This is a genomic window from Mesorhizobium sp. Mes31, from assembly GCF_024519675.1.
In the GTDB taxonomy this organism is placed as follows: domain Bacteria; phylum Pseudomonadota; class Alphaproteobacteria; order Rhizobiales; family Rhizobiaceae; genus Mesorhizobium.
In genome coordinates this window covers 225,313-281,874 of the sequence record NZ_JALJRL010000006.1, presented here as the reverse complement: position 1 = coordinate 281,874, position 56,562 = coordinate 225,313, and the positions used below count along the sequence as shown (strand labels likewise).

55 protein-coding genes, 1 tRNA gene, 1 pseudogene and 1 riboswitch (1 of these 58 only partly in view) are annotated in these 56,562 nt (G+C 64.4%); of the genes and pseudogenes, 24 read left to right on the top strand and 33 right to left on the bottom strand.

Features of this window, described 5'->3' with window-relative positions:
- The 19 genes from NR193_RS13165 to NR193_RS13075 form a co-directional block, all read right to left on the bottom strand.
- Positions 1–9 carry the 5' end (the start) of a DUF1467 family protein gene (locus tag NR193_RS13165; protein ID WP_256751253.1) on the bottom strand. Its footprint begins 276 nt before the window's first position, so 9 of the gene's 285 nt are visible here — the first part of the coding sequence; it begins with the start codon at positions 7–9; the stop codon falls past the left edge of the window.
- Positions 6–410, bottom strand: coding sequence for a methylmalonyl-CoA epimerase (mce, locus tag NR193_RS13160; RefSeq protein WP_256751252.1), 405 nt, complete (start codon positions 408–410; stop codon positions 6–8). The genes NR193_RS13165 and mce overlap by 4 nt, the downstream gene beginning before the upstream one ends.
- 51 nt (positions 411–461) lie before the next feature.
- A complete protein-coding gene (locus tag NR193_RS13155) occupies positions 462–2,132 on the bottom strand; it encodes a ribonuclease J (protein ID WP_256751251.1) in 1,671 nt (556 codons plus the stop codon).
- A 34-nt stretch (positions 2,133–2,166) separates the two neighbouring features.
- A complete protein-coding gene (locus NR193_RS13150; protein WP_256751250.1) occupies positions 2,167–2,988 on the bottom strand; it encodes a biotin--[acetyl-CoA-carboxylase] ligase in 822 nt (273 codons plus the stop codon).
- A 5-nt stretch (positions 2,989–2,993) separates the two neighbouring features.
- Complete coding sequence (nuoN, locus tag NR193_RS13145) at positions 2,994–4,430, bottom strand: NADH-quinone oxidoreductase subunit NuoN (protein ID WP_256751249.1); 1,437 nt, start codon at positions 4,428–4,430, stop codon at positions 2,994–2,996.
- A gap of 18 nt (positions 4,431–4,448) precedes the next feature.
- A complete protein-coding gene (locus NR193_RS13140; RefSeq protein ID WP_091575547.1) occupies positions 4,449–5,954 on the bottom strand; it encodes an NADH-quinone oxidoreductase subunit M in 1,506 nt (501 codons plus the stop codon).
- Entirely contained in the window at positions 5,954–7,927 is a 1,974-nt protein-coding gene (gene nuoL, locus NR193_RS13135; protein ID WP_256751248.1) for an NADH-quinone oxidoreductase subunit L, read from the bottom strand. Before nuoL ends, NR193_RS13140 begins: the two co-directional genes overlap by 1 nt.
- Positions 7,928–7,937: 10 nt before the next feature.
- Positions 7,938–8,246 carry an NADH-quinone oxidoreductase subunit NuoK gene (nuoK, locus tag NR193_RS13130; RefSeq protein WP_091575549.1) on the bottom strand — a complete coding sequence of 103 codons (309 nt, stop codon included), beginning with the start codon at positions 8,244–8,246 and terminating at the stop codon, positions 7,938–7,940.
- A 1-nt stretch (position 8,247) separates the two neighbouring features.
- On the bottom strand, positions 8,248–8,868 hold the full coding sequence (locus NR193_RS13125) for an NADH-quinone oxidoreductase subunit J (protein ID WP_091575550.1): 621 nt from the start codon (positions 8,866–8,868) through the stop codon (positions 8,248–8,250).
- A gap of 127 nt (positions 8,869–8,995) precedes the next feature.
- On the bottom strand, positions 8,996–9,487 hold the full coding sequence (gene nuoI, locus NR193_RS13120; protein ID WP_023812382.1) for an NADH-quinone oxidoreductase subunit NuoI: 492 nt from the start codon (positions 9,485–9,487) through the stop codon (positions 8,996–8,998).
- Positions 9,487–10,530 (bottom strand): NADH-quinone oxidoreductase subunit NuoH, encoded by a 1,044-nt coding sequence (nuoH, locus tag NR193_RS13115; RefSeq protein WP_256751247.1) that lies wholly within the window; start codon positions 10,528–10,530, stop codon positions 9,487–9,489. The genes nuoI and nuoH overlap by 1 nt, the downstream gene beginning before the upstream one ends.
- Positions 10,531–10,532: 2 nt before the next feature.
- Complete coding sequence (gene nuoG / locus NR193_RS13110; protein WP_256751246.1) at positions 10,533–12,614, bottom strand: NADH-quinone oxidoreductase subunit NuoG; 2,082 nt, start codon at positions 12,612–12,614, stop codon at positions 10,533–10,535.
- A gap of 73 nt (positions 12,615–12,687) precedes the next feature.
- A complete protein-coding gene (locus NR193_RS13105) occupies positions 12,688–13,383 on the bottom strand; it encodes an NADH-ubiquinone dehydrogenase (RefSeq protein WP_256751245.1) in 696 nt (231 codons plus the stop codon).
- A gap of 78 nt (positions 13,384–13,461) precedes the next feature.
- Entirely contained in the window at positions 13,462–14,766 is a 1,305-nt protein-coding gene (gene nuoF / locus NR193_RS13100; protein WP_256751244.1) for an NADH-quinone oxidoreductase subunit NuoF, read from the bottom strand.
- A gap of 10 nt (positions 14,767–14,776) precedes the next feature.
- Positions 14,777–16,075, bottom strand: coding sequence for an NADH-quinone oxidoreductase subunit E (locus NR193_RS13095; protein ID WP_256751243.1), 1,299 nt, complete (start codon positions 16,073–16,075; stop codon positions 14,777–14,779).
- Positions 16,076–17,266 carry an NADH-quinone oxidoreductase subunit D gene (locus NR193_RS13090; protein WP_256751242.1) on the bottom strand — a complete coding sequence of 397 codons (1,191 nt, stop codon included), beginning with the start codon at positions 17,264–17,266 and terminating at the stop codon, positions 16,076–16,078.
- A gap of 9 nt (positions 17,267–17,275) precedes the next feature.
- Positions 17,276–17,881 carry an NADH-quinone oxidoreductase subunit C gene (locus NR193_RS13085; protein WP_256751241.1) on the bottom strand — a complete coding sequence of 202 codons (606 nt, stop codon included), beginning with the start codon at positions 17,879–17,881 and terminating at the stop codon, positions 17,276–17,278.
- Between the two features lie 4 nt (positions 17,882–17,885).
- A complete protein-coding gene (locus NR193_RS13080) occupies positions 17,886–18,467 on the bottom strand; it encodes an NADH-quinone oxidoreductase subunit B family protein (RefSeq protein WP_227346756.1) in 582 nt (193 codons plus the stop codon).
- On the bottom strand, positions 18,458–18,823 hold the full coding sequence (locus NR193_RS13075; protein WP_010910112.1) for an NADH-quinone oxidoreductase subunit A: 366 nt from the start codon (positions 18,821–18,823) through the stop codon (positions 18,458–18,460). Before NR193_RS13075 ends, NR193_RS13080 begins: the two co-directional genes overlap by 10 nt.
- 332 nt (positions 18,824–19,155) lie before the next feature.
- Between NR193_RS13075 and NR193_RS13070 the strand changes: the two genes are divergently transcribed.
- The 8 genes from NR193_RS13070 to NR193_RS13035 all read left to right on the top strand — a co-directional run bounded on the left by NR193_RS13070 (position 19,156) and on the right by NR193_RS13035 (position 29,269).
- Positions 19,156–20,355 (top strand): winged helix-turn-helix domain-containing protein, encoded by a 1,200-nt coding sequence (locus NR193_RS13070; protein WP_256751240.1) that lies wholly within the window; start codon positions 19,156–19,158, stop codon positions 20,353–20,355.
- Positions 20,356–20,384: 29 nt separating this feature from the next.
- Positions 20,385–20,592, top strand: a riboswitch (cobalamin riboswitch).
- Between the two features lie 38 nt (positions 20,593–20,630).
- Positions 20,631–21,059, top strand: a complete 429-nt coding sequence (locus NR193_RS13065) for a DUF1636 family protein (RefSeq protein WP_256751239.1) — start codon at positions 20,631–20,633, stop codon at positions 21,057–21,059.
- Positions 21,056–22,093 carry a cobalamin biosynthesis protein CobW gene (cobW, locus tag NR193_RS13060; protein WP_256751238.1) on the top strand — a complete coding sequence of 346 codons (1,038 nt, stop codon included), beginning with the start codon at positions 21,056–21,058 and terminating at the stop codon, positions 22,091–22,093. The genes NR193_RS13065 and cobW overlap by 4 nt, the downstream gene beginning before the upstream one ends.
- A 10-nt stretch (positions 22,094–22,103) precedes the next feature.
- Positions 22,104–25,646, top strand: a complete 3,543-nt coding sequence (locus NR193_RS13055; RefSeq protein ID WP_256751237.1) for a cobaltochelatase subunit CobN — start codon at positions 22,104–22,106, stop codon at positions 25,644–25,646.
- Positions 25,643–27,118, top strand: coding sequence for a precorrin-3B synthase (cobG, locus tag NR193_RS13050; protein ID WP_375162702.1), 1,476 nt, complete (start codon positions 25,643–25,645; stop codon positions 27,116–27,118). The genes NR193_RS13055 and cobG overlap by 4 nt, the downstream gene beginning before the upstream one ends.
- Positions 27,119–27,120: 2 nt before the next feature.
- On the top strand, positions 27,121–27,753 hold the full coding sequence (locus NR193_RS13045; protein WP_256751236.1) for a precorrin-8X methylmutase: 633 nt from the start codon (positions 27,121–27,123) through the stop codon (positions 27,751–27,753).
- The gene (locus NR193_RS13040) at positions 27,750–28,508 is read left to right on the top strand and encodes a precorrin-2 C(20)-methyltransferase (RefSeq protein WP_256751235.1); all 759 of its coding nucleotides are present in this window, start codon (positions 27,750–27,752) and stop codon (positions 28,506–28,508) included. Before NR193_RS13045 ends, NR193_RS13040 begins: the two co-directional genes overlap by 4 nt.
- Positions 28,505–29,269 (top strand): precorrin-3B C(17)-methyltransferase, encoded by a 765-nt coding sequence (locus NR193_RS13035; RefSeq protein ID WP_256751234.1) that lies wholly within the window; start codon positions 28,505–28,507, stop codon positions 29,267–29,269. Before NR193_RS13040 ends, NR193_RS13035 begins: the two co-directional genes overlap by 4 nt.
- Here the strand turns inward: NR193_RS13035 and NR193_RS13030 are convergent.
- Complete coding sequence (locus tag NR193_RS13030; RefSeq protein WP_256751233.1) at positions 29,257–30,015, bottom strand: cobalt-precorrin-6A reductase; 759 nt, start codon at positions 30,013–30,015, stop codon at positions 29,257–29,259. The two genes, NR193_RS13035 and NR193_RS13030, sit on opposite strands and share 13 nt — an antisense overlap.
- Before the next feature lies 1 nt (position 30,016).
- Between NR193_RS13030 and cbiE the strand changes: the two genes are divergently transcribed.
- The 7 genes from cbiE to cobT are packed head-to-tail and all read left to right on the top strand — an operon-like array spanning position 30,017 to position 36,399.
- Positions 30,017–31,258 (top strand): precorrin-6y C5,15-methyltransferase (decarboxylating) subunit CbiE, encoded by a 1,242-nt coding sequence (gene cbiE, locus NR193_RS13025; RefSeq protein ID WP_256751232.1) that lies wholly within the window; start codon positions 30,017–30,019, stop codon positions 31,256–31,258.
- Positions 31,255–31,641 carry a cobalamin biosynthesis protein gene (locus NR193_RS13020; protein WP_256751317.1) on the top strand — a complete coding sequence of 129 codons (387 nt, stop codon included), beginning with the start codon at positions 31,255–31,257 and terminating at the stop codon, positions 31,639–31,641. The genes cbiE and NR193_RS13020 overlap by 4 nt, the downstream gene beginning before the upstream one ends.
- The gene (cobM, locus tag NR193_RS13015; RefSeq protein ID WP_256751231.1) at positions 31,638–32,402 is read left to right on the top strand and encodes a precorrin-4 C(11)-methyltransferase; all 765 of its coding nucleotides are present in this window, start codon (positions 31,638–31,640) and stop codon (positions 32,400–32,402) included. Before NR193_RS13020 ends, cobM begins: the two co-directional genes overlap by 4 nt.
- Positions 32,399–33,217: a uroporphyrinogen-III C-methyltransferase gene (gene cobA / locus NR193_RS13010; RefSeq protein ID WP_256751230.1), complete on the top strand. Its 819-nt coding sequence runs from the start codon at positions 32,399–32,401 to the stop codon at positions 33,215–33,217. Before cobM ends, cobA begins: the two co-directional genes overlap by 4 nt.
- On the top strand, positions 33,214–34,527 hold the full coding sequence (locus NR193_RS13005) for a cobyrinate a,c-diamide synthase (RefSeq protein ID WP_256751229.1): 1,314 nt from the start codon (positions 33,214–33,216) through the stop codon (positions 34,525–34,527). Before cobA ends, NR193_RS13005 begins: the two co-directional genes overlap by 4 nt.
- 48 nt (positions 34,528–34,575) lie before the next feature.
- Entirely contained in the window at positions 34,576–35,349 is a 774-nt protein-coding gene (gene cobS / locus NR193_RS13000; protein WP_375162703.1) for an adenosylcobinamide-GDP ribazoletransferase, read from the top strand.
- A gap of 39 nt (positions 35,350–35,388) precedes the next feature.
- Positions 35,389–36,399 (top strand): nicotinate-nucleotide--dimethylbenzimidazole phosphoribosyltransferase, encoded by a 1,011-nt coding sequence (cobT, locus tag NR193_RS12995; RefSeq protein WP_256751227.1) that lies wholly within the window; start codon positions 35,389–35,391, stop codon positions 36,397–36,399.
- A 377-nt stretch (positions 36,400–36,776) separates the two neighbouring features.
- On the opposite strand, the gene NR193_RS12990 is transcribed toward cobT, so the two are convergent.
- Positions 36,777–38,219, bottom strand: a complete 1,443-nt coding sequence (locus NR193_RS12990) for a LuxR C-terminal-related transcriptional regulator (RefSeq protein WP_256751226.1) — start codon at positions 38,217–38,219, stop codon at positions 36,777–36,779.
- A gap of 199 nt (positions 38,220–38,418) precedes the next feature.
- On the opposite strand from NR193_RS12990, the gene NR193_RS12985 reads away from it, so the two are divergent.
- On the top strand, positions 38,419–38,793 hold the full coding sequence (locus NR193_RS12985; protein ID WP_256751225.1) for a hypothetical protein: 375 nt from the start codon (positions 38,419–38,421) through the stop codon (positions 38,791–38,793).
- 351 nt (positions 38,794–39,144) lie between these two features.
- On the opposite strand, the gene NR193_RS12980 is transcribed toward NR193_RS12985, so the two are convergent.
- Together NR193_RS12980 and NR193_RS12975 are read right to left on the bottom strand one after the other, a co-directional pair.
- Positions 39,145–39,220: transfer RNA gene (locus NR193_RS12980), tRNA-Lys, on the bottom strand.
- A 106-nt stretch (positions 39,221–39,326) separates the two neighbouring features.
- Positions 39,327–40,235 carry a PhzF family phenazine biosynthesis protein gene (locus NR193_RS12975; protein ID WP_256751224.1) on the bottom strand — a complete coding sequence of 303 codons (909 nt, stop codon included), beginning with the start codon at positions 40,233–40,235 and terminating at the stop codon, positions 39,327–39,329.
- A gap of 101 nt (positions 40,236–40,336) precedes the next feature.
- Here NR193_RS12975 and NR193_RS12970 point away from each other — a divergent pair, with 101 nt between their 5' ends.
- The 4 genes from NR193_RS12970 (at position 40,337) to NR193_RS12955 (ending at position 44,025) form a co-directional block, all read left to right on the top strand.
- Positions 40,337–41,626, top strand: coding sequence for an efflux RND transporter periplasmic adaptor subunit (locus NR193_RS12970; protein ID WP_256751223.1), 1,290 nt, complete (start codon positions 40,337–40,339; stop codon positions 41,624–41,626).
- A gap of 4 nt (positions 41,627–41,630) precedes the next feature.
- Entirely contained in the window at positions 41,631–42,344 is a 714-nt protein-coding gene (locus tag NR193_RS12965; protein ID WP_256751222.1) for an ABC transporter ATP-binding protein, read from the top strand.
- A gap of 94 nt (positions 42,345–42,438) precedes the next feature.
- Positions 42,439–43,656 (top strand): ABC transporter permease, encoded by a 1,218-nt coding sequence (locus tag NR193_RS12960; RefSeq protein ID WP_256751221.1) that lies wholly within the window; start codon positions 42,439–42,441, stop codon positions 43,654–43,656.
- Positions 43,657–43,782: 126 nt separating this feature from the next.
- Positions 43,783–44,025 carry a hypothetical protein gene (locus tag NR193_RS12955; RefSeq protein WP_256751220.1) on the top strand — a complete coding sequence of 81 codons (243 nt, stop codon included), beginning with the start codon at positions 43,783–43,785 and terminating at the stop codon, positions 44,023–44,025.
- On the opposite strand, the gene NR193_RS12950 is transcribed toward NR193_RS12955, so the two are convergent.
- Positions 44,022–44,738, bottom strand: a complete 717-nt coding sequence (locus NR193_RS12950; protein WP_256751219.1) for a hypothetical protein — start codon at positions 44,736–44,738, stop codon at positions 44,022–44,024. The two genes, NR193_RS12955 and NR193_RS12950, sit on opposite strands and share 4 nt — an antisense overlap.
- A 7-nt stretch (positions 44,739–44,745) precedes the next feature.
- Positions 44,746–45,858 (bottom strand): endonuclease/exonuclease/phosphatase family protein, encoded by a 1,113-nt coding sequence (locus NR193_RS12945; protein WP_256751218.1) that lies wholly within the window; start codon positions 45,856–45,858, stop codon positions 44,746–44,748.
- A gap of 191 nt (positions 45,859–46,049) precedes the next feature.
- On the opposite strand from NR193_RS12945, the gene NR193_RS12940 reads away from it, so the two are divergent.
- The gene (locus NR193_RS12940; protein ID WP_256751217.1) at positions 46,050–46,595 is read left to right on the top strand and encodes a BA14K family protein; all 546 of its coding nucleotides are present in this window, start codon (positions 46,050–46,052) and stop codon (positions 46,593–46,595) included.
- Between the two features lie 101 nt (positions 46,596–46,696).
- Here the strand turns inward: NR193_RS12940 and ilvC are convergent, their stop codons facing one another.
- The 3 genes from ilvC to NR193_RS12925 form a co-directional block, all read right to left on the bottom strand.
- On the bottom strand, positions 46,697–47,716 hold the full coding sequence (ilvC, locus tag NR193_RS12935; protein ID WP_256751216.1) for a ketol-acid reductoisomerase: 1,020 nt from the start codon (positions 47,714–47,716) through the stop codon (positions 46,697–46,699).
- 18 nt (positions 47,717–47,734) lie between these two features.
- Positions 47,735–48,394 (bottom strand): TetR/AcrR family transcriptional regulator, encoded by a 660-nt coding sequence (locus tag NR193_RS12930; protein ID WP_256751215.1) that lies wholly within the window; start codon positions 48,392–48,394, stop codon positions 47,735–47,737.
- Positions 48,395–48,548: 154 nt separating this feature from the next.
- The gene (locus tag NR193_RS12925) at positions 48,549–49,007 is read right to left on the bottom strand and encodes a MarR family winged helix-turn-helix transcriptional regulator (protein ID WP_256751214.1); all 459 of its coding nucleotides are present in this window, start codon (positions 49,005–49,007) and stop codon (positions 48,549–48,551) included.
- Positions 49,008–49,107: 100 nt separating this feature from the next.
- Between NR193_RS12925 and NR193_RS12920 the strand changes: the two genes are divergently transcribed.
- Positions 49,108–49,413: a Rieske (2Fe-2S) protein gene (locus NR193_RS12920; protein WP_091575580.1), complete on the top strand. Its 306-nt coding sequence runs from the start codon at positions 49,108–49,110 to the stop codon at positions 49,411–49,413.
- A 1-nt stretch (position 49,414) separates the two neighbouring features.
- Positions 49,415–50,143, top strand: a complete 729-nt coding sequence (locus tag NR193_RS12915) for a glutathione S-transferase family protein (RefSeq protein WP_256751213.1) — start codon at positions 49,415–49,417, stop codon at positions 50,141–50,143.
- On the opposite strand, the gene NR193_RS12910 is transcribed toward NR193_RS12915, so the two are convergent.
- Both NR193_RS12910 and NR193_RS12905 read right to left on the bottom strand, forming a co-directional pair.
- Positions 50,091–51,275, bottom strand: coding sequence for an NAD(P)/FAD-dependent oxidoreductase (locus NR193_RS12910; protein ID WP_256751212.1), 1,185 nt, complete (start codon positions 51,273–51,275; stop codon positions 50,091–50,093). The genes NR193_RS12915 and NR193_RS12910 overlap by 53 nt on opposite strands.
- Positions 51,276–51,409: 134 nt before the next feature.
- Complete coding sequence (locus NR193_RS12905) at positions 51,410–51,820, bottom strand: helix-turn-helix domain-containing protein (protein ID WP_256751211.1); 411 nt, start codon at positions 51,818–51,820, stop codon at positions 51,410–51,412.
- A gap of 134 nt (positions 51,821–51,954) precedes the next feature.
- Between NR193_RS12905 and NR193_RS12900 the strand changes: the two genes are divergently transcribed.
- Positions 51,955–52,845 carry an SDR family oxidoreductase gene (locus NR193_RS12900; RefSeq protein ID WP_256751210.1) on the top strand — a complete coding sequence of 297 codons (891 nt, stop codon included), beginning with the start codon at positions 51,955–51,957 and terminating at the stop codon, positions 52,843–52,845.
- Between the two features lie 34 nt (positions 52,846–52,879).
- On the opposite strand, the gene NR193_RS12895 is transcribed toward NR193_RS12900, so the two are convergent.
- The 3 genes and pseudogenes from NR193_RS12895 to NR193_RS12885 all read right to left on the bottom strand — a co-directional run.
- A complete protein-coding gene (locus tag NR193_RS12895; RefSeq protein ID WP_256751209.1) occupies positions 52,880–53,920 on the bottom strand; it encodes an aldehyde reductase in 1,041 nt (346 codons plus the stop codon).
- A 35-nt stretch (positions 53,921–53,955) separates the two neighbouring features.
- Positions 53,956–55,875, bottom strand: a complete 1,920-nt coding sequence (locus NR193_RS12890) for a potassium transporter Kup (RefSeq protein WP_256751208.1) — start codon at positions 55,873–55,875, stop codon at positions 53,956–53,958.
- A gap of 189 nt (positions 55,876–56,064) precedes the next feature.
- Positions 56,065–56,562 (bottom strand): annotated as a pseudogene (locus tag NR193_RS12885) (KUP/HAK/KT family potassium transporter); the annotation flags it as partial.

Here is a 56,562-nt window from a genome sequence, read left to right as displayed (position 1 = left end):
CCAGCTCATGATTGCTCCAGTTCGATCAGCGTGCCGAAGAAATCCTTCGGGTGCAGGAACAACACCGGCTTGCCATGGGCGCCGGTCTTCGGATTGCCGTCGCCCAGCACGCGGGCGCCGGAAGCCTTGAGCTGGTCGCGCGCGGCCAGGATATCGGCAACTTCGTAGCAAAGATGATGCATGCCGCCGGAAGGATTCTTGGCGAGGAAGGCGGCGATCGGCGAGCCCTCGCCCAACGGCTCGAGAAGTTCGATCTTGGTGTTGCCGACATTGACGAAAACCACGGTGACGCCGTGCTCCGGCAGCGCCTGCGGCTCGGTCACTTCGGCGCCGAGCGTGTTGCGATAGGCGGCAACCGCCGCGGCCAGGTCCGGCACGGCAAGCGCGACATGATTCAGGCGTCCGAGCATAGGGTGCTCCGTGGAAAGTCAGGGGAGGAGCAGGGCCTACTCCCCTGTTCCTCACCTCGTGACGAACACCGTCACCAGTGGTTTCTTGCCCCAGGCTTCGTTTGCCGCACCGCGCACCGCGCGCCGTACGGCTTCTTGCACGAGGTCGAGGTCTTTTCGGCGCTGACGGGGGATCGAGTCCACCGCGCCGATTGCCGCATCGATCATCAGGTCCTCGAGCGTCTCGCCACCGGCGTCGGCCTCGGCAACGCCAATGGCCACCAGATCGGGATCGCCAGCGAGCTCGTACTTGTCGTCAAGCACGACATTGACCGCGACATGGCCGGCGAAGGAGAGCTTGCGCCGGTCGCGAATGCCCATCGCCTGGTCGGTGCCGATCAGCCTGCCGTCCTTGTAGATGCGGCCGAACGGCACCTGGTCGATGATGGTGGCAGGGCCAGGGGCAAGCCTCAGCATGTCACCGTCGCGCACCTGCGCCACCTGGCCTATGCCCGAGATCGACATCAGCGATCCCTGCGCCACCAGATGCGCCGCTTCGCCATGCACAGGCACGCCGATCTGCGGCCGCACCCACTCATACATCTTGCGCAATTCGCTGCGGCGCGGATGGCCCGAGACATGCACCAATGCGTCGCCATCCTCGATGATCTTGATGCCGAGATCGATCAGGCGGTTCTTGATCTCGAGGATCGCCTTCTCGTTGCCGGGAATGGTGCGCGAGGAAAACACCACCGTATCGCCAGCCGTCAGCGACACCGATTTCATCTCGTCGCGTGACAGCTTGGCAAGGGCCGCCAGCGGCTCGCCCTGGCTGCCGGTGCAGATGATGACGAGGTTTTCGCGCGGGATGAAGCCGAAATCCTCTTCGGCGATGAACTCCGGCAGCCCGTCCATGTAGCCGAGCTCGTCGGCCACGTCGATGACGCGCTTCAGCGAGCGGCCAAGCACCAGGCACTGACGGCCGGCGTCGCGCGCCGCCTTGGCAATGGAGACGATGCGCCCGACATTGGAGGAGAATGTGGTGACGGCGACACGGCCCTTGGCTGCCTGGATGACGCCCTTGAGGCCTTCGCCGACGGCCACTTCCGAAGGCGAGTCGCCTTCCCTCATCGCATTGGTCGAATCGCAGATCAGCGCCAGGACGCCCTTGTCGCCATAGGCGCGAAAGCGCGCCTCGTCGGTCTTCGGACCAATCGTCGGTTCCGGATCGATCTTCCAGTCGCCGGTGTGGATGACGGTGCCGGCAGGCGTGGTGATCGCCAGCGACATCGGCTCGGGGATCGAGTGCGCGACGGGAATGGCTTCGATCTCGAAGGGGCCGACGGTGAATTTCTCACCTGCCCGATAGATAGTCAGCGGAATCTTCGGCGCGCCCTGCTCGCCTTGCCGCTTGGCTTCCAGCAAGCCGGCGCTGAACGGCGTCATCCACACCGGCGCCTTCAGCTTCGGCCAGGTGTCGAGCAGCGCGCCATAGTGGTCTTCGTGCGCATGGGTGATGATGATGCCGCGCAGATTGGCGAGATTCTCTTCGATGAAACGCGTGTCGGGCAGCACCAGGTCGACGCCAGGCAGGCTGGCATCGGGAAAGGTCACGCCGACATCGATGACGATCCACTCGCGCGCGCTCGGCGGGCCGTAGCCGTAGAGAGCGAAGTTCATACCGATCTCGCCGACGCCGCCGAGCGGCACGAAGACGAGTTCGGCGTTTTCCGCTTTCGCCATGATTTTTCCCTTCCTGGCCCTCAGGCCAAGCCCGTTAGATCCGGGCAGACGCGACCGCGCCGAAATGCACGTCGCCGGCGGCGATCGTCAGAACCGAACCTTCATCGTCGCGGATCACGAAACGGCAGTCCTCGTCAATGGTTTCAAACACCCCACGCACCACATTACCGTCAATTCTGACAGCAACCTCGCCGCCGAGCCCCGCCGCGCGAGCCAGCCAGCGTCGCCTGACGGCGGCAAGTCCACGCCCCTCATCCCACAGCCGGGCATTCTCGCTCCACGCATCCGACAGCGCCAGGAACAGCGTTTCGGCATCGCATGTCGCGCCCAATGCATTGAGCGAAGTCGCGGGATACGGCAAATCCTCGGGATAAGCCACCACATTGACGCCGATGCCGACCGCTACCGCGAAGCGGCCGCCTTCCAGTATCGCCGATTCCAGCAGAATGCCGGCCAGCTTGGCGCCCGAGGCAAGCACGTCATTCGGCCATTTCAGCTCGAAACGGTTCTTGCCCGCGCTTGCACCGTCGAGGCCGATGGCGATCCGGCCCTTCGGGACGACGGCGTCGAGTGCATCGGCAAGCGCCAGCCCGGCGACAAAGCCGAGCGTCGCGGCAAGGCGAAGCTCGGCATTGGTGATGACGAGCAGCGTCGCCGCCAGATTGCCTTCGGGCGTCGCCCACACACGGCCGCGGCGGCCGCGGCCGCTTTCCTGCCTCTTGGAAACGACCCACAATTTGCCAGAGTCGCCCGCACGGGCGTGGTCCAGCGCCAGCGCATTGGTGGAGCCGACGCTGTCATGCGCCTCGAGCCGGAACCCTTCCGACGCCGAGGTTGGAGCCAGCCGAAATCCCATGCCGGCTAGAAAAAGGTCTTGGCGGCGGCTTCGGCATAGGTGCCGATCGGACCGCCGATCAGCACGTAGAACAGCACGAAGGCGCCGGAGACGCCGAGCACGAGGCGCAGTTCACTGGCCATCGGCACGAAGCCGCCGACCGGTTCGTCGAACCACATGATCTTGATGATGCGCAGATAGTAATAGGCGCCCACCACCGAGGCCAGCACGCCAATGATCGCCAGCGCGTAGAGGTTGGCGTTGATGGCGGCGAGGAACACGTACCATTTCCCCCAGAAGCCGGCGAGCGGCGGAATGCCGGCCAGCGAGAACATCAGGATGGTGAGGATCGTCGCCATGATCGGATTGGTCGACGACAGGCCGGCCAGATCGCTGATCTGCTCGACATTGCCTTCCTTGCGCCGCATCGCGAGGATGAAGGCGAAGGTGCCGAGCGTCATCACCAGGTAGATCAGCATGTAGATGGCAACGCCACGCACGCCGGCCTGGCTGTTGGCGGCAAGACCGACCAGCGCGTAGCCCATATGGCCGATGGAGGAATAGGCCATCAGCCGCTTGATGTTGGTCTGGCCGATGGCGGCGAAGGCGCCGAGCGCCATCGAGGCGATGGAGATGAAGACGATGATCTGCTGCCAGTCGGCGGCTATCGGCTTGAACGCGCCCATGGTGACGCGCACCATCAGCGCCATCGCCGCCATCTTCGGTGCCGCCGCCAGGAAGGCCGTCACCGGCGTCGGCGCGCCCTCATAGACGTCGGGCGTCCACATGTGGAACGGCACCGCCGAGATCTTGAAGGCAAGGCCGGCCAGCACGAAGACGAGGCCGAAGACGAGACCAAGCTGGCGCTCGCCGCTGCCCAGCGCCGTGGCGATCTCGTGGAAGCCGGTGTTGCCGGTGTAACCATAGATCAGGCTGATGCCATAAAGCAGCATGCCCGACGACAATGCGCCGAGAACGAAATACTTCAGGCCGGCCTCGGTGGAACGCAGGTTGTCGCGGTTGATCGCCGCCAGCACATAAATCGCCAGCGACTGCAGTTCGAGGCCGAGATAGAGCCCGATCATGCCGTTGGCCGAGATCATCAGCATCATGCCGAGCGTGCAGAGCAGGATCAGCACCGGATATTCGAACTTGTCGAAATGCTCCGTCTTGGCAAAGCGCATCGACATGACCAGCGTCACAGCCGAGCCGATCAGCGCCAGCACCTTCATGAAACGGGCGAAGGAATCCTGTATGAAGGCGTTGCCATAGGCGCTGCCCTGCCCCGTGGAAAAGATCAGCCAGGCGCCGGCGATCACCAGCACGGCGACGGCAAGGCCGGTCACGGTGTTGGCGGTGTTGGCGCGCGAATAGGCACCGACCATCAGCAGCGCCAGCGCGCCGATGGCAAGGATCAGCTCTGGCGTCGAAAGCGACAGGCTGGAGAGAAGGTCCGGCGTCATGGTTCGCAAAACCCCTGGTCAGTTCGCCGCCGCGGTCTGCGCGGCGCCGATGGATGCAGTGACATTGGTGACGAGCGACTTGACCGATTCGGCCGTCGCGTCGAAGACCGGTGCGGGATAGACGCCGAAGAAGATGACCAGCACGACCAGCGGATAGATGATGACCTTCTCGCGCGTCGACAGGTCGAGCAGGCCCTTCAGGCTGTCCTTGGTCAACGCGCCGAAGATCACCCGGCGATAGAGCCACAACGCGTAGGCGGCCGACAGGATGACGCCGGTGGCGGCGAAGAACGCCACCCAGGTGTTGACCCGGAACACGCCGAGCATGGTGAGGAACTCGCCAATGAAGCCGCTGGTGCCGGGCAGACCGACATTGGCCATGGTGAAGATCAGGAACACGGTGGCGTATTTCGGCATGTTGTTGACCAACCCGCCATAGGCGGCGATCTCGCGCGTGTGCATGCGGTCGTAGATGACGCCGACGCACAGGAACAGCGCGCCTGAGACGAGGCCGTGGCTGAGCATCTGGAAGATGGCGCCCTGCACGCCTTCCTGGTTCATGGCGAAGATGCCCATGGTGACGAAGCCCATATGGGCCACCGACGAATAGGCTATCAGCTTCTTCATGTCCTCCTGCATCAGCGCCACCAGCGAGGTGTAGATGATGGCGACGACCGACAGCGCGAAGACCAGCGGCGCGAACATTTCGGAAGCCAGCGGGAACATCGGCAGCGAGAAGCGCAGGAAGCCGTACCCGCCCATCTTCAGGAGGATGGCGGCCAGGATGACCGAACCGGCCGTCGGCGCTTCGACATGCGCGTCGGGCAGCCAGGTGTGCACCGGCCACATCGGCATCTTCACCGCGAAGGAAGCGAAGAAGGCGAGCCACAGCCATGTCTGCATGTTGGCCGGGAAGTTGTGCGTCAGAAGCGTCGGGATGTCGGTCGTCCCGGACTGATAGAACATCGCCATGATGGCTAGCAGCATCAGCACCGAGCCGGCGAGCGTATAGAGGAAGAACTTGAACGAGGCATAGACGCGCCGCTTGCCACCCCAGACGCCGATGATGATGAACATCGGGATCAGGCCGGCTTCGAAGAAGACGTAGAACAGCACGATATCCAGCGCGCAGAACACGCCGATCATCAGCGTCTCGAGCAGCAGGAAGGCGATCATGTAGGCCTTGACCCGCTTCTCGATCGATTCCCACGACGCCAGGATGCAGAGCGGCATCAGGAACGTCGTCAGGATGACGAACAGCATGGAAATGCCGTCGACGCCCATGTGGTAGGAGATGCCGGAGTCGAGCCAGGCCACCTTCTCGACGAACTGGAAGCCGGACTGCGAATTGTCGAAGCCGGTCCAGATGAACAGCGAGATGATGAAGGTGAACGTCGTCGTCAGCAGCGCGATGGCGCGGATGTTGCGGCGCGCGTTTTCACTGTCATCATTGATGAACAGGATGAGCAGCACACCAACCAGCGGCAGGAAGGTGACCAGCGAGAGGATTGGCCAGGCGGTCATCAGAGCATCATCCAGGTGACGAGTGCGGCAACGCCGATCAGCATGGCGAAGGCATAATGGTAAAGGTAGCCGGTCTGCAGCTTGACGACGCGGTTGGTGACATCGACGACACGTGCCGAAATGCCATCCGGACCAAGTCCGTCGATGACGGTGCCGTCGCCGGTCTTCCACAGGAAATGGCCGAGGCGCTTGGCGGGCCGCACGAACAGGAAGTCGTAGAGCTCGTCGAAATACCATTTGTTGAGCAGGAAGGCGTAGAGCCCGCGATGCTGCGCCGCGAGGTTCACCGGCATTTCCGGCGAGCGGATGTAGAACTTCCAGGCCAGCGCGAAGCCGATCAGCATGGCGATGAAGGGCGACAGCTCGACCCACAGCGGCAGTTCTTCGATCTCGTGCAGGATGTGGTTGTCCGGCAGCGTGAACAGCGACGCCTTCCAGAACTCGGCATAGCCCTCGCCGATGAAGGCGCCGTGGAAGATGATGCCGGCAAACAGCGCGCCGGCCGCCAGGATGAACAGCGGCACCAGCATCACCGGCGGCGATTCATGGACGTGGTGCATCACCTCGTGGCTTGCCCGCGGCTTGCCGTGGAAGGTCATGAAGATCAGCCGCCAGGAGTAGAAGGAGGTGAAGCAGGCGGCGACGACCAGGGCCACGAAGGCGAGGCCGGCAACCGAATTGTGGCCGGCGAAGGCGCTCTCGATGATGGCATCCTTGGAGAAGAAGCCGGCGGTGCCGATGACCGTCACCGGAATACCAACGCCGGTCAGCGCCAGCGTGCCGATCACCATCATCCAGTAGGTGGTCGGGATCAGCTTCCGCAGGCCGCCCATCTTGCGCATGTCCTGCTCGTCGGAGACGGCATGGATCACCGAGCCCGAGCCGAGGAACAGCAGCGCCTTGAAGAAGGCATGCGTGAACAGGTGGAAGATCGCGGCACCGTAGGCGCCGACGCCGAGCGCGACGAACATGTAGCCGAGCTGCGAGCAGGTCGAGTAGGCGATGACGCGCTTGATGTCGTTCTGGACGAGACCGACGGTCGCCGCGAAGAAGGCGGTGAAGGCGCCGATGAAGGTCACGACCGTCAGCGCCGAATGCGACAGCTCGAACAGCGGCGACAGGCGCGCCAGCATGAACACGCCTGCCGTCACCATGGTGGCGGCATGGATCAGCGCGGACACCGGCGTCGGGCCCTCCATGGCGTCCGGCAGCCAGGTGTGCAGCGGCACCTGCGCCGACTTGCCCATCGCGCCCATGAACAGCAGCAGGCAGACGACGGTCATTGCCGCCTGCTTGTCCAGCGCATGGCCGAGGAAGGTCAGCACGGCAGCACCCTGCGGGGCGCCTTCGGCGGGGATGAACGTCGCCGCATTGGCGAAGATGGTGCCGAGGTTGACCGAGCCGAACAGCACGAAGAGGCCGAAGATGCCAAGCGCGAAGCCGAAATCGCCGACGCGGTTGACGACGAAGGCCTTGATGGCGGCGGCGTTGGCCGACGGCTTCTTGTACCAGAAACCGATCAGCAGATAGGAGGCGAGGCCCACCCCTTCCCAGCCGAAGAACATCTGCACCAGATTGTCAGCCGTCACCAGCATCAGCATGGCAAAGGTGAACAGCGACAGATAGGCGAAGAAGCGCGGCCGGTTCGGATCGTGGTGCATGTAGCCGATCGAATAGATGTGAACCAGCGCCGACACGGTGTTGACCACCACCAGCATCACCACCGTCAGCGTGTCGATCCTGAGCGCCCAGGATGCTTCGAGCCCGCCGGACTGGATCCAGCGCAGCACCGGCACGGTGAACACCTCGCCATGGCCGAAGCCGACGCTGAAGAAAGCGATCCACGACAGCACCGCCGAAATCACCAGGAAACCGGAGGTTATGTATTCGGACGCCTTGGCGCCGAGCGACGTGCCGAACAGGCCGACGATCAGGAAGCCGAGCAGTGGAAGGAAGACGATGGCCTGATACATGGTGGTTCCGTCAACCCTTCATCATGTTCACGTCTTCGACCGCGATCGAGCCGCGGTTGCGGAAGAAGACGACGAGAATGGCAAGTCCGATGGCAGCCTCGGCCGCCGCGACCGTCAGCACGAACAACGCGAACACCTGGCCGACCAGATCGCCGAGCGAGGCCGAGAAGGCGACGAAGTTGATGTTGACCGCAAGCAGGATCAGCTCGATCGACATCAGGATGACGATGACGTTCTTGCGGTTGAGGAAGATGCCGAACACGCCGAGCGTGAACAGGATCGCCGATACGGTCAGATAATGCGCGATGCCGACAACCATCTCAGAGTCCCTCGCCCGTCTTGACCTTGCGGATTTCCATGCCGGTCGCCGGCGTACGGCCGACCTGGGCTGCGATCGACTGCCGCTTGACCCCTTCCTTGTGGCGCAGCGTCAGCACGATGGCGCCGATCATGGCAACCAGCAGGATGAGGCCCGAAATCTGGAAGTAGTAGAGGTAGTCCGTATAGAGGATGTCGCCGAGGGCGGCCGTGTTCGAGCGCGTTGCGAGATCAGGGATGGGTTTCGAGACCGTCGAGGCGAGCTGCGGCGCGAATGTATAGCCACCGAGCACGACGATCAGCTCCGCCGCCAGGATCAGACCGACCAGCGCGCCGATCGGCGCGTATTGCAGGGCGCCGCTCTTCAGTTCGGCGAAGTCGACGTCGAGCATCATGACGACGAACAGGAACAGCACCATCACCGCGCCGACATAGACGACGAGCAGGATCATCGCCAGGAACTCGGCGCCCGTCAGCATGAACAGGCCGGCGGCGTTGAAGAAGGTCAGGATCAGGAACAGCACCGAATGCACGGGGTTGCGCGACGAAATGACCATGAACGCCGACGCCACCGCGATAAAGGCGAAGAGGTAGAAAAAGGCCGCCTCTAGTCCACTCAACATGGGGTTCCCCCGGGTTCCTGACCGGACGGGCTCTCACCCTGTCCGCTTCTTTGGCCTGGTCCCGCCTCGGGGTTCCAAGCCGCGTTGTCCTTAGACGAGGCCCCTCGCCCCGTCCATGCGTCAAATGTCAGCGATACGGCGAGTCCAGCGAGATGTTGCGCGCCAGTTCGCGCTCCCACCGGTCGCCATTCGCCAACAGCTTGTCCTTGTCGTAGTAAAGTTCCTCGCGCGTCTCCGTCGCGAATTCGAAATTCGGCCCTTCGACGATGGCGTCGACCGGGCAGGCTTCCTGGCAGAAGCCGCAATAGATGCACTTCACCATGTCGATGTCGTAGCGCACCGTGCGGCGGGTGCCATCATTGCGGCGCGGACCGGCCTCGATGGTGATCGCCTGTGCCGGGCAGATGGCTTCGCACAATTTGCAGGCGATGCAGCGTTCCTCGCCGTTGGGATAGCGGCGCAAGGCATGCTCGCCACGGAAGCGCGGGCTGGTCGGCCCCTTCTCGTGCGGATAGTTGATCGTCTCCTTCGGCGCGAAGAACTGGCGCATCGACAGGAAGAAGGCGCTGACGAAATCCTGCAGCAGCAGCGATTTTGCGGCTTGGGACAGAGCGGACATCACGCAAACCCCGTGATCTTGAGGAAGGCTGCGGTGGCGACCACCATGAACAGCGAGATCGGCAGGAACACCTTCCAGCCGAGCCGCATTAGCTGGTCGTAGCGGTAGCGCGGCACGAACGCCTTCACCATGGAAATGCCGAAGAACACGAAGCAGACTTTCAGCACGAACCAGATGACGCCGGGCACCCAGGTGAACGGCGCGAAGTCGAAGGGCGGCAGCCAGCCGCCAAGGAACAGGATGGTGGCCAGCGCGCACATCAGCACGATGGCGACATATTCGCCGAGGAAGAACAGCAGGAACGGCGTCGACGAATATTCGACCATGTGGCCGGCGACCAGTTCCGATTCGGCTTCGACCAGATCGAAAGGCGGCCGGTTCGTCTCCGCCAGCGCCGAGATGAAGAAGATGATGAACATCGGGAACAGCGACAGCCAGTTCCAGTCGAGGAAGGTGTTGGGCAGGCCAAGCCGCGTGCCAAGCCCGTCATGCTGCGAAAGCACGATATCGCTGAGGTTGAGCGAGCCGGCGGTGAGCAGAACCGTGACGATGACGAAGCCGATCGAGACTTCGTAGGACACCATCTGCGCGGCCGAACGCAGCGCGCCGAGGAATGGATATTTCGAATTGGACGCCCAGCCGCCCATGATCACGCCATAGACCTCGAGCGAGGAGATGGCGAAGACATAGAGGATGCCGACATTGATGTTGGCGATCGCCCAGCCCTGACTGACCGGAATGACCGCCCAGGCCGAGATCGCCAGCACCGCGGACACCAGCGGCGCCAGCAGGAAGACGCCCTTGTTGGCGCCGGACGGGATGATCGGTTCCTTGAAGACGAACTTCAGCAGGTCGGCGAAGGCTTGCAGCGTGCCCCAGGGGCCGACGACGTTCGGACCGCGGCGCAGCTGCACCGCCGCCCATATCTTGCGGTCGGCGTAGAGGATGTAGGCGACGAAGACCAGCAGCACGACGATCAGCACGACCGACTTGAGCAGGATCAGCAGCGCCGGCAGCACGTAAAAGGAGAAGAAAGTATCCATGCTTATTCCGCCGCCTGCTTGAAGCCGCTCTTGGCCAGCGCCGAGCATTCCGCCATCACGGCCGATGCCCGCGCGATCGGGTTGGTCAGGTAGAAATCCTTGACCGGCGAGGTGAACGTGCCCTTGTTCAGCCGTCCGCCGAGCTTCGCCACCCTGGCAATGTCCTCGGCATTGCCGGCCGCGACCTGGTCGATGCGGGCCAGATGCGGATACTCGCCGTAGAGCTTGGCGCGCAGCTGCGGCAGCGAATCGAACGGCAGTTTCTTGCCCAGCACATCCGACAGCGCCCTGAGGATCGCCCAGTCTTCGCGGGCATCGCCGGGTGCGAAGCCGGCGCGGTTGGTCTGCTGCACGCGCCCTTCGGTGTTGACATAAGTGCCCGATTTTTCGGTGTAGGCAGCGCCCGGCAGGATGACGTTGGCGCGATGAGCACCGGCGTCGCCATGGGTGCCGATATAGACGACGAAGGCGCCGCCGGTCTTGCCCATGTCGATCTCGTCGGCGCCGAGCAGGAACAGCACGTCCATCTCGCCCAGCATGCCGGCAACGCTCTTGCCGCCCTCGCCCGGCACGAAGCCGAGATCAAGACCGCCGACTCGCCCAGCCGCGTTGTGCAGCACGGCGAAGCCGTTCCAGTCAGCCCTTGCGGCGTTGACGGCCATGCTGAGCTTCGCTGCCTGGCCGAGCACGGCGGCGCCATCGGCGCGCGCCAAAGCGCCCTGGCCGACGATGATCAGCGGATGCGTCGCTTTCTTCAGCGTCTGGAAGAATTTGCCATTGCCGTCGGCCAGATCCTTGAGCGAATCCGGCCCGGCACCCAACTGTTCATACTCGTAGCGCGTATCGCCGATTTCGCCGATGACGCCGACCGGCAGGTTGCCGACCCGCCAGCGCTTGCGGATGCGGGCATTGAGCACGGAGGCTTCATAGCGCGGATTGGCGCCGATGATCAGCACCGCGTCGGCCTGCTCGATGCCTTCGATGGTCGGGTTGAAGATGTAGCTCGCCCGGCCGAGCGACGGATCGAGCGCCGCGCCATCCTGGCGGCAGTCGGTGTTCTTCGAACCAAGCGAAGCCATCAGCAGCTTCAGCGCGTAGATTTCCTCGACCGCGGCGAGATCGCCGGATATGGCCCCGACCTTGTCGGGTGCCGCCTTGGACACCGCGTCCTTGATCGCCGAAAAAGCCTCGGCCCAGCTCACGGGAACCAGCTTGCCATCCTTGCGCACATAGGGGCGGTCGAGACGTTGCGTGCGCAGGCCGTCCCAGATGAAGCGGGTCTTGTCGGAGATCCACTCCTCGTTCACCTGCTCGTTGACGCGCGGCAGGATGCGCATCACTTCGCGGCCTCTGCTGTCGACGCGGATCGCCGAACCGACGGCGTCCATCACGTCGATGGATTCGGTCTTGGTCAGCTCCCACGGCCGCGCCTGGAAAGCGAAGGGCTTGGAGGTCAGCGCGCCGACGGGGCAAAGGTCGATGACGTTGCCCTGCAGCTCCGAGGTCATCGCCTGTTCGAGATAGGTGGTGATCTCGGCATCCTCGCCACGGCCGATCAGGCCGAGCTCGGAGATGCCGGCGACCTCGGTGGTGAAGCGGACGCAGCGCGTGCAATGGATGCAGCGGTTCATCACCGTCTTGACCAGCGGGCCGATATACTTGTCTTCGACCGCACGCTTGTTCTCGTGATAGCGCGAGGAATCGACGCCGAAGGCCATCGCCTGGTCCTGCAGGTCGCACTCGCCGCCCTGGTCGCAGATCGGGCAATCCAGCGGATGGTTGATGAGCAGGAATTCCATCACGCCTTCGCGGGCCTTCTTGACCATCGGCGTGTTGGTGAAGATTTCCGGCGGCTCGCCGTTCGGGCCGGGACGCAGGTCGCGCACGCCCATGGCGCAGGATGCCTGCGGCTTGGGCGGCCCGCCCTTCACCTCGATCAGGCACATGCGGCAGTTGCCGGCGATCGACAGCCGCTCATGGAAGCAGAAGCGCGGCACTTCCGCGCCTGCGTCCTCGGCCGCCTGCAGCAGCGTATAGTGGTCGGGTACAGTGATCTCTTTCCCGTCGACCTTGAGCTTTGCCATTCGCCTCAAACCCCTGCGGATTTCCCGCAATCTCTTTTTCCGGGCGCGATCGAAACCGCGTCCCGCATTTCATTCACTTCTTGACGGCGAGCGCCGCCGCTTGGGCAGTCCAATCGTCGCGGCCGATGCGGCCGGAGAGCGACAGATAGTCCTCGACCCAGGCAACCTCTTCCTGCGTCCATGCCGCGATCTGGGCATACGTCCAGATGCCGAGGCCGTTCAGCACCGTCTCCAGCTTCGGGCCGATGCCCGATATCGCCTTGAGATCCGACGGTTTCGCCGGCTTGTCCATGGCCCTGGGCTGCCTGAAATCCTCCGGCAGCAACCCGGCCGGAACCGCGCCCGCCATCGGGCCGGCATCGACGACTGGCGCCGTGTCGGCTGGCTCCCTGGCAACCATGTCGGTCACATCCTGCGCGAAGGACTGGGCTTCGGCGATCAAGGTCTTGGTCGCCGCGCGCGCCTTGGAGGCACTTCTTTCCATCTCCGACAAACGCTCGGTGCGCGCCTCGAAGTCGTCGACGATCGGCTGCAGCAGCCGCTGCGAGGCTTCGGCCGCTCCCGAAAGCGCGCCCATCCAGACGCCGAAAGCGTGGTTGGCGAGCCCAATGCCGAGCGCCGACATGGCCGCGACACCAGCGACAGGGTGCGCGAGAAGGTTGACGGCGCTCGCCATCTCCTTCGGCATCATCCTGGTCAGGTCCTGGTTCATCTTCTCGAGCTGGTCCAAATTGGGCATCAATGGGTGGGGTGTCGAATACGGCGCCATAGATATCTCCTGGTCGTTTGTTCGTTCGCCCGCCCCGGCTTTCTCGCTTCGGGCATTCGCCCGCATTCACAAACTCTTCTATTCCGCCGCCACCATCACCGGCTCGGCCCGATGCGCGTTGCGCGAAAACTCGTCGATGCGCCGTTCCACCTCGCCACGGAAATGCCGCATCAGGCCCTGGATCGGCCATGCCGCCGCGTCGCCCAGCGCACAGATCGTGTGGCCTTCGACCTGCTTGGTGACGTCGAGCAGCATGTCGATCTCGCGCTTCTGCGCCTCACCGCGCACCAGCCTCTCCATAACCCGCCACATCCAGCCGGTGCCTTCGCGGCACGGCGTACACTGGCCGCAGCTCTCATGCTTGTAGAAGTAGGAAAGCCGCGCGATCGCCTTCACGACATCGGTCGACTTGTCCATGACGATGACAGCCGCCGTGCCGAGGCCGGACTTGAGGTCGCGCAGCGCGTCGAAATCCATCGGCGTGTCGATGATCTGCTCGGCCGGCACCAGCGGCACCGAGGCGCCACCCGGAATGACCGCGAGCAGATTGTCCCAGCCGCCGCGAATGCCGCCGCAATGGGTCTCGATCAGCTCGCGGAACGGGATCGACATCGCCTCTTCGACCGTGCACGGATTGTTGACGTGGCCGGAGACGCAGAACAGCTTGGTGCCGACATTGTTCGGCCGGCCGAAGGACGAGAACCAGGCGGCACCGCGACGCAGGATGGTCGGCGCCACCGCGATCGATTCGACATTGTTGACGGTGGTCGGGCAGCCATAGAGGCCGACATTGGCCGGGAATGGCGGCTTCAGCCGGGGCTGGCCCTTCTTGCCTTCCAGGCTTTCGAGCAGCGCCGTCTCCTCGCCGCAGATATAGGCGCCGGCACCGTGATGCATGTAGATGTCGAAGTCGTAGCCGGACGTGTTGTTCTTGCCGATCAGCTTGGCTTCGTAGGCCTCGTCGATGGCCCGCTGCAATGCCTCGCGCTCGCGGATGAACTCGCCGCGCACATAGATGTAGGCGGCAATCGCGCCCATGGCGAAACCGGCGAGCAGCGCACCCTCGACCAGCGTGTGCGGATCGTTGCGCAGGATGTCGCGGTCCTTGCAGGTGCCGGGCTCGGATTCGTCGGCATTGATGACGAGGTAGCTCGGCCGGCCGTCGCTCTGCTTGGGCATGAACGACCATTTCAGGCCGGTCGGGAAGCCGGCGCCACCGCGTCCGCGCAGGCCAGACGCCTTCATCTCGTTGACGATCCAGTCGCGCCCCTTGGCAACGATGCCGGGCGTGTTGTCCCAGGCACCGCGCGCGATCGCGCCGGCCAGCGACTTGTCGAAGAGGCCGTAGATGTTGGTGAAGATTCGGTCTTTGTCCTGGAGCATTTTTCGTCCCTCAGACCGGCTTCTTGCCGAAGACGCGGATGTATTCGGCGACACCGCCCTTGGCGAGCGCCTTGGCCTGCTTGACCCAGTCGTCGCGCTCGATACGGCCTTGGAAAGAGAGGTAGCCGTCCACCCACTCGCGCTCGGCCTTCTTCCACGCCGCGACCTGCGCGAAGGTGAAGATGCCCAGCGTATGCAGGATGCCCTCGATCTTCGGGCCTACGCCGGAAATCAGCTTGAGATCGTCGACCAGCGCCGGCTTGGCGATGCCGGCCGGGCGGTTCTTGTCTTCCAGCGACGGCTTGGCGGCCGCCTTCGCGGCCGGCGCCTTGGCCTCCGGTGCCTTGTAAGCAGCGGCAGGCTCGGCCTTGGTCTTGGGACCATTGCGCTGCTTGGAGACCTGCTCGACCTCTGGAGCGGCCGTGTTGGCATTGGCGGCCGAATGCAGTGGCGCCGAAACACTTGCGGCCTTTTCGGCCGCCGGCGCGACCTTGGTCTTTGAGGGCGTCTTCAAGGCCGGGCTGGTTTCAGGGGCATCGGTCTTTGGCTTGCCGGCATTCGAAGGCGCCACCGGCGCGGCCGATGCCTGCGCCGCCGGTGCGGCTGCGGCCGGAGCGGTGGCAGCAACTGGTGCCGCGTCCTTGGCGGCCTTGGTGGCTGCCTTGGCCTCCTTGTCGCGGGTCGACTTGAGGATCGCCTTTTCGCTCTTCAGCGTCGTCAGGCCAGAGGCCGGCTCCGAGCCGGTGCGGCCGTTCTGCGGTCCCGGGGCCACCGAGGCGCCCTTGCCGGACTCGTAGAGATCGATGATTTCGGCAAGCCGTTCCGGTGTCAGATCCTCGAACGTGTCCTTGAAGATCATCACCATCGGCGCGTTGACGCAGGCACCGAGGCATTCGACCTCTTCCCACGACAAGGTGCCCTTGTCGTTGGTGTGGAACTGGTCGTGATGGATCTTGGAGCGGCACACATCCATCAGCGCTTCCGAGCCGCGCAGCATGCAGGGCGTGGTGCCGCAGACCTGGATATGGGCGCGCGTGCCGACCGGGTTCAACTGGTACTGGGTGTAGAAGGTCGCGACTTCGAGGCCACGGATCCGAGGCATGCCGAGCATGTCCGAAATCGTCTCGATCGCCGCCTTCGTCACCCAGCCTTCCTGCTCCTGCGCCAGCATCAAGAGCGGAATGATCGCCGACTGTTCGCGGCCCTTCGGGTATTTCTTGATCCATTGCTTCGCCGCTGCCGCGTTCGCCCGGTTGAAGGCGAAGGATGCTGGCTGGACGCTGGCTTCTGCGAGACGGCGGACTGACATTTAGCGATCGACCTCACCAAACACGATGTCGAGGGAGCCGAGAACGGCGGTGACGTCGGCCAGCATGTGGCCGCGGCAGAGGAAATCCATGGCCTGCAGATGCGCGAAGCCGGGCGCCCGCAGCTTGCAGCGATAGGGCTTGTTGGAGCCGTCGGAGACCAGATAGACGCCGAATTCGCCCTTCGGCGCCTCGACGGCGGCATAGACCTCGCCGGCCGGCACGCGGTAGCCCTCGGTGTAGAGCTTGAAGTGATGGATCAGCGCTTCCATCGAGCGCTTCATCGCCTGGCGCTTGGGCGGCACCACCTTGCCGTCGAGGTTCGACACCGGGCCGGTGCTTTCCTTGCCGAGCAGGAGATCGACGCACTGGCGCATGATCTTCGCCGACTGGCGCATTTCTTCCATGCGCACGAGGTAGCGGTCGTAGCAGTCACCGTTCTTGCCGATCGGAATGTCGAAATCCATTTCCGAATAGCATTCGTAGGGCTGCGACTTGCGCAGGTCCCATGGCGCGCCCGAGCCGCGCACCATGACGCCGGAAAAGCCCCAGGCCCAGGCATCGGCCAGCGAGACGATGCCGATATCGACATTGCGCTGCTTGAAGATGCGGTTGCCGGTCAAAAGCGCATCGAGGTCGTCGATCGACTTCAGGAACGGGTCGATCCACTTGCCGATGTCCTCGACCAACTGCCGCGGCAGATCCTGATGGACGCCGCCGGGACGGAAATAGGCGGCATGCATGCGCGAGCCGGAGGCGCGCTCATAGAACACCATCAGCTTTTCGCGCTCGACGAAGCCCCACAGCGGCGGCGTCAGCGCGCCGACGTCCATCGCCTGCGTCGTCACATTGAGGATGTGCGACATGATGCGGCCGATTTCGCAGTAGAGCACGCGGATCAGCTGGCCGCGCTTCGGCACCTCGATGCCGAGCAAACGCTCGGCGGCGAGCGCGAAGGCATGCTCCTGGTTCATCGGCGCGCAATAGTCGAGCCGGTCGAGATAGGGCACCGCCTGCAGATAGGTCTTGGCCTCGATCAGCTTTTCCGTGCCGCGATGCAGCAGCCCGATATGCGGATCGACGCGATCGACGACTTCGCCGTCGAGTTCCAGCACGAGGCGCAAAACGCCGTGCGCCGCAGGGTGTTGCGGGCCGAAATTGATGTTGAAATTGCGGACGGAGTTTTCAGCCATTCTGGCGCCTCAATTCGTCTTGGCTTTTTCGTCCCCGGGCAGCACGTAGTCGGTGCCTTCCCAAGGGGAAAGAAAATCGAAATTGCGGAATTCCTGCTTGAGCTCGACCGGCTCGTAGATGACGCGCTTGGCCTCGTCGTCGTAGCGCACCTCGACGAAGCCGGTGAGCGGGAAATCCTTGCGCAGCGGATGGCCTTCGAAACCGTAATCGGTCAACAGGCGGCGCAAATCGGGATGGCCCGAGAACAGCACGCCATAGAGATCGTAGGTCTCGCGCTCGAACCAGTCGGCGCCGGGATAGACGCCGGTGATCGACGGCACCATCGTCTCCTCGTCGGCCTGCACCTTGACGCGGATGCGGACATTCTGCTTCGGCGACAACAGGTGATAGACGACGTCGAAGCGCTTGGCCCGCGACGGATAGTCGGCGCCGCAGACGTCGATGATCGAGATGAACTGGCAGCGCGCATCGTCGCGCAGGAAGGTTATCACCTCGATCAGGTCGCGTGGCTCGACATGGACGGTGAGTTCGCCATAGGCGATCGCCGCCTCATTCACGCGGCCGATCAGCTTCTCGCCGAGATAGGTCGACAGTTCGCTCAGGGATGCGGTCATGGATTTACCGTTCGATCGTGCCGGTGCGGCGGATCTTCTTCTGCAGCAGAAGAATGCCGTAGAGCAGCGCTTCGGCGCTCGGCGGACAGCCGGGCACATAGATGTCGACCGGCACGATGCGGTCGCAGCCGCGCACCACCGAATAGGAATAGTGGTAGTAGCCGCCGCCATTGGCGCACGAGCCCATCGAGATGACGTAGCGCGGCTCCGGCATCTGGTCGTAGACCTTGCGCAGCGCCGGCGCCATCTTGTTGGTCAGCGTGCCGGCGACGATCATTATATCGGACTGACGCGGAGACGCGCGCGGCGCGACGCCGAACCGCTCCGAGTCGTAGCGCGGCATCGAGGTGTGGATCATCTCGACCGCGCAGCAGGCAAGGCCGAAGGTCATGAACATCAGCGAACCGCTGCGGGCCCAGGTGATCAGCGCCTCGGTAGAGGTGACGAGAAAGCCCTTGTCGGCCAACTCGTTGTTGATCTCGAGGAAGAAGGGATCGTCCTCCCCCACCGGCCTGCCGGTGTTGGGATCGATCAGCCCCTTGGGCTTCGGCGCGATGAGCGTGCCGGAACTGTCGCTCAATCCCATTCCAGCGCTCCTTTTTTCCATTCATAGGCAAAGCCGATGGTCAGCACCGCCAAAAAGACCATCATCGACCAGAAACCGAGCATGCCGATCTTCGAGAACGACACCGCCCAAGGAAACAGGAAGGCCACTTCCAGATCGAAGATGATGAACAGGATCGACACCAGGTAGAAACGGATGTCGAATTTCATGCGGGCGTCGTCGAACGAGTTGAAGCCGCACTCGTAGGCGGAAAGCTTTTCGGGATCGGGATTGCGGTAGGCCACCAGGAAGGGTGCGGCCAGCAGCGCCAGGCCGACAACCAGCGCCACGCCGATGAACAGGACGATGGGCAGGTACGAACTGAGAAGTGCGTTCATGCAGCGGCTTTCCGTTGGCGCCAATCCATTCTGATTACAGCACCGGACCTTATTGCGGAAGCGTGACAGTTTAACCGCTGAACCGTTTTAAGGGGCCTATGCTGCAACGCGGCGAGGGTTAGCGCAGCACTTCCGGCGAAGCAAGTCAAACCTTGTTCAAAACGCTGACCTGGACGGCATATACGGGGAAACTGGTCCGATCCGCTCCTGTTTGATTTCCTTCATTTTTTACTCCACTTTTCTCTCCTGACATATATGCCGCCAAAACCCTGCTAGCATCCCGCGGAATCACGATCATCTGCACGCTCGAACCCCGTTAGAGTCGCATCAGCATGAAGGAAAAAATCTCGCTCCCCATGGCCCGGCGCATTGCACTCGCCGCCCAGGGGTTTGCCGACGCCAGACCAGCCGCTACGCCCGATCGACGGCATCTGGCCCGCGTGCTTGCCCGCACCGGCCTGCTGCAGATCGATTCCGTCAGCGCCGTGGTGCGCGCTCATTATATGCCGCTTTATTCGCGCCTTGGCCCCTACCCGCTCGCCTTGCTCGACAACGCCGCGGTCACGCGCAAGCGCACCGTGTTCGAATACTGGGCGCATGAGGCCTCGTTCCTGCCGGTCGAGACATACCCGCTGATGCGCTGGCGCATGCAGCGGGCCGAGCGCGGCGATGAGATGTATTCGGGCCTGGCCAAATGGGGCCGCGAGCACGCCGCCTATATCGAAGAGATCTACCGCGCGGTCGTCGAGCGCGGCCCGATCGCCGCTTCGGCACTGGAAGGCCAGAAGGGCTCGGGCGGCTGGTGGGGATGGAGCCATGCCAAGCACGCCTTCGAATGGCTGTTCTGGGCCGGCCGCATCACCACGGCGCACCGCCGTGGCTTCGAGCGTTTCTATGACCTGCCGGAGCGCGTGCTGCCGCAGGCGATCCTAGATCTGCCGGTGCCAGCCACCGAGGACGCGCATCGCGAATTGCTGCGCATATCCGCGCGCGCCCACGGCATCGCGACATCAGGCGATTTGCGCGACTATTTCCGCCTGTCGCCCGCGGACATGAAAGGCCGGCTGGAGGAACTGGTTGAAACAGGCGAACTGGCGCCGGTGCGTGTCGAAGGCTGGGATAAGCCGGCTTACCTTCACAGGGACGCACGCATACCTCGAAAAATCGAGGCGCGCGCCCTGCTGGCGCCATTCGATCCGGTCGTCTTCGAGCGGTCGCGCTCGGAGCGGTTGTTCGATTTCCACTATCGCATCGAAATCTACACGCCGGCCGATAAGCGCCAGTACGGCTACTACGTCCTGCCCTTCCTGCTCGGCGATAGGATCGTGGCCCGCGTCGACCTCAAGGCAGACCGGCCTGCCAGCGTATTGCGTGTCCATGCGGCCTATGCGGAGCCAAGCGCACCCGCCGAAACCGCCGCCCAGCTGTTCGAGGAATTGAAGCAGATGCAGGGTTGGCTGGGCCTCGAACGCATTGAAGTGACGCCTGCAGGCGACCTCGGACAGCCACTTGCCGACATTGCCGCGTCGTAGACGTGCGTTGACACGGCTGTCCCTACAAGCCTAAATCCGGTCCAGACGGTCTCCTCTCGGCAAAGGGAGGAGCCAAGAGGGAATGCGGTGCGGGATCGCAAGATTTCAAATCCGCGGCTGTCCCCGCAACTGTAAGCGACGAGCCTGGGCCGAAAACCACTGGGATGTTCCCGGGAAGGCGGCACCCGAGGCGATGACCCGCGAGCCAGGAGACCTGCCGTCTGAGAGACAAAGAATCCGATCGCCTGGCGGGTTTTCCGGGCAAGGAGCCTGATTTGGAACGCGACAGCAGTTTTCCGGCTGAGACAGCGGACGTATTGTCCGGTGACGCCTTGACCGGCGTGACCGTGATCGTCTGCGCCTCCTGTCGCGACGAAACCGGTTCCGACGCCCATCCCCGCGCCGGCGAATTGCTTGCGGACGACACACGCCGCGCCGCCTCCGGGGAAGATATCCGCATCCGCAGCGTCGAATGCCTCGGCAATTGCAAGCGCCGGCTGAGCGCCGCGATCCTGCGCGACGGCTGCTGGAGCTACGTCTTCGGCGATCTGAGCGCCACCAGCGGCGCCGATCTCGTCGCTGGTGCAAAGCTCTTCGCCACCTCGACGGATGGCCTCATGCCATGGCGGGGCCGTCCCGATTCCCTCAAGCGCGGCCTCGTGGCCCGCATTCCTCCCCTCGACATGCTGAAGGACCAGATATGACAGCCTCCGTCTCCCGTGTTCCCTGCACTGTCGTCACCGGCTTCCTCGGCGCCGGCAAGACGACGCTGATCCGCCACCTCCTGGAAAACGCCGGCGGCAAGCGTATCGCCATCATCGTCAACGAGTTCGGCGACATCGGCATCGACGGCGAGATCCTGAAGGGCTGCGGCATCGACACCTGCCCCGAGGAAAACATCGTCGAGCTGGCCAATGGCTGCATCTGCTGCACCGTCGCCGATGATTTCGTGCCGGCGCTCGACCAGATCCTGTCGCTGACGCCGAAGGTCGACCATATCCTGATCGAGACCTCCGGCCTCGCTCTGCCCAAGCCGCTGGTGCAAGCCTTCCAGTGGCCGACGGTGAGGAGCCGGGTGACCGTCGATGGCGTCATCGCGGTGGTCGACGGCCCGGCGCTGGCCGAAGGCCGCGTCGCCAATGACATGGACGCCTTGCAGGCGCAGCGCGCTCAGGATGGGACGCTCGACCACGACGACCCGGTCGAGGAAGTGTTCGAGGACCAGATCGCCTGCGCCGACCTCATCATCCTGTCGAAAAGCGATCTGATGGACGCCGCCGGCTCCGCCCGCGCCAATGCCATCATCAATGAGCACATCGCTCGCGCGGTGAAGATTGTGCCGACCTCGCAGGGCAAGGTCGATCCCTCGGTGCTGCTCGGCCTCGGCCTCGCCGTCGAGGACGACATCGAAAACCGCAAGACCCACCACGACGACGAACTCGACCACGAGCATGACGACTTCGACAGCTTCGTCATCGATATTTCCTCGATCGCCAACCCGGAGGAGCTGGCAAAACGCGTCGCCACCGCAGCCGAGGAAGAAAACGTGCTGCGTGTAAAAGGCTTCGTCGAGGTCGGCGGCAAGCCGATGCGGCTTTTGCTTCAGGCCGTCGGGCCGCGCGTCAATCATTACTATGACCGCGCCTGGACCGCAGCGGACGACCGCCGCTCTCGCCTCGTGGTCATCGGCCTCAAGGGGCTGAATCGCCCGGCGATCGAGCGTATCCTCGCCGGCTGATTTTAACGCCATGCACATCCTCACCACGACCTCCGCCTCGCTCGACGATTTCGCCGAGCCGGTCGATCTGCGGCAGACGCCGGCGGATGTCGTGGCGCTGTCCTTCACCGACAGCGATCTCGCCGGGCTGGCGGCGGCGTGGAAGACGGATGCCAACCGCCTGCCTTCGATGCGGCTGGCCGCACTTCGCGACCTGCGCCATCCCATGTCCGTCGACCTCTGGGTCGACAGCGTCGCCCGCCACGCCAAGGTCATCCTCGTTCGCATCCTTGGCGGCTACGACTGGTGGCGCTATGGCTGTGACCAGCTTGCTGCGGTCGCCCGCGACCGCGGCATAAAACTGGCGCTACTGCCCGGCGAGTGCCGCGACGAGGACCTGCGCCTGATCGAAGCCTCGACACTGCCGCGCGAGGAATTGGAGGGCCTGCTCGACTATTTTCGCGAGGGCGGCCCGGCGAATATGAGCGCGCTGGTGCACCGGCTTGCACGGTTGGCGGGATCGGATGCGGCAGTCGCCGAACCGGTCGCGGTTCCGAAGGCCGGGTTTTATGAGCCGGGACATGGCGTCATGGAGCGCGGCCTACCCCTTCCCTTCGAGGGGGAGGGAAACGTCGTGCCCATCCTGTTCTATCGCTCGATGCTGCTCGCCGCCGATGTCGCGCCGATCGATGCCCTTTTCGAAGCGCTGCGGCAGCGCGGCATGCGCCCGGCCCCGATCTTCGTCGCCAGCCTGAAGGACCCGGCGTCGCTCACGTTCGTGGAGACCGCGCTCGCCGCGCTGAAACCCGCCGCCATCATCACCGCGACCGCTTTCGCCTCTGGCGCCGAACCCGGCGTCGAAACCCCGTTCGACCGCGCCGGCGTGCCTGTGTTCCAGGTCATCGTCGCCACCACCCGCCGCGACATCTGGGAGAACAACCAGCGTGGGCTGGCGCCCGCCGACCTCGCCATGCATGTCGTGCTGCCCGAATTGGACGGCCGCATCCTTGCCGGCGCGATTTCCTTCAAGGGCGAAAGCGAGACCGATCCGGCGCTTGGTCACCGCGCCTTCGCCAACCGGCCGGAAGCGGATCGCGTAGCGCAAGTGGCGGACCGCGTCGCGGCCTTCATTCGCTTGCAGGAGACGCCTCGCGCCGAGCGCAAGCTCGCCATCCTCATCCCGGACTATCCGAGCGCCCCCGGCCGCACCGGCTATGCCGTCGGCCTCGACGTGCCGTCCAGCGTGCTGGCGATGCTGCACGATCTGAGCGAACAGGGCTACGCCGTCGAGGGGATTCCGCAAACGCCGCGTGAGCTGCTGCAGATGCTGGAACGCGGCAGTGACGGGCTGGGGCTGGGGGACTATCGAGACTTGTCCAAGGGCCTGCCGCCTGGGGCGATGGCTGCGGTAAAAGCTGCGTGGGGCAAGGCGGAGGACGACAAAGGCCTGTGCGAGGCACACCCCTCTGTCCTGCCGGACATCTCCCCCGCAAGGGGGGAGATTGCGCCGTCATCATTGCTTTCGCCAATATCAGACGTTGCGCCAACCGCTGAGGCTGCAAAAGGAGAACCGGCACCGAAACTGCCGATCTCCCCCCTTGCGGGGGAGATGTCCGGGAGGACAGAGGGGGGTGTTCAAGCGCCGACATCGGCACACTTTCCCTTCCGTGCCGCCACCTTCGGCAACATCACCGTCGCGCTAGCCCCCGATCGCGGCCGTTCCGCTGACCGCCGCGCCGACTATCATGACCCGACGCTGCCACCGCGCCATGCGCTGATCGCCTTCGGCCTCTGGCTGCGCAAATCGCTTGCCGTCCATGCGCTTGTCCATGTCGGCGCCCATGGCACGCTGGAATGGCTGCCGGGCAAGACGGTTGCACTCTCTGAAAACTGTTTTCCCGAGATCGTCACCGGTCCCCTGCCCGTTATCTATCCCTTCATCGTTTCCAATCCCGGCGAGGCGGCGCAGGCCAAGCGGCGCATCGCCGCCGTCACCCTTGGCCATCTGCCGCCGCCGCTAACTGGCGCCGGGCTGGACGAAAACCAGCACAGACTTGAGCGCCTGGTCGACGAATATGCCCAGGCCGATGGTCTCGACCGCCGCCGGCGCGACCGTCTGGCCAAGCTGATCGTCGAAACCGCGCAAAAGACCGGCCTCGCCTCCGAAGCCGGGGTCGCCAGGACCGACGCGCCCGACGAGGCGCTGCGCCGCATCGACGCCTGGCTCTGCGACCTCAAGGATTTCGCCATCAAGGACGGCTTGCATATCTATGGCCGCTCGCCCGAGGACGAACCCGACGCCATGCGCCGCCAAAGTGCGGAAGCCGAGAAAACGGCATTGCTCGCCGCACTCGACGGCCGCCACGTGAAGGCCGGTCCGGCCGGCGCACCCGCACGCGGCCGCTCCGATGTTTTGCCCACCGGCCGCAACCTGTTCACCTCGGACCCGCGCACCATGCCGACGCCGACCGCCTATGATCTGGGCCGAGCGGCGGCGGAGGAAGTGGTGCGCAGCTACATGCAATCGCATGGCGACTGGCCGCGTTCGCTGGTCATCGATCTCTGGGGTTCGGCGTCGCTGCGCACCGGCGGCGAGGAGATCGCGCAGGGCCTGGCGCTGATGGGATGCCGGCCGCAATGGGACGCCGCGACCGGACGTATCACCGGCATCGAGGTGTTGCCGCCGGCCATGCTTGGCCGCCCGCGCGTCGACGTCACCTGGCGTATCTCAGGCCTGTTCCGCGACATGTTCCCGACCCAGATCGCGCTGATCGATACCGCCGCCAACGCGGTTGCCGCGCGTGACGAGGAGGATTCCGAAAACCCGCTCGCGGCGAGAACCCGCACGGACGGCAAGGTCAGCCCCCGCATCTTCGGCACCTCGCCCGGCACCTACGGCGCCGGCGTCGAGGATCTGCTGTCGAGCGGCGACTGGGCGACGCGCGAGGAGATCGGCCGCGCCTATCTCGACGCCACCTCGCATGCTTATGGCGGCGAAGGCATCTCGGCGCCTGGCGCCTTCGAGGGACGCATCGCCGAGGCCGATCTTCTCGTCCACACCGGTGACGACCCCGGACGCGACATTCTCGAAGGCTCCGCCGACGTCGCCTTCATCGGCGGCTTTTCGGCCGCGCTTGCGACCCTCGGCAGGAATGCCGACGTCATCGTGCTCGACACCACGGATCCGCAGAAGCCGAAGCCGCGCTCTGTTGGCGAGGCGGTGGCCCGCGTGGTGCGTGCGCGTGCCGTCAATCCCCGCTTCATATCAGGCCAGATGCGCCACGGCCCGCGCGGCGCTTCCGAATTCGCCGAGACGGTCGACCGGCTGGTCGGCTTCGCCGAAACCACCCACGCCATTCCGGGCACGCTGATCGAGGCCGTTCATGATGCCTATGTCGGTGATCCCGAGGTGCGCGCCTTCATCCTGCGCGAAAACCCTGCTGCCGCGAAGGTCATTGCCGAGCGCTTCCTGTCGGCGCGCCGGCGTGGTCTGTGGCATCCGTTGCGCAATTCCATCGACGACGATCTGGCCGCGCTGATCGCCGAGGCCGAGGCGCTTGGGGTGGCAGCATGAACGCCTTTTCGCGCCGTGGCGCCTGCCCCGCTTTGGCAGCCCCCATGCAGACCGGCGACGGCCTGCTGGTGCGGCTCAACCCTGTCGCTGGAGGGTTGTCGCCGAAATCGGTGATCGGGCTGGCCGAATCCGCCCTGCGACACGGCAACGGCATCATGGAAGTCACCGCGCGCGGCAGTTTGCAGATACGCGGCCTGACAGCGGATAGCGCGCGACTTCTGGCGACCGAGGTTGATGCGCTGGGCATCGCAGTGCGCACCGGCATGCCGGTTGAAACCGGGCCGCTGGCGGGCATCGATTCCTATGAGATTGCCGATCCGCGCCCGCTGGCTGAACGAATTCGGGTAGCAGTTGAAGAAGCCGGGCTCACGCCACGGCTCGGCCCGAAAGTGTCGGTCATTGTGGACGGCGGCGGGCAGCTGATGATGGATGCGTTGACGGCCGATGTGCGGCTGAAGGCAATACGAGCCGACAACGACATCCGTTGGAGAGTATCGGTTGCCGGCGACGGCCGAAACGCGAAGGTGTTGGCAAAGGTCGATGCGGATGCCGCGAGAGACATAGCCGTCGCTGCACTGAGGATGGTCGCTGAAAAAGGCCGTGACGCCCACGCAAGGGATTTGTCGGAGAGACAGTTGGCGTCTCTGGCGGGCTGGCTACGCTTGACAGGTTTGCGCGAGGCGCCCCCCTCTGTCCTGCCGGACATCTCCCCCTCAAGGGGGGAGATTACGCTGTCACCGATGGTTTCGCCAATCTCCACTGTTGTTATGGAAGAGCAAGCGTTGAAGCTGCCGATCTCCCCCCCTGAGGGGGAGATGTCCGGCAGGACAGAGGGGGGCGCCTCGCGCAAACCAATCGGCCTTTTCCCCTTGGCCCTCCACGCCATCGCTGTCGGCATCGCCCTACCCTTCGGCAGCATGCCGGCGGACAAGATCATCGGCCTTGCACAGCGCGCCCTCGCACTCGGCACCACCGAAATCCGCCTCGCCCCGGGTCGCGCCCTGCTTTTCCTCGGCCAGCCGGCAGCCGCCGACCTCCCCCTCCGGGACACCGCCGCCAGCCTCGGCTTCGTCACCGACGCCTCCGATCCGCGCACGCGCATTGCCGCTTGTCCTGGCGCTCCGGCCTGCGCATCCGGCCGGATCGCCACGCGCGACATTGCGGAGACGATCGCCGCCGAAAACGCCGACATCCTCGACTTCACCCTTCACATTTCCGGCTGCGCCAAGGGCTGCGCCCACCCCGGCCCGGCGGCGCTGACCGTCGTCGGCGACGAAAACGGAGCCGGACTTGTCGTGAACGCGACGGCAAAGGCCCTTCCTGCCGGGTACAGGCCGGGCTATGACGCCGCGCGCGGCATCAGCCGCGTCGCGGCGAGGATCCGCAGTGCACGACTTCCAGGCGAAACAGCCGCCGCTTGCCTGACACGGCTTGGCGCGGCCGGCATCGCCGAGGCTTACCGACAGGAATGAGCATGGCCGCCTACGACTACATCCACGACGGCACGGCGATCTACGAGCGCTCCTTCGCCATCATTCGCGCCGAGGCGGACCTGTCGCGCTTCTCCGAAGCCGAGGCCGATGTCGCCATCCGCATGATCCATGCCTGCGGCCAGGTCGAGGCTGCCAGGCATTTTGTTTTTTCCACCGATTTCGTGGCCGCGGCGCGCAAGGCGCTTTCGGCCGGCGCACCGATCTTCTGCGATGCGGAAATGGTCTCCCATGGCGTCACCCGCGCCCGGCTGCCGGCCGGCAACGAGGTGATCTGCACGCTGCGCGACCAGCGCACGCACGAAATCGCCAGGGAGATCGGCAACACCCGTTCGGCCGCCGCGATCGACCTTTGGGGCGAGCGCATGGCCGGCTCGGTGGTCGCCATCGGCAATGCGCCGACCGCGCTCTTCTATCTGCTGGAAAAACTGCGCGACGGAGCGCCGAAGCCGGCGGCCATCATCGGCATGCCGGTCGGCTTTGTCGGGGCCGCGGAATCCAAGGATGCGCTGGCCGATAATTCCTACGGCGTGCCCTATGCCATCGTGCGAGGCCGGCTTGGCGGCAGCGCCATGACCGCCGCCGCGCTCAATTCGCTGGCGAGGGCTGGCCTGTGAACGCGCTTGCCAAAGGCCGTCTCGTCGGCGTCGGCACTGGTCCCGGCGACCCCGAGCTGTTGACGCTGAAGGCCGCGCGGGCCCTGGCCGAGGCCGATGTCGTGGCCTATTTCGCCAAGCGCGGCAACAACAGCAACGCGCGCGCCATCGTCGAAGCGCGGTTCCGCCCCGGCATGACGGAACTGCCGCTGCTCTATCCCGTCACCACCGAAATCGACAAGGATCACGACGACTACCGCTCGCAGATCACGGGTTTCTACGAGGAGTCGGCCGAGAAGGTCGCCGGGCACCTCGAAGCAGGCAGAATGGTTGCCGTGCTTTCCGAGGGCGATCCGCTTTTCTACGGCTCCTACATGCATCTGCATGTGCGCCTGGCTCATCGTTTTCCAACCGAGGTCATTCCCGGCATAACCGCAATGTCCGGCTGCTGGTCGGCGACCGGCCTGCCGATCGTCCAGGGCGATGACGTGCTGACCGTGCTGCCCGGCACGATGAGCGAGTTCGATCTGACCCGCCGGCTGGCTGACACCGATGCCGCCGTCATCATGAAGGTCGGCCGCAACCTGCCCAAGATCAGGCGGGCGCTGGAAGCGACAGGCAAGCTGGCGCGTGCCGTCTATGTCGAGCGCGGCACGATGCCGGGCAGCGTCTCGATGAAGCTTGCCGACAAAAAGGACGACAAGGCCCCCTATTTCGCCATTGTGCTGGTTGCCGGCTGGTCCGGCAGGCCAGGCGCCCTGGGAGCCGAAGCATGAGCGGCCGTCTCACCGTCATCGGGCTTGGACCCGGCAATGCCGATCAGGTGACGCCGGAAGCCAACCGCGCCGTGGCGGAAGCAAAATTCTTCTATGGCTACAAGCCCTATCTCGACCGGCTCGAGCTGCGCCCGGACCAGACCCGCGTCGCCTCCGACAACCGCGAGGAACTCGCCCGCTCCAAGGATGCTTTGACGAAAGCAGCCGAAGGTCACGATGTCGCCGTCGTCTCCGGTGGCGATCCCGGCGTGTTCGCCATGGCTGCCGCCGTCTGCGAAGCAATCGAGGCCGGCCCGGTCGAATGGCGCGCGGTCGATGTCGCGGTCGTGCCCGGAATTACCGCCATGCTTGCGGTCGCCGCACGCATCGGCGCGCCGCTCGGCCATGATTTCTGCGCGATTTCGCTGTCCGACAATCTGAAGCCATGGGAATTGATCGAGCTGCGCCTGCTGGCGGCGGCCGGCGCCGGCTTCGTCATCGCACTCTACAATCCGATCAGCAAGGCACGCCCCTGGCAACTTGGCCGCGCCTTCGAATGCCTGACCGCGATCCTGCCCGGCACCACGCCGGTGATTTTCGGCCGAGCCGCCGGCCGCCCGGACGAGCGCATCGAGGTCTATCTGCTGGCCGACGTCGATGCGCGCAAGGCCGACATGGCCACCTGCATCATCATCGGTTCGCCGGAAACCCGGATCATCAGGCGCGGCGAGAAGCCGGCGCTTGTCTACACGCCGCGCTCGTCGACGGGTCAGAGAAAATGATCGACCCCAAGTTGATCGATAAGCGCGGCCAGCGCCTCGACGGTTTCAGCCGAGGGAACGTCCGGCAGATCGGGCCTGCGCACCATGACCACCTCGATACCCAGCGCCCGCGCCGCGGCGATCTTGCCATAGGTCGCTTCGCCGCCGCTGTCCTTGGACACGACGATTTCGATGCGATGCTTTTCGAGCAGTGCGCGTTCTTCCGCCTCGCGAAAGGGCCCACGAGCCAACAGATAGCTCGCATCCGGCACGTCCAGCTTCGGCTCGACTGGATCGACGCTGCGGATGAGATAGTGGTGTTGGGGTGCTGCTTCGAAAGCGGCGACCTCTTGCCTGCCGAGCGCCAGGAAGACGCGACGCGGCGCCGGCCCAAGCGCTCGCACGGCATCGCCAACCGTATCGACCGGCGTCCAGCGGTCGCCGTCGACAGGCTCCCAGCCCGGGCGCCGCAGGGCAAGGATCGGCACGCCGGCAGCGCGCGCGGCTTGCGCGGCATTGGCGGAGATTTGCGCTGCATAGGGGTGCGTGGCGTCGACCATCAGATCGGTGCCCGTTTCCCGAAGATAGGCGGCCAGACCATCGGCGCCGCCAAATCCTCCGCTTCGCACAGGCACGCCTTGCGCCACCGGGCTTTCGGTACGGCCTGCCAGCGACAGTGTGACCGACAGATCGGCGCGGGCGGCGAGCTTGCCCGCCAATTGCCGGGCTTCGGTGGTGCCGCCGAGGATCAGAATACGGTGGGTCATCATGCCTGCTGAGGGTCCGCGCGGTGCCAAGCTCAACTCGCGATGGCTGACGGTCGTCGGCATCGGCGAGGACGGTTTAGCGGGTCTCGGCGACGAGGCCAAGCAACTGATCGCCCAGGCGGAAGTCATCTTCGGCGGCAAGCGGCACCTGGCGCTGGTGGCTGCCTTTGCCAAGGGCGAGGCGCGCGCCTGGCCGGTTCCTTTCGATGCCGAGATGGCTGATGTGCTCGCGCTTGCCGGCAGACGCGTCTGCGTGCTCGCCTCCGGCGATCCGTTCTTCCACGGTGTCGGCGCTACCCTCGCCCGCAAGGTCGAGCCGCGGGAGATGCATGTCATTCCCGCGCCGTCGGCCATTTCGCTGGCCGCCGCGAGGCTTGGCTGGGCGCTGCAGGACATCGAGACCGTCTCCCTGCATGGCCGGCCGCTCGACCTGATCCGGCCGCTGCTGCAGCCGAACGCGCACATATTGGCGCTGACCTCGGATGGCGAAGCGCCGGCGGCAATCGCCCGCCTGCTCGCCGAGCTCGACTTCGGTGCATCGCGGCTGACGGTTCTGGAGGCGCTGGGCGGGCCAAACGAGAAGCTGCGCACGGCCCGCGCCGACGCCTTCGATCTCGAAAACATCAATCCGCTCAACGTTCTGGCCATCGAAATTGATTCAAATCCGCAGGCCCGTGTCCTGCCGCTCACGGTTGGTCTTGCCGACCATCTGTTCGACCATGACGGCCAGATCACCAAGCGCGAAATCCGCTCGATAACCCTGTCGACGCTGGCACCGAGGCGCGGCGAACTGTTGTGGGACATCGGCGCCGCCTCCGGTTCCATCGGCATCGAATGGATGCTGGCCCATCCCTCCATGCGCGCCATAGCCATCGAGGCAGACCCGACCCGCGCCGCCCGGATTGGCCGCAACGCCGCCACCTGTGGCGTTCCCGGCCTGGTCGTGGTGGAGGGCAGCGCACCCAGGGCGCTTGCCAGGCTGGACACGCCCGACGCGATCTTCATCGGCGGTGGCGGCAGCGACACCGGCGTGTTGAACGCCGCCATCAAGGCCCTGCGCACTGGCGGCCGCCTCGTCGCCAATGCGGTGACGCTGGAGATGGAGGCCCTGCTTCTTGACCGCCATGTCTCGCTTGGCGGCGATCTCATCCGCATCAACATATCCCGCGCGTCACCGGTCGGCACGATGCAGGCATGGCGGCCGGCGATGCCGGTCACGCAATGGAGCTGGGTGAAGCCATGATGGTCGCGGGCATCGGCAGCCGAAAAGGCGTGAGCGTCGAGGACGTGCTTGCGGCGGTAGAAACCGCTGTCGACGCGCATGGCCTGACGATGACGGCGCTGTCTGCCTTGGCGACCGCTCCTCTGAAGCAGGACGAGAATGCCATCTTTGCCGCCGGACATCGGCTCAATCTTCCGGTCATCGTCGCCGATGCGGCCGCGATCGAGGCTGCCGCATCAGCCACAATCAGCCGCTCCAGCCTGTCGCAGGATCTGGCCGGAACGCCATCGGTTTCCGAGGCATCTGCCCTTGCCGTTGCCGGCAAAGGCGCCAGGCTGCTCGGCCCCCGCACGGTGCTCGGTCCGGTCACCTGCGCCATCGCCATCAGCGGAGATGCGCCATGACCGTTCATTTCATCGGCGCCGGCCCAGGTGCCGCCGACCTCATCACGCTGCGCGGCGCGAGGCTGCTGGCAAGCTGCCCGGTCTGCCTCCATGCCGGTTCGATCGTCGCGCCCGAATTGCTGCAGCATTGCGCGCCGGGCACCAGACTGATCGACACCGCGCCGATGTCGCTGGATGAGATCGAGGCCGCCTATCTCGATGCCCACAAGGCCGGCCACGATGTGGCGCGACTGCATTCCGGCGACCTGTCGGTGTGGAGCGCCGTCGCCGAGCAGATCCGCCGGTTGGAAAAGCACGGCATTCCCTACACGCTGACGCCGGGCGTCCCTTCCTTCGCTGCGGCGGCAGCAGCGCTTCGCCGCGAACTGACCATTCCCGAAGTGGCGCAAAGCCTGGTGCTGACCCGCATCTCCGGCCGCGCGTCAAAGATGCCGCCTGGCGAAACGCTGGCCGGTTTCGGACGCACCGGCGCCACGCTCGCCATCCATCTGGCCATCCACGCCATCGATCGCGTCGTCGCCGAGCTGACACCGTATTATGGCGGCGATTGCCCGGTGGCGATCGTCTTCCGCGCCTCCTGGCCGGACGAGCGCGTGCTGACCGGAACACTTGCGACCATCGAGGCGCTGCTCGCCGCCGATCCGATGAAGCGCACGGCGATCATCTTCGTCGGCCGCTCGCTGGCGGCGGAAGGTTTTGGCGAGAGTTCATTGTACGACGCCCACTACCAGCGGCGTTTTCGCGGACGGGACGGATTGTGAGCGGCGGCACCAAAAACAACGGCGAGAACGCCACGCTCGAACAGGCGCTCGCCCGGCTGAACTTCAAGCCGCGCCGGCTGGAGCCGGGCCATGTCTGGCTGGCCGGCGCCGGCCCCGGCGATCCAGGCTGCCTGACCCTGGAGGTGCTGGCGGCGCTGGCCGAGGCGGATGCGGTGGTCTACGACGCGCTGGTCTCCCCCGATGTCGTTGCGGTTGCCGGAAATGCCGAGCTTTTCTTTGCCGGCAAGCGCGGCGGCAAACCGTCGATGAAACAGGACGACATCACCGCACTGCTGGTCCGACTTGCGCGCGACGGCCGCCGCGTCATCAGGCTGAAGGGCGGCGATCCCTATATTTTCGGCCGTGGCGGCGAAGAAGCGCTGGCGCTGGCGCGGGAAGGCATCCCGTTCCGCGTCCTGCCCGGCCTGACCTCGGGCCTCAGCGCGCTTGCCGCCACCGGCATCCCGGCCACCATGCGCGGCATCAACAAGGCGGTGATCCTGGCGACCGGCCACGCCGCCGGCACCGATGACGACATCGACTGGGGGGCAATCGCCCGCACCGGCCAGCCTGTCGTGGTCTATATGGGCATGGCCAATTTGCCTCTGATCGCCGCGGCACTGCTGGACGGCGGGCTGGCGCCATCGACGCCGGCGGCAGTGATCGTCGCCGCGACGACGCCGCAGGAACGAACCGTCGTCGCCACGCTCGCCACCATCGCCGAGGAAGCGGCCGCCGCCGGGCTGGCCTCGCCGGCGCTGATCGTCGTCGGCGGCATCGTCGCCATGCGCGCGGCACTGGCGGGCCACACATGACGGCCCGTGCCATCATCATCGGCGCGCCGCGCTCCGGCTCGGGCAAGACCAGCGTCACCATCGGCATCTTGCGCGCGCTCACCCGGCGCGGCCTGAAAGTGCGCGGCGCCAAATCCGGCCCCGATTACATCGACCCCGGTTTTCATACCGCCGCCACGGGCTTGTCTGGCGTCAATCTCGACAGCTGGGCGATGCCGCCATCGCTGCTCAACGCGCTCGCCGCGCTAGCGGCCGACGATACCGATTTCGTCATCCTCGAAAGCGCCATGGGCCTGTTCGACGGCATTCCGGCCTCGCCGGGACGCACCGGCTCCGCCGCCGACCTCGCCCGGCTTTACGGCCTGCCGGTGCTGCTGGTGCTCGACGTTTCCGGCCAGTCGACGACGGCGGCGGCCGTCGCCAAGGGTTTTGCCACCTACGATCCTGACGTGCGCATGGCCGGCGTCGTGCTCAACCGGCTGGGCAGCGAGCGCCACCGCCGGCTGTCGGGCGACGCCATCGAGGCGATCGGCCTGCCGGTCGTCGGCGCCATCCTGCGCGATCCAACCTTGAACCTGCCCGAGCGCCACCTGGGCCTCGTCCAGGCCGGCGAATATGATGACCTGATGGCGCATCTCGACCGGTTGGCCGACATGGCCGAAAAGTCGCTCGACCTCGACGCCATCATGTCCCTGGCGAGCCCCCTCACCCCGGCGCCCGGCGGCTTCGACGACGCTTTGGTGCCGCCTGGCCAGCGGATCGCCCTGGCCGAGGATGCGGCCTTCACCTTTCTCTATCCGCATGTCGCAGCCTATTGGCGCAAGGCCGGCGCCGAGATCGTCCCGTTCTCGCCGCTCGCCGACGAGGCACCTGCCGACGACTGCGATGTCTGCTGGCTGCCAGGCGGCTATCCCGAACTTCACGCCGGCCGGCTTGCGGCGGCGGGGACTTTCAAGGCCGGCATGGCAAGATTCGCCGCGGCGAAGCCGATCCACGGCGAGTGCGGTGGCTTCATGGTGCTCGGCGAAGCGCTGGAGGACGCCTCCAGCGAAACGCATGCGATGCTCGGCCTGCTCGGCCATTCCACCAGCTTCGCCAAACGAAAAATGAATCTTGGCTATCGCGAGGCGCGGCTGCGCGCCGATTGCCCGCTCGGCTCAGCTGGCGCGCTGATCCGCGGCCACGAATTCCACTATGCGCAAATGACCGCGACCGGGAACGACGACCCGCTGGCCGACCTGGCCGATGGCCAGGGCAATCCGATCGGCGCCTCTGGCTACCGGCGTGGCCATGTCAGCGGCACCTTCTTCCACGCCATTGCGAGGGGCTAGAGCATGATCCCGAAAAGTGGCAATCGGTTTTCGGAAAAAGTCCGGCTCATGTTCCAGAACATGAGCCTTTCGCCCAGGCAGATCCTCGACGATATCGCGCTCTGCCTGGTCTTCTTCACCCGCCTGCCGTTGCCCGTCTTCGATTTTCGCGGCCGCGGCCTTGCCGCCGCGATCTGGGCCGCACCGGTCGCTGGCCTCGCCATCGGGCTGATCGGCGCCATCGTCTACGCTACGGCGGAGAGGTTTGGCCTTGCCATGGGCCCGGCGGCAGCCCTTGCCCTCGCGGCAACCCTCACCACCACCGGCTGCCTGCATGAAGACGGGCTTTCCGATGTCGCCGACGGTTTCGGCGGCGGCAACTCGCGCGGCCGGAAACTCGAGATCATGCGCGACAGCCGCATCGGCGCCTATGGTGCTGCGGCGCTGGCCCTGTCGCTGCTGATCCGCTGGAGCGCGCTTTCGGAATTCGTCGACCCCACACAAGCCCTCTTCGCCCTGGTGGCCGCACACGCGGCCTCGCGCGGCATGCTCGGCGCCTTCATGCATCTCTTGCCCTCAGCGCGGTCCGAAGGCCTCTCGGCCGGCGCCGGCGCCGTCTCTGCTGAAACCGCTGTCGCCGGCGCTGTGCTCGGCGCGATCCCGCTGCTGTTGCTGGGGATCGGTGGTGCGGTTTTCGCGCTCATCCTGCTTGGCCTGCTGTTTGCCGCGTTCCGCGCCCTTTGCCTCAACCAGATCGGCGGCCAGACCGGCGACACGATCGGCGCCTTGCAGCAGGTGAGCGAAATCGCCGTGCTGCTCGTCGCTTCCGTAGCTCTTTCCTGATTCCCTTTGGCCTGATTCCCTTTCGGAGACTTTGCCCCCATGCCCTTCAAATCACTCGATGAACTGCGCGCCGCCTGCCTCGACCTGCCCGCCGGCAGCGATGCCGCCGCCAACGCGGTCGCTCGCCGCCAGGACACGCTGACCAAGCCGCAAGGCAGCCTCGGCCGGCTGGAAACAATCGCCGCATGGCTGGCGCGCTGGCAGGGCCGCGATATGCCCAGGCTCGACCGGGTGAAGGTTTTCGTCTTCGCCGGCAATCACGGCGTCACCGCGCAAGGCGTATCGGCCTATCCTTCGGAAGTCACCGTGCAGATGGTGGCGAATTTCGCCGGCGGCGGCGCCGCCATCAACCAGCTTGCCCGCATCGCCGGCGCCGAACTCGACGTCATCCCGCTCGACCTCGATCATCCCACCGGCGACTTCACGCAAGTGCCGGCAATGGATGACAAGGCCTTCCTCGCCGCCGTCTCCGCCGGCTACGACGCGGTGACGAAGGATCTCGACATCATCTGCTTCGGCGAAATGGGCATCGGCAACACCACGCCGGCGGCAGCCATTTCCGCCGCCCTGTTCGGAGGCGGTGCGGAAAAATGGACCGGACGCGGCACCGGCGTCGATGATGCCGGCCTGAAGCGCAAGGTGGTCGCCATCGAAGCCGGCCTGAAGCGCCATGCCGCTGTCCTTGCCGATCCGCTTGGCATCGCCGCCGCGCTTGGCGGACGCGAACTCGCCGCCATTTTCGGCGCGACCCTCGCCGCCCGCCATCTGGGCATACCAGTGCTGCTCGACGGCTTCGTCTGCACGGCAGCCGCCGCGCCCCTGGCAAAGCTGCACCCGGCCGGCCTCGCCCACACCATCGCCGCGCACGTCTCGGCCGAATCGGGTCATCGCGGCCTGCTCGAAGCCCTCGACCTGCCGCCTCTACTCGATCTCGGCATGCGGCTCGGCGAAGGCTCCGGCGCCTGCCTCGCCGTCAACATCGTCCGCTCGGCGCTGGAGTGCCATGCCCGCATGGCAAGTTTTGCCGAGGCTGGTGTTTCGGAGAAGTAGACACCGCCCTGCGGAATGAGATCCGGGCCGCCACGTTTGTGAGCGCGGCTCGGAGGATCACCGGAAATGGGCACATCTGTGCCCCCTGCGGCTGCCCCGCAGGGTCTGGCCCCTGCAATTCCTGAACTTCTTCATGGCCGATGCCCATACCGGCATCAGGCCGTTTCTCGGCGTGTTCCCTTTGACGCATGGCTGGGCAAGCGGCGCCATCGGCACGGTCATGACCATGGCGGTGTGGCCGGTAGGCGCGCCGCGTTGCAGCATGCCATTCGGCTTCATCCGGTTGCGCGACAAGCGGACATTCGCCGCTTGTGCCAACGCAATAGGACCTAGGCCCGAGCGCACTATCACGCCTCCAGATTTGACCGGGAATGCAGCTATGCCAAACCCGCACGACGGGCGCCTTCTCTGATCGCAGCAATAGCGACAGGATTGGTAACCGGATAGGTGCTGATGAACACTTCAGGCGTGAAATCCGGGAACTCGTCCTTCAGTCGCGAATTGATCTTGGCGACCTGTGGCGTTTCATTGAGCATCGCGTGAGCCATTGCCAGAAACAGAAGTGTGGCGGGGGAGTCTGGCGCAGATTGACGTAGTGCGACCAGCGATTCCCGGTAAAGGCCAAGAACGTAGCTGCATCGCGCAAGCATTCCATAATACCAGGGAACATTGGGATTTAGCTTGACCGCTCGCTTGGCCAATTCGTAGCCCTGCTTCGGGTCGCTTCCAACAAGAGCAAGGCTACCCGCAAGAAAGGCAAGTGAGTCAGCATCATTTGGAGCCGCCGCCAGCACTCGGTCATGTTCTTCAACGGCAGCTTCGATATCGCCCTGCAATGCCCGAAGATCACCAAGCATTATGCGGGCGTAAATATCGGCCGGATCGAGTGCCAGTGCTTGCTTGACACATTTGCTCCAGCTTTCGATCGAGACGGAAACGTCGTCGGTAAACCCGTTGATAGCATCCACAGAATGCGCAAGTGCCAGCGCGGTCCAGGCCCTTGCAAGATCCGGGTCGAGCTCGATTGCACGCGCCAGTAGCCGTATCGCTTCCTTGTTAGACTCACGGGTGAAAAAGTGCTTCTGCTCAAGCCCAAGCAGATAGCAATCGTAAGCCTGCAAATTTGCTGGAGGTTTCCGACGAGCCGCATCGCGTCGCAGATTGGCGAGCTGACCGTGGCAGGTTGCAAGGACATTGATGATATTTTCGGTCACGCTGTCCAGCATCGCAAATAGATTGTTCGCGGAACGATCGTAACGCGCCGTCCAAACATCAACCCCTGTGTGGGCGTCGACGAGTTGCACGCGGATGCGCACCCGCTGCCGGTCCACTTGAAAACTTCCCTCGATCACATAGTCAGCATTCAACTCTCGCCCAAGGGCACGAACGTCAACACGCCGTCCCTTGTAAGAAAGCATTGTCTGACGGGCGATCACCGCAAGGTCGCGGTAACGGGCGAAATCAACTATGAGATCCGCCGACAAACCATCAGCGATACGAGTCCAGCGTTCTTCTCCGCTTAGATTGTCGAACGGAAGAACCGCGAGGACTGGCGGGCCCGACTGGTCCGTCGAGGGGCTTCCGGGTAGCGCCTGGCTGAGGTCCTGCTGGCGGTGATCCGTAAGGAACGCAGCAAGCGCCACTTTGCTACGAACATCGAGCTTCCGATAAATGGTCGAAAGATGGGTCCGAACGGTGGTAGGCGCTATAAAGAGCGTTTCGCCGATTTCGCGATAGGTCATTCCCTCCGCGAACTTTGCCGCGACCACCAGCTCCCGATCCGACAGGCTGGCGAGAGGATTGGCTACAGCGCGAAGCATTGTTTCAAATCTCTCATCCGCTGCCAACCTGTGGCCAAGAACCGATGACCTTGCATCAGGGCGAAAATACTACAGATGCGACATCGAAAACACTGCATTTGCACGATTCCATCCGATGGTTCGGCATCCTAGGCTCCGCAGGTCGGCAGGGTCTGGTCGCTTGGCAGACCCGGGTCGATTCCCAACACGGAGGGCATCCATGACGAAGTTGTCTGTCTTGGCCGCAATACTGGTGCTGTCCGCATCGGCGGGACCGTGCTTGTCCGAAGGCGCACAAACTAAAGGTAAACTGATTTCCGAAGAAGCGGTGAAAGCTGCCAGCGCTGAACTGTATTCCGACATTCTCGTGCGAGCATGTAGGAACGGATGGCGGTATCCTCGCAGCCAAATCGAAGACGGATTCAGGCGCCACCTCGCAGAGCGGAAACTGCAGCTTGTCGATCAGGGTTACACTGTCGTAGCCGACATAACCGCGAATGAACTGCAGCCCAAGGAACGATACCGGGGAACCAAACGCCAGCTGGTTGCGTCGCACCGATTCACCTGTGCTCACCCATACTGGCGCGACGAATGACCTCCAGCCCGACGAAATGCAATTCGAAAGGCAGATACGAGTCAGGTTCTCCGTATAACCTCTCCAAACGAAGGGGCCGGATTTGGTCAGATCGCTTCATGCGACGCTCGCAACCGAACCACCGCAAAGGCTCAAACCCGGTCGTTCAAAGGGTTGGGTTTTGGGCCTAGCGCAAGGCATGGGAGTTGCGCTGGACCAACAACGCAGGATCGCACCCCTTGTTGTCGGCATTCGCGGCGATCAAGCCGCTGTCACAGCCTGCTACTTCGGGATTTACCTTATTGGGGATCTGACGGGGTCAACTTTCCGCCGTCGTATCGCCTGTAACAGGTTGAAATATCAGCGGAAAAATGGTGGGTGCGCACAGGATTGAACTGTGGACCCGCTGATTAAGAGTCAGCTGCTCTACCAACTGAGCTACGCACCCACTCGGCCGGCAAAAACCGGCGTTGGCGGGCATATAGCCGCCACCATCGGTCCTGTCCAGCCCTGCCGGAATCATTTCCCGACAAATCGCTGAAGTGCCGCACGTCTCAGACGAACAGCTTGCCTTCCGCCACCTTGATCGCGTTGCCGCCGATGCGCGCGGAGGCCAGTTTTCCGCCTTGCACGGTCAGCTCGAGGCGGATGCGCGACGGCCGGCCCATCTCCAGCCCCTGCTCGATCCACAGCTGCGAAATGCCGTCGGTCGGGCCGTCGAAATGCATGATGGCGCCGGCAAAGGCGGCCGCCGCCGAGCCGGTCGCCGGGTCCTCATAGGAAGGCGTGCCCGGCACGATCATGCGCACATGGAACGCGCTTTCGTGGTTCACCGTCTCACGGCAATAGACATAGGGGCTGGCGAATGCCCAGTCGCTCTTGCGCGGCGCCAGCTCCGACCACGCCTGATTGTCCAGCCGGATCCGCCCCGCCGCCTCGAGATTGGCAACCGGGATGGTCACATAGGGCACGCCCGCCGACCAGAACGCGACGCGGTGATTCTCGAAGCCGATCTCGTGCGGCGCCAGGCCAAGGGCCGCGCCGATCGCCTGCGGATCGGCCTCGAGTTTCAACGGCTCCGGCAATTTGGCCAGGTCGAATTCGGCGAAGGTGGCGCCATCGTGCTTGCTGACGGCGCAGCGCACCGGGCCAATGTTCTCTTCCAGCACGAAGATGCCGGCGCCGCCCTCTTCGGCCAATTCGGCCAGCGCGATCGCGGCGCCAACAGTCGGATGGCCGGCGAACGGCATTTCATAGTCGGGCGTGAAGATGCGGATGCGGTTTTTATGCTTGGGATTGTCCGGCGGCAGCACGAAGACGGATTCGGACAAGTTGAATTCGCGCGCGATGGCCTGCATGGCGCGCGTGTCCAGACCTTTGCAATCCAGCACGACGGCCAGCGGATTGCCGGCCAGCCGCTCGGTCGTAAACACATCGTAAAGCAAGTAGTTCCGGGTTTTCATTCCTGCCTCAATCCAAACATGGGCGAAATTTAATTTGATATTCGAACCAGTAAGCCTGATCTGTGCACAGATAGGGACACTGCGCATTATAGGGGTCCGGCGTGGACCAGATTGTCAATCTGCCAAAGACGGAATCGGATTCCGCCATCGAGACCGCGCTCGGTCTCGACAGACGAGGTCTGCGCAAGTCGCGCCGGCGTGGCTGGCTCTATGCGCTGCTGGCGCTGATCGTGCTCGCCGCCGGCCTCGGCGTCTATCAGTGGTATGCAGGCTCGCCCACCAGGATCGACTACACCACCGTGCCGGCCGCCAAGGCCGATTTCACTGTCCAGGTGTCCGCGACAGGCACGCTGCAGCCCCTCACCCAGGTCGATATTTCCAGCCAGCTCTCCGGCATTATCCGTTCGGTCTCCGTCGAGGAGAACCAGCAGGTCAAGAAGGGCGATGTGCTGGCCGCACTCGACACCACCAAGCTGCAGGTCCAGATCGAGCGGGCGGAGGCATCCGCCAAGGCGGCGGCGGCAAATGTCGAGGACGCCACGGTAACGCTTGCCGAGAACGAAAGCGGGCTTATCCGCGCGGCGGCATTGACCAAGCGTGGCATGGCGACCGACCAGTCGCTCGAAGCGGCGACCGCGACGCGCGACCGTTCCAAGGCGGCGCTCGACAGCGCCCGGGCCAACCTCGCCATCGCCAATGCCGATCTGAAGTCGCAGCAGACCGACCTCGCCAACAGCACCATCTACGCGCCGATCGACGGCATCGTGCTGACGCGCTCGGTCGACCCCGGCCAGACGGTCGCCTCGTCGCTGCAGGCGCCGGTGCTGTTCATCATCGCCGCCGACCTGAAGAACATGGAACTGGTGGCGGCTGTCGACGAGGCCGACATCGGCACGGTGAAGACCGGCCAGCATGCCCGCTTCACGGTCGACGCCTTCCCGGAGCGGCCGTTCGATGCCGAGATCCGCGACATCTCCTATGCCTCGGTCACCACCGATGGCGTCGTCACCTACAATGCGCGGCTCGAAGTCGACAACAACGAGCTGTTGCTGCGGCCCGGCATGACCGCCACCGTTTCGGTCGTCACCCGGCAGGCCAAGGGTGTGCTCACCGTCCCGGCCACCGCCTTCCGCTATCGACCCCCGGCACCCACGGCCCGCGCGTGGAGCCTGAGCGACCTGTTCACCGGCCGCATGGGGCGTCCCGGCGGCAATCGCCAGCGCCAGGTCGCGCCACCCACGGACGGCTCGCGCACGCTCTACGTGCTGGAGAATGGGCGGCCGCATGCGGTCAACGTCAAGATCGGCTCGACCGACGGCGAACTGACCGAGATCACCTCGGGCCTGGAGGAAGGCGCTCAGGTCATCACCGCGTCGCAGCAGCGGAGCTGAGGCCGTGGCTTCGGGCGCGCATCTCATCACCTTCGACAAGGTCTGGAAGAGCTATGGTCAGGGCGAGGCCCGGATCCACGCGCTGGCCGGCGTCGACCTTGCCATAAAGCGTGGCGAATTCGTCGCCATCATGGGCCCGTCCGGCTCCGGCAAGTCGACAGCCATGAACATCATCGGCTGCCTCGACACGCCGACCGCCGGAACCTACTCCTTCATGGGCATCGATGCCGGCCGGCTCGACCGCAACCGCCGCGCAATGCTGCGCAACCTCTATGTCGGTTTCGTCTTCCAGGGCTACAATCTGCTGGCCCGCACCACAGCGGCGGAGAATGTCGAGCTGCCGCTGATCTATCGCGGCGTTGCCGCCCGCGAGCGCCGCGACCTCGCCATGCAGGCGCTGGACCAGGTCGGCCTTGTCGGCCGCGAGCACCACACGCCGGCCGAGTTGTCCGGCGGCCAGCAGCAGCGCGTGGCGATCGCACGCGCCATCGTCACAAGGCCGACGCTGCTCGTCGCCGACGAGCCGACCGGCAATCTCGACACCGCCCGCACCCATGAAATCATGGAACTGCTGACGAAGCTGAACGAGGAGCTTGGCCTGACCATCACCATGGTCACCCACGAGGCCGATGTCGCCGAATATGCCAAGCGCACCATCCGCTTCGTCGACGGCCGCGTCGCCTCGGACACAGCGACGCTGGAAGTGGCTCAGCCATGATCCCGAAAGGTGGCATCCGGTTTTCGGAGAAGATCATGGCCGAACACAGAGATGGAGCCCCATCCCGGTTCTGTCGGGATGGAAGGCTCTGACCATGATCTGGGAAACCGTCCGCCTCTCGCTCCGCTCGATCCGCCGCAACGTGCTGCGCTCGTTCCTGACATTGCTCGGCATCGTCATCGGCGTTGCCGCCGTCATCGCCATGCTCACCATCGGCTCCGGCACCACCGAAAAGGTCAAGGCCGACATCTCCAAGCTCGGCAGCAACCTGCTGGTCGTCCGTTCCGGCCGCCCGGCCGGTCCCGGTGGTCCGGGGGGGCTCGAACAGGTGGTGCGTCCGCTGGCCGAGAAGGATCTTGCGGCGCTGGTTGCGCATCTCACCGGCGCGCGTGCCATTTCGCCGGCTTCGCAAAAGCAGGTCCGTGTCATCTTCGGCACCGAGAGCCTGACCTCGGGCGTCACCGGCACCGACAGCGCCTATCTCGATGCGCGCGATTGGAAGCTGGTTTCCGGCCGCCCGTTCAGCGATTCCGAAACCCGCTCGGGCACCGGCGTGTGCCTGATCGGCGAGACGGTGCGTCAGCAATTCTTCGGCGCCGGCGACCCCGAGGGCGAGATCATCCGCGTCAACCGCACCTCCTGCAAGATCGTCGGCCTGCTCGAACCCAAGGGCTATACCGGTTTCGGCCAGGACCAGGACAATGTCGTGCTGATGCCGCTGCACGCCTATCAGCGCCGCATCGCCGGCAATCGCGACATCGACAACATCTACATCGCCGCCGACGACCGCACGCCGACCAGCGAACTGCAGCCGCGCGTCGAGGACATTTTGCGCGATGCGCGCCGCATCACGCCCGACCGCGAAAGCGATTTCGCCATTCGCGACATGACCCAGATCGCCGACGCCATGGCCAGCGCCACCGCCACCATGACCGGCATGCTGGGCGCGGTCGCCGGCGTCAGCCTGCTGGTCGGCGGCATCGGCATCATGAACATCATGCTGGTGTCGGTCACCGAGCGCACCCGCGAGATCGGCATCAGGCTCGCCATCGGCGCGCATGAAAAGCACATCCTCATCCAGTTCCTGGTCGAGGCGACGGTGCTGTCGCTGCTCGGCGGCATCATCGGCATCCTGATCGGCCTGGCGCTGGCCGGCCTCGCCTCGGTGACGCTGACCATCCCGTTCGCGCCGAGCCCGGCGGTCATCCTGCTCGCCGTCGGTTTTTCGGCGCTGATCGGCATGGTGTTCGGCTTCTTCCCGGCGCTGCGCGGCGCTCGCCTCGATCCGATCGACGCGCTACGCCACGAGTAAGACGGCGCCTGCATCCGGCACCCGATCTGATTTTGCACAACTTTTGACGTTTCCGCCCCGTGCCTCCACTGTCACTGTGCGGTTCGCGATGTTAGGGCAAGGCATCTCCACTCGAGGAATGGCGTGATGAGCAAGAAGGCGCGACTGATCCTGGTGATGGTGATCATCGAAGCCGTCCTTGCCGGCATCTGGTGGTATCTCGCCCGCTTCGGCATGGCCAATCCCGATCGCGTCACCGCCGATTTTCAGGCGGTTGTCGGCCAGACGATGGGAATGGCCATGGGCGGCTTGCTGGGCATCGGATTTATCTCGTTCTTCGTCGCCGCCCGCAACGATCACAAGGCAGCGCAGAACAGGGCGCGCCGCTAACCCTTGCCCGAGAAATGCCACTCGATCAGCGGCTTCATGTGCGCCGACAGCCCGTCCGGCAGGTCTGCGGCATGGCGGATGATCACCGGCCCCTCGATCTCCGGATCGGTCTCGGCCGCGACGAAGGCCGAGATTCGGCGAGCGATCTCGTCGGCTGGCGCCGGCTCGTGATAGCGGCGAAAGATCACCGTGCCGCTGTTCGTCGACAGGGCGTGATAACGCTGGCCGCGTTCAGCAATCGACAGGTCCAGGCCGGTCTCTTCGCGCACTTCACGGATCATGTTGAAATCGACATCGACCAGCCCGTCGCGGAAATCGATAGGCTCGAACGAGCCGGCGGCGAAGTAGACGCGGCCGGCATTGACCGTGTGCGGTCCCATGCGGATCGCCACCAGCGCATTGTCGCCAGCCACCAGCACGGCATGGGCATAGGCATGCTCGGCGCCCGAATTCTCGCGCCGTTTACGCCATAGCATGAAGGTGGAGTAGTTGACCGCGTGGCAGCGTCCGACGAGGCGATTGTCGCGCCAGGCGAGTTGCGACAGCAGCACCACCGTGCCGTCGAACAGCGCCGGATTGGCTGATACCTCGCGCTGCCAGTTCTCGGCGATCGCCTCCGCGTTATCCAGCGCGAAGGGGTGTGGACCAGAATCGAGCCGGACGTCGACGGCATCGACTGGCAGGATGACATTGCGCGGCAGATCGAAGCTCATGGGCGTATCAAGCCATGTCCAGAGTGATCGCCACCGGGCAGTGGTCGGATGCCTTCGGCCGGTCCCAGCCGGCGCGCGGAAAGCGGTCCACCTCCTGGCCCGGCGGAAAGATGGTGCGCCAGGGCTGGCCGTTGCGGACGATGTCGGGGATGGCCGTGGCGTTCTTCTCCGCCAACCCCCTGGAGAGCAGGATATAGTCGAGTTGGCACAGGTGCCGCTCTTCAGGCCCACGCGTGTGGTAGAAGCTCCAGCGGTTCATTTCCGGCCGCCGCTCGACGACGTTCTCGCAAAAGCCGCCTGCCGTCAGCACGTTGATGCAGGACTGGTTCTCATCGACCACCTCGAAGCGGTAGCCGTCGACGGCATCGCCGGCGATCTTCACGCGCTGCCGGTAATCGTTCATGTCGCCGCAGATCGCCCAGCTTTTGTCGGCTGCGTGATCCTTGCCGAAGCGCTCCTCGATGATGCGGCGCACCGCTTGCGCCTCGGCGATGCGCAGCGGCATCGTCGCCTCGCGTCCGTCGAGCCCGTTGCGCGGCGAGCCCATCGATTTGAAATGCACGAGATAGAGCGTCAGCGGCACGCCGCCGACAGTCACATCGATTTCCAGGCAGTCGCGGCGGAAGATGCGCTCATTGGCTTGATTGCCAAGAGCTTCCAGTTCCGGCGTGTGCAGGCCGAACTGCTCGAAGGTGACATAGGCGTGGCTGGTCATGCGCACGAATTCGATCGCCTGGCCCTGCGCGGTCTCGGCGCGCATCATCACGGCCACATCGATGCCGCGCGAATCGTTACCGGCAGTGGTGTATTTCTGCCGATAACCCTCCCCCACCATCTTGAACAGATAACCGTATTCGAAGGCCTTCAGCGCCTCGATGTTGTCAACCTCCTGCATGCAGATGATGTCGGCGCGGGTCGCCGCGATCGCCAGCGCCGTCAGTTGGCGCGTGTCGTCGGACTGCGCGATGGCGCGGGCCTGCTCCAGCATCTTGTATTCGGCTTCGCTCTGGATATCGAAAAGCGCCAGCGTGCGATCCTCGTTGAGCTGGTTGCGATACCCGGAAAAATCGAACCTGTTCATCAGGTTCTCGACATTGAAGGTGGCGAGGCGCAGCGACATGTCCTGACCTTTGCCCACAAGCGTGGGAGAAAACAAGGTCGCGGGACCACCTGTCGATATCGATTGGTCCTGACGGCGTGCTCGCCATGGTTGACGGAACCTTTCCGTTCATCCGCCGTTCAGACGCAAAGGTCCAGATTGGCCCCCATTCCCAGGGTGGGCGTGGGGCCTGTATCTCTTGGAGAGTGCAAATGAATTCGCTCTTTTCTTCCTCTGTCAAATCCGGGCTGATAGCGCTCGGTATCCTCTCGGGCATCACTGCACCGTCCGCGGCCGGCCCGATCCTGCAGCCGGACCTGTCGATTCCCACAAGCACGGCGGCGCCGACGATCACGCCAGTCCGCGACAGTTGGGCGGGCGGCAATGACCGGCAGCTCTACAACGAAAATTGGAGATGGCGCCGGTCGGGCCATTGGAATGGCAACCGACACTGGAACGGTGGAAACTGGAACGGTGGAAACAACTGGCGTTGGCGCCATCGCCACCATCACGGCGGCTATTATGATGATGGTGCGAGCGCCGCGATCCTGGGCCTTGGCCTCGGGCTTGGCCTTGGCAGCATGTACAACAACTACAATTATTACGACGCGCCGCCACGCCGCTACTACCGCGCGGGTCGGCTTTCGAGCGCCCATGTCCAGTGGTGCTACAACCGCTACCGCTCGTATCGCGCCTGGGACAACACGTTCCAGCCCTACAACGGCCCGCGCCAGCAGTGCTGGTCGCCCTATAGCTGAGCCAAGCCGTAGCTGAGACACAATGAAAAAACGGCGCCATGTGGCGCCGTTTTTGATTCTGGCTGTTCGAAGCTACTGGCCTTCGAGCATCTGGATTTCGGTCAGTTCTTGGCCTTGTCGACCAGCTTGTTCTTCGAAATCCACGGCATCATCGCGCGCAGCTTGGCGCCGACTTCCTCGATCTGGTGGCTGTCGTTCATGCGGCGGATGCCCTTGAACCGAGACATGCCGGCGCGGTATTCCTGCATCCATTCCGAGGTGAACTTGCCGGTCTGGATATCCTTCAGCACGCGCTTCATCTCGGCCTTGGTCTCGGCGGTGATGATGCGCGGGCCCGAGACATACTCGCCCCATTCGGCGGTGTTCGAGATCGAATAGTTCATGTTGGCGATGCCGCCTTCGTAGATCAGGTCGACGATCAGCTTGACCTCGTGCAGGCACTCGAAATAGGCCATCTCAGGCGCGTAGCCGGCTTCCACCAGCGTCTCGAAGCCGGCGCGGATCAGTTCGACCAGACCGCCGCACAGCACCACCTGTTCGCCGAACAGATCGGTCTCGCATTCCTCGCGGAAATTGGTCTCGATGATGCCCGAACGGCCACCGCCGACGCCGCAGGCATAGGACAGAGCCAGATCAAGTGCGTTGCCCGAGGCGTCCTGGTTAACGGCGACCAGGCACGGCACGCCGCCGCCCTTCTGGTATTCGCCGCGCACCGTGTGGCCCGGGCCCTTCGGCGCGATCATGACGACATCGACCGAAGCCTTGGGCTCGATCAGGCCGAAATGCACGTTGAGGCCGTGCGCGAAGGCGATCGCCGCGCCGTCGCGGATGTTCGGCGCGATCTCCGATCTGTAGATGTCGGCCTGCAGTTCGTCGGGCGTCGCCATCATCATCAGGTCGGCCCATTTGGCGGCATCGGCCACGCTCATCACCTTGAGCCCGTCGGCCTCGACTTTCTTGGCGGTCGCCGAGCCGGCCTTGAGGCCGATGGCGATCTCCTTGACGCCGGAATCCTTGAGGTTGAGCGCATGCGCCCTGCCCTGGCTGCCATAGCCGATGATGGCGACCTTCTTGCCCTTGATCAGGTTGAGATCGGCATCACGATCGTAATAGACACGCATTTTGTCTTCCTTCCCGTTTTATGAATCAGAGCCCCTGCGGCCCGGTTTTGCTCCATGAAGAGCGAGAAACTGCTGCGTCGCCCGTGCGGCATCGCCGCCAATCGCCGCCTCAGTCAATTCCAGCCGGTCGCCAAGCAGCAGACGGATCTGCACGTCGCGGGCGACCAGCCCGAAAAAAGTGCGGAACGCCGTCTCGGCGTCCGAAAATTCCAGCAGCCCGGCCTGCCGGCCTGCCTCAAGCACCGGCTTCAGCCGCTTTGCCAGCGCGAAACGGCCATTCTCCAGCACGACGGCGCCGAGATCGTCCTTGCCGGACCCGGCATGACCGACCGCCACGCGGTTGAGCGCGATCGAGGTGTCGCTCGAAATCACCTTCAACCAGTCCGAGGCGAAGCGCTCGAGGCTCGCCGTCAGCGAGGCAAGATCGAGCCCCTTGCCGTCGACCGGAGCCACCCGCACTTTCGAGGCTTGCCACTGGACCGTTGCCGTCAGCAGCCCGTCACGGTCGCCGAACCATTTGTAGAGCGTTTCCTTTGAACAGCTCGCGCGGCGCGCCACGGCGGTCATGGTCAGGTGATCGCCTTCCTCGACCAGCAGGCGAAGCGCCGCGTCCAGAACGGCCTTCTGCCGTTCCGTCAGCGCTTGGCTGTTGTCGATGTCGGCGTTTGCCAGCAACACGCTTTTTTTCCCGTTCGATGGTGGCGGCCGCGCGGTTCACACGACAGCCGTACCGTACGTTACGGTTCGGCATATTGCGCAATTCAATGATTGGCGCAAGAGGACGCACTGAAAAAACTCGAAGCAGCCGCACAATGCCGTGCGGCGAATTTGCTCAATCGCTGGCAGGCGGATAGCGCAGCCGGCCAAGCAGTGCCGACACCATGTTCAATTCATCCGCCGAGAGTCTGGCGCCGACCAGTTCGGCGATCGACCGGCCATAGATGGCCCACATCCGACGGCGCGTGTCGCGACCATTGGCGGTGATGCGGATGGTCTGACCGCGGCCGTCATCGGCCACCGGCAGCTTCTCGACCAGCCCATCAGCCTCGAGCCGCGCCAGCAGCCGCGAGATATTATACTGCGCAAACAGTGTGCGCTCGATCAACTGGAATGGCCGTAGCCCGCCCTCGCCCGCTTCGGCCAGTTCATGCAGCACGTCGTACCAGGCAAGCGGCGGCAGGCCCCCCTCCTTCAACGCCTCTTCGGCATGCTCGATGAGCTGACGCGAAACCCGCATCAGGCGGGCCCAGGCCTTGATGGCTTCGGGCGAAGGCGTGGCTTGCTCTGTCATGGCTACATCCTAGGCAATAGATGCAAATGCATCAAGCTTGACGATCGATGCACTTGCATTTATATAGATGCAATTGCATTAATTCTGGAAGGCAAACCCCATGAAACATGAAATCTGCAAGGTTGACGACATTCCACGGACGGGCAGCATGATCGCGCCGTTCTTCGGCCGTGAGGTCCATGTCTGGCGCAGCGGCGAGCGCATCCGGGCCGCCGCCAATGTCTGTCTGCATTTCGGCGGGCCGCTCGACTGCAAGGACGGCAGGCTGGTCTGCCAATGGCACGGCGCTTCCTTCGACATGGCATCAGGCGATCGCCTTGACGGTCCGGCGCCGAAGGGTTCTCGCCTGATGTTCCTGTCGACACGCGTCGAGGACGGCGCGTTGAACTATGTCTGGGGCGAGTGAGATGGACGACAAGCTCATTCTCGTCAGCCACCATCTCTGCCCCTATGTGCAACGCGCCGCGATTTCGCTGGCCGAAAAGGGCGTGCCGTTCGAGCGCGTCGACATCGACCTCGCCAACAAGCCGGGCTGGTTCAAGGCGATCTCGCCGCTGGGCAAGGTGCCGCTGCTGCGTGTGCAGCGAGAGGGCGGGGAGACGGTAATCTTCGAGTCCGCGGTCATCCTCGAATTCCTCGAAGAAACACAAGCCAACCCCCTCCACCCTGCCGACCCTTACGGCCGCGCCCGGCATCGCGCCTGGATCGAGTTCGGTTCGGCCACCCTCAACGCCATCGGTCGGTTCTATTCTGCCTCGACCGAGGCTGGCTTCCTTGCGGAAAGCGAGGCTCTTTCGGCGATGTTCGGTCGTCTTGAGGCCGAGCTGGCGGAATCCGAACGGAATGGACCATGGTTCGCCGGCGAGCGCTTCTCGCTCGTCGACGCGGTTTACGGACCGGCCTTCCGCTATTTCGACGCCTTCGACCGGATCGGCGATTTCGGCATTCTGGATGGCAAGCCGCTCGTCAAGGCCTGGCGCCAGGCGTTGAGCGCACGCCCGTCGATCAGGCACGCCGTGGCGCCGGACTATCCGCAGCGCCTGCACGCCTTCCTGCAGGCGAAGGGGTCCTACCTTTCAAGCCTCATCCACCGAAGCGATCCGGCCACCGCGTCTCGGCAAGGCCAATTCGCCTGAACGGATCGATCACCGTTCCGGCCACCATCGAGGCAAGAAACTGTGGCGCCGGCGGGATTCTTGCCACCGTCGCCACCAGCCTGTCACGGATGAACGGGAGCGCCACGGAATCCGACTGGTAGAATGGCGTGAACGCCAGCGACAGCGCCTGGAAGACACGCACATGCCAGCGCCGCGCTGCCGCATAGGCTTCGAGCGCCGCTTCGACACTGCCCGTCCGCGCCAGTGCGTGGCTGAGCGCCGCCGCGTCGAGCAGCGCCATGTTGGCCCCTTGTCCGAGTTGCGGGCTGGTCGAATGCGCGGCATCGCCGATGACGGCCAGCCGCCGGCCGATCGGGCGCCTCATCGTGTGATGGCCATAGCGTGCCAGCGAAAGCTGATCGAAACTGTCGATCTGGCGGGTGAACGCCTCGCTCTGCGGCCACAGCCGAACCACCCTCTCCTTCCAGGCTTCGAGGCCCCGGGCGCGCACCGCGTCGGCGTCCGCCGGCTTCAGGCTCCAGAAGAAGGCTGCCATCTTTTCGGCACCCGGCTCCGGCCGGCCGATCGGCAGCACGCCGATCATCACGCTGGCCCTGTCGTAGCGTTGCAGCAACGCATGCTCGTCGAAGCCGTCGCCGCGCCACCCGAGCGACGCCCAGAACGCACCATAGGCGAGTGGACGCGGCGCGCCTGAATTGCCCGCGCACTGCCGCAGTTTCGACTTTGAGCCGCTTGCGTCGACGACAAGGTCGAACGGCCCTGCCCTTCGCCCGTTGCCACGGATCAGCGTCGCCCGCTCGCCAGCCTCCAGCGCCTCGATCTCGACGCCGGTCTCGATGGCAATCGCTTCGCGCCGTGCGGCACGGAAAAGCAGGCCGAACAAGGCCGCCCGGTGCACAGCCAGGCCAAAACGGCGGCCGCGCTGGGCGTCATAGCGGACATCGAGCACGGTGCGGCCGGTCGTGGCGTCGGCGCCATGCAGCCGGTCGATGCGGCTGCCCAGCGCCAGTATGTCGTCGAGCAGACCCAGATCGGCCAGCACCGTCAGCCCGGTCGGCTGCAGGATCAACCCGGAGCCGACCGGCTTCGGCTCCTCGAAGCGCTCGAACACGGTGACCCGATGCCCGGCACGCCTGAGATAGAGCGCCATTGCCAGCCCCGCCGGACCGGCGCCCGCAATTGCGATATCGTAGGAAATGCCAAAGCCCCCAAAGCCGTATTGGTCGGGACAATCCTTCAGCAGCCGGACTAAATCAAGCCGCCTCCTCTGGCATTAGCCGCCGTTCAAGCCTGGGCAGCATCAAAACCGGCACGCGCCTTGCGCACCGCGTCATGATTGAGCTCGGCCCACAGGATCAGCTGGTGCAAGGCGCCGAACATCGACCGCCCGAGGTCGGTGAGACTGTATTCGACGCTCGGCGGCTTGGTCGGGAACACCTCGCGACGCACATAGCCGTCACGCTGCAAATCATGGAGCGTCTGGGTGAGCATGCGCTGCGAAATGTCGGGCACCAGCCGCCGCAACTCGCCGAAGCGGTATGGCTGCTCGGCCAGGGCCCCCATCAAAAGCGAACTCCATTTGCCGCTGAGACCCTGCATCACATCGCGAACCGGGCAATCGGCAAGGTTTCCGCCGCCCGTCATGGCTTTGTAGATCTCGAGCTTGGATCTCAGATTGACGATCGTGCTGTCCACGGCTGGTTCCTTGCCTGTGCCTACCTCCCGAAAAACTGCCTTCTTTACGGCCAGGGGTCAATTCCTATTTTAGTGCTGGTCTCTTTTTGAGACCAGCACCTGCCCCTTCCCTCCGACCCATGCCAGGATCACCAATGAGCAAAACTCTCCTCGTCACCGGCGCTTCCGGCCAGCTTGGCCGCAGCGTCATCAACCACCTGCTGGACACATTCAAGGTGCCGGCGGCGCGGATCATCGCCACAACCCGCACGCCGGCCAACCTTGCCGATCTGGCAGCGCGCGGTGTCACTGTCCGGGCGGCCGACTTCGACGATCCGGCTTCGCTCGCCGAGGCCTTTCAGGGCGCCGACCGGGTGCTCATCATCTCGACCAACGAACTGGCGATCCAGGGAAAGCGGCGCGAGCAGCAGCTCGCTGCCGTCGCCGCCGCGAAGCAAGCAGGCGTCGCCCACTTGCTCTACACCTCGATGCCCAACGCCGAGCCGGGTTCACCGGTGCTCTTCGCCCCCGACCACTACGACACCGAACGGGCGATCAAGGCGAGCGGCATCCCCCATACGATCTTCCGCAATGGCTGGTATGACGAGAACCTGTTCATGGCGATGCCGCAGATCCTCGCATCGGGCCAATGGTATACATCGGCGGGCGATGGTGCCATTTCCTATGGCGCACGTGACGATCTCGCTGCTGCAATAGCTGCTGGGCTCGCCTCGGATACCAGCGCAAGCACGACCTACACGCTGACCGGACCCAAAGCCTATACGACCGCCGAGGTCGCGGCACTGGTCACCGAAGTCACCGGCAAGCCCATCCAGGTCATCCAGCTTTCCGACGAAGCATTGACCGAGGGAATGAAGTCGGCCGGTCTTCCCGAACCCATCGCCCGGTTGCTCGTGTCGTTCGACGCGGCCACGCGGGTCGGCGGCCTCGGCATGGTGACGGACTCGGTCGAAAAACTCTCCGGACGGAAATCGTTGCCGCTGAAGCAGTTCCTCGAGACCAACAGGGCCGCTCTGGCTGGCTGAAATCCATGCGGCGGGAAGCCTCGGCTTTCCGCCGTTACTTCGATGTCTTCAGCAATCCGAGCCGGATCAGGCTTTCGCCAGTTGCAACCAGCGCGTCTTCCCGCGATCGCGGTGCCCAGCCGAGCAGGCGCACCGCCTTCTCGTTGGTGGCGTTCTTGGCCTTGCCCAGCTCCGGCACGACCTGCGCGGCTTCCGCGCTGAACAGCCCGACGAAGCGGACCAGCCAGTCGGGAAGCACCCTCGTCGAGACGCGCGCCGCCGCATCGCCCAGCCGTGCCCTCAAGGTTTCAGCCATCTCCCGCACGGTCATGAAGTCCCCGGCAATAGCCAGGAACCGTTCCCCCCTGGCGGCGGGGTTGGTCATCGCGCGCAGATGCAGATCCACCACGTCGCGCACGTCGACGACGCCGAAGGACAGGCGCGGCAAGCCAGGCATGGCACCGTCCATCATCCGCCGGATGAATTCGGTGGAGGTCGAATGGTCGGCCCCGAGAACCGGTCCGAAAATGCCGACCGGATTGACGACCGCAAGCTCCAGCGCCCCGCCCTCGGCGGCAATGAAATCCCACGCCGCACGCTCGGCCAGGGTTTTCGATTTCACATAGGCGCTGACCTTGCCCGTCGGATCGGTCCAGTTCTCCTCGGTGAACGGCCTGCCGCCAGGCGGCAGCTTGCCATAGCCGATGGCCGCGAAGGACGAGGTGAGCACGACGCGCTTCACCCCAGCGTCCCGCGCCGCCCGCAACACCCGCAGCGCGCCCTCGCGGGCCGGTATGATCAGTTCATCTTCATGCTTGGGCACACCGGGCGGAAAGGGCGAGGCGACATGCAGGACATAGTCGCAGCCGGCGACGGCTTGCGGCCAGCCGGCATCGGCCATGAGATCGGCAATGGCGAACGAGGGTGCCGTTCCGGGCTCAGCGCCGCCGGCCTTGAGCATGGCGAGCACATCGGCTTCACGCCTGGCGAACCGCACGGTCGTGCGCACGCGGTAGCCGGCCTTCAGCAGGTCGAGAATACAATGAGCGCCGAGGAAGCCGGACCCGCCGGTGACAAGCACCAATTCGCCGCTCATTCCCGCCTCCTCGGCTGTCTGCCTGTTCTACACCCTCAAATGGCGACCTGGGTGCCGATTTCCACGACGCGTCCGGTCGGAATCTGGAAATACTCCGTCGCGTCGGCGGCCGTGCGCGCCAGCCCGATGAACAGTCGGTCCTGCCACAACGGCATGCCGGAATTGGGCGAGGCCTTGAGCGAGCGCCGCGACAGGAAGAAGGACGTCGTCATGATGTCGAACTTCCAGCCCTGCTTGCGGCAGATCGCCAGCGCGCGCGGGATGTTGGGCTGCTCCATGTAGCCGAAGGTCAGCGTCACCCGCATGAACAGCTCGTTGACCGTCTCCATCTTGACCCGATCACCGTCGGGCACCACCGGCTGCGGGGCGGTCACCACCGAAAGGATGACGTTCTGCTCATGCAGCACCTTGTAGTGCTTCAGGCTGTGCATCAGCGCGGTTGGTGCGCTGAGCGGATCGCTGGTCAGGAACACCGCGGTGCCCGACACCAGCTGCGGCTTCTTCTTCAACAGATTGCCGGCGAGGAAATCGAGGGGGATTTCGTTGCGGCGGGTCTTGTCGAACAGATAGCGGCTGCCGCGCACCCAGGTCCACATGGCCATGATGATCGCGAAGGCCACCGCCAGCGAGGCCCAGCCGCCTTCGAACACCTTGACGATGTTGGAAGCAAAGAAGCCGATATCGATGAACGCAAACAACGACGTCATGGCGATTGCCGGCCAGAGGTTCCATTTCCAGATGCGCACCATGATGACAAACAGCAGAGTCGTCGTCACCAGCATGTTGCCGGTCACCGAAATGCCATAGGCCGAGGCCAGTCTGCTGGACTCGCCAAAGCCGACGACCAGCAGCATCACCACCAGCGCCAGCAAAAGGTTGACGCGCGGCATGTAGATCTGGCCTGACTGCCTTTCCGACGTGTGCAGGATTTCCAGCCTCGGCAGCATGTTGAGCTGCACCGCCTGCCGGGTCAGCGAGAAGGCACCGGAAATCACCGCCTGGCTGGCGATGACCGTCGCGGCAGTCGCCAGCACGACCATCGGGATCAGCGTCCAGCCCTGATTCATCTCGAAGAACGGATGGCCGACGACCCCGCCATTGGCCAACACGAAGGCACCCTGCCCGGCATAGTTGAGCAACAGGCAGGGAAACACGATCGCCAGCCAGGCCAGCACGATCGGCTTGCGCCCGAAATGACCGAGATCGGCATAGAGCGCCTCGGCGCCTGTCACGGCCAGGAACACGGCGCCGACGGTGACGAAGGCAACGTTAGGCGAATGGATCAGGAAGGCGACGATATAGTGAGGACTGATTGCCCACAGGATTTCCGGATCGGCGATGATGTGGTTGAGGCCGGAAAGGCCAGTGGCGAGGAACCACACGGCGGTCACCGGGCCGAACACCAAGCCGACACCACCCGTACCGAACCGCTGCACCGCGAACAATATGGCCAGAATAACCAATGTCAGCGGTACCACATAAGGCTGAAAAGCTGGCGTGACGACATTCATGCCCTCGACCGCCGACAGCACCGAAATCGCCGGCGTGATGACGGCGTCGCCGAAAAACAGAGAGGCACCGACGATGCCGATGGCGAGAATGATCGCCGAGCGGGTCGGGAAGCTGCCGCGCGCCAGCGCCATCAGCGACAGCACGCCGCCCTCGCCGCGGTTGTCGGCACGCAGCACGAACATGATATATTTTACTGTAACCGTAATCGTGAGCGACCAGATAATCAGCGACAGCACGCCAAGGATGTCGCCGCGGTCGGCGACATTGCCGCCGGACGAGGCGTGCAATGCCTCACGGAAGGCGTAGATCGGGCTGGTGCCGATATCACCGTAGACCACACCGAGCGCGCCCAGCATCAAAACCTTGGTGCTGTGCTGTTCGACTTCAGGATGGCTCGATTGTTCGACGGGTTCTGCCTCACTACCAGCATTGGCAAGGGCCATAAACGACACTCCGATAATCGCGCGGTGCTCTACGCTTGCTGCGGTGCAATATCAAGTGCCGTTGTGTAACGGCTGCCATGCCTACAGCACTGGACTGCTCAAGCAAATGGCCGATCATCCGATGTTCGTGGGCTGAATCTGCCGTCAAATCCGGCACGGCATGCACCCATAATACCTGCCGTATGTCACTTAGATAGCTACTTGCGTGCCGATTTCCACGACGCGTCCGGTCGGAATCTGGAAATACTCCGTCGCGTCGGCCGCCGTGCGCGCCAGCCCGATGAACAGTCGGTCCTGCCACACCGGCATGCCGGAATTGGGCGAGGCCTTGAGCGAGCGCCGCGACAGGAAGAAGGACGTCGTCATGATGTCGAACTTCCAGCCCTGCTTGCGGCAGATCGCCAGCGCGCGCGGGATGTTGGGCTGCTCCATGTAGCCGAAGGTCAGCGTCACCCGCATGAACAGTTCGTTGACCGTCTCCATCTTGACCCGGTCGCTGTCGGGCACCACCGGCTGCGGCGCGGTCACCACCGAAAGGATGACGTTCTGCTCATGCAGCACCTTGTAGTGCTTCAGGCTGTGCATCAGCGCGGTTGGTGCGCTGAGCGGATCGCTGGTCAGGAACACCGCGGTGCCCGACACCAGCTGCGGCTTCTTCTTCAACAGATTGCCGGCGAGGAAATCGAG

Coding starts and splice junctions, on each gene's coding strand:
- NR193_RS12895 (WP_256751209.1), bottom strand. CDS start 53,920: ATGAGCGGCGAATTGGTGCTTGTCACCGGCGGGTCCGGCTTCCTCGGC.
- NR193_RS13070 (WP_256751240.1), top strand. CDS start 19,156: ATGAAGGAAAAAATCTCGCTCCCCATGGCCCGGCGCATTGCACTCGCC.
- NR193_RS12945 (WP_256751218.1), bottom strand. CDS start 45,858: ATGTCGCTGCGCCTCGCCACCTTCAATGTCGAGAACCTGATGAACAGG.
- NR193_RS12950 (WP_256751219.1), bottom strand. CDS start 44,738: ATGAGCTTCGATCTGCCGCGCAATGTCATCCTGCCAGTCGATGCCGTC.
- NR193_RS13055 (WP_256751237.1), top strand. CDS start 22,104: ATGCACATCCTCACCACGACCTCCGCCTCGCTCGACGATTTCGCCGAG.
- nuoF (WP_256751244.1), bottom strand. CDS start 14,766: ATGCTCCAGGACAAAGACCGAATCTTCACCAACATCTACGGCCTCTTC.
- NR193_RS13020 (WP_256751317.1), top strand. CDS start 31,255: ATGATGGTCGCGGGCATCGGCAGCCGAAAAGGCGTGAGCGTCGAGGAC.
- NR193_RS13105 (WP_256751245.1), bottom strand. CDS start 13,383: ATGGCGCCGTATTCGACACCCCACCCATTGATGCCCAATTTGGACCAG.
- nuoG (WP_256751246.1), bottom strand. CDS start 12,614: ATGGCAAAGCTCAAGGTCGACGGGAAAGAGATCACTGTACCCGACCAC.
- nuoK (WP_091575549.1), bottom strand. CDS start 8,246: ATGGTTGTCGGCATCGCGCATTATCTGACCGTATCGGCGATCCTGTTC.
- cbiE (WP_256751232.1), top strand. CDS start 30,017: ATGCCTGCTGAGGGTCCGCGCGGTGCCAAGCTCAACTCGCGATGGCTG.
- NR193_RS12915 (WP_256751213.1), top strand. CDS start 49,415: ATGGACGACAAGCTCATTCTCGTCAGCCACCATCTCTGCCCCTATGTG.
- cobW (WP_256751238.1), top strand. CDS start 21,056: ATGACAGCCTCCGTCTCCCGTGTTCCCTGCACTGTCGTCACCGGCTTC.
- NR193_RS13085 (WP_256751241.1), bottom strand. CDS start 17,881: ATGACCGCATCCCTGAGCGAACTGTCGACCTATCTCGGCGAGAAGCTG.
- NR193_RS13005 (WP_256751229.1), top strand. CDS start 33,214: ATGACGGCCCGTGCCATCATCATCGGCGCGCCGCGCTCCGGCTCGGGC.
- NR193_RS12910 (WP_256751212.1), bottom strand. CDS start 51,275: ATGGCGCTCTATCTCAGGCGTGCCGGGCATCGGGTCACCGTGTTCGAG.
- NR193_RS12920 (WP_091575580.1), top strand. CDS start 49,108: ATGAAACATGAAATCTGCAAGGTTGACGACATTCCACGGACGGGCAGC.
- cobM (WP_256751231.1), top strand. CDS start 31,638: ATGACCGTTCATTTCATCGGCGCCGGCCCAGGTGCCGCCGACCTCATC.
- NR193_RS13080 (WP_227346756.1), bottom strand. CDS start 18,467: ATGGGATTGAGCGACAGTTCCGGCACGCTCATCGCGCCGAAGCCCAAG.
- ilvC (WP_256751216.1), bottom strand. CDS start 47,716: ATGCGTGTCTATTACGATCGTGATGCCGATCTCAACCTGATCAAGGGC.
- NR193_RS12940 (WP_256751217.1), top strand. CDS start 46,050: ATGAATTCGCTCTTTTCTTCCTCTGTCAAATCCGGGCTGATAGCGCTC.
- NR193_RS12955 (WP_256751220.1), top strand. CDS start 43,783: ATGAGCAAGAAGGCGCGACTGATCCTGGTGATGGTGATCATCGAAGCC.
- nuoL (WP_256751248.1), bottom strand. CDS start 7,927: ATGTATCAGGCCATCGTCTTCCTTCCACTGCTCGGCTTCCTGATCGTC.
- NR193_RS13140 (WP_091575547.1), bottom strand. CDS start 5,954: ATGACCGCCTGGCCAATCCTCTCGCTGGTCACCTTCCTGCCGCTGGTT.
- NR193_RS12960 (WP_256751221.1), top strand. CDS start 42,439: ATGATCTGGGAAACCGTCCGCCTCTCGCTCCGCTCGATCCGCCGCAAC.
- NR193_RS12975 (WP_256751224.1), bottom strand. CDS start 40,235: ATGAAAACCCGGAACTACTTGCTTTACGATGTGTTTACGACCGAGCGG.
- NR193_RS12990 (WP_256751226.1), bottom strand. CDS start 38,219: ATGCTTCGCGCTGTAGCCAATCCTCTCGCCAGCCTGTCGGATCGGGAG.
- NR193_RS13035 (WP_256751234.1), top strand. CDS start 28,505: ATGAGCGGCCGTCTCACCGTCATCGGGCTTGGACCCGGCAATGCCGAT.
- NR193_RS13075 (WP_010910112.1), bottom strand. CDS start 18,823: ATGAACGCACTTCTCAGTTCGTACCTGCCCATCGTCCTGTTCATCGGC.
- nuoN (WP_256751249.1), bottom strand. CDS start 4,430: ATGACGCCGGACCTTCTCTCCAGCCTGTCGCTTTCGACGCCAGAGCTG.
- NR193_RS12890 (WP_256751208.1), bottom strand. CDS start 55,875: ATGGCCCTTGCCAATGCTGGTAGTGAGGCAGAACCCGTCGAACAATCG.
- NR193_RS12900 (WP_256751210.1), top strand. CDS start 51,955: ATGAGCAAAACTCTCCTCGTCACCGGCGCTTCCGGCCAGCTTGGCCGC.
- cobS (WP_375162703.1), top strand. CDS start 34,576: ATGTTCCAGAACATGAGCCTTTCGCCCAGGCAGATCCTCGACGATATC.
- NR193_RS13045 (WP_256751236.1), top strand. CDS start 27,121: ATGGCCGCCTACGACTACATCCACGACGGCACGGCGATCTACGAGCGC.
- NR193_RS13095 (WP_256751243.1), bottom strand. CDS start 16,075: ATGTCAGTCCGCCGTCTCGCAGAAGCCAGCGTCCAGCCAGCATCCTTC.
- NR193_RS13150 (WP_256751250.1), bottom strand. CDS start 2,988: ATGGGATTTCGGCTGGCTCCAACCTCGGCGTCGGAAGGGTTCCGGCTC.
- NR193_RS13125 (WP_091575550.1), bottom strand. CDS start 8,868: ATGTTGAGTGGACTAGAGGCGGCCTTTTTCTACCTCTTCGCCTTTATC.
- nuoH (WP_256751247.1), bottom strand. CDS start 10,530: ATGGATACTTTCTTCTCCTTTTACGTGCTGCCGGCGCTGCTGATCCTG.
- NR193_RS13030 (WP_256751233.1), bottom strand. CDS start 30,015: ATGACCCACCGTATTCTGATCCTCGGCGGCACCACCGAAGCCCGGCAA.
- cobG (WP_375162702.1), top strand. CDS start 25,643: ATGAACGCCTTTTCGCGCCGTGGCGCCTGCCCCGCTTTGGCAGCCCCC.
- mce (WP_256751252.1), bottom strand. CDS start 410: ATGCTCGGACGCCTGAATCATGTCGCGCTTGCCGTGCCGGACCTGGCC.
- NR193_RS13155 (WP_256751251.1), bottom strand. CDS start 2,132: ATGGCGAAAGCGGAAAACGCCGAACTCGTCTTCGTGCCGCTCGGCGGC.
- NR193_RS12925 (WP_256751214.1), bottom strand. CDS start 49,007: ATGACAGAGCAAGCCACGCCTTCGCCCGAAGCCATCAAGGCCTGGGCC.
- NR193_RS12985 (WP_256751225.1), top strand. CDS start 38,419: ATGACGAAGTTGTCTGTCTTGGCCGCAATACTGGTGCTGTCCGCATCG.
- NR193_RS13090 (WP_256751242.1), bottom strand. CDS start 17,266: ATGGCTGAAAACTCCGTCCGCAATTTCAACATCAATTTCGGCCCGCAA.
- cobT (WP_256751227.1), top strand. CDS start 35,389: ATGCCCTTCAAATCACTCGATGAACTGCGCGCCGCCTGCCTCGACCTG.
- nuoI (WP_023812382.1), bottom strand. CDS start 9,487: ATGTCCGCTCTGTCCCAAGCCGCAAAATCGCTGCTGCTGCAGGATTTC.